The sequence below is a fragment of the Novosphingobium sp. BL-S-33 genome (assembly GCF_056857025.1).
The window spans coordinates 698,325-752,500 of record NZ_CM166474.1 but is presented as its reverse complement, the minus strand read 5'-3'; the positions used below and the strand labels follow the sequence as shown (position 1 = coordinate 752,500).

The 54,176-nt window shown below is 65.3% G+C and carries 50 protein-coding genes (1 of these 50 only partly in view); 24 read left to right on the top strand and 26 right to left on the bottom strand.

Going from position 1 to position 54,176, the window contains the following annotated elements:
* Positions 1-63: 63 nt before the first annotated feature.
* Together AC1VVM_RS03415 and AC1VVM_RS03410 are read right to left on the bottom strand one after the other, a co-directional pair.
* Entirely contained in the window at positions 64-1,230 is a 1,167-nt protein-coding gene (locus AC1VVM_RS03415) for an IS110 family RNA-guided transposase (protein ID WP_482905801.1), read from the bottom strand.
* A gap of 100 nt (positions 1,231-1,330) precedes the next feature.
* Complete coding sequence (locus tag AC1VVM_RS03410) at positions 1,331-2,029, bottom strand: OmpW/AlkL family protein (protein WP_482902775.1); 699 nt, start codon at positions 2,027-2,029, stop codon at positions 1,331-1,333.
* Positions 2,030-2,228: 199 nt separating this feature from the next.
* On the opposite strand from AC1VVM_RS03410, the gene hemN reads away from it, so the two are divergent.
* Positions 2,229-3,542, top strand: coding sequence for an oxygen-independent coproporphyrinogen III oxidase (gene hemN / locus AC1VVM_RS03405; RefSeq protein WP_482905145.1), 1,314 nt, complete (start codon positions 2,229-2,231; stop codon positions 3,540-3,542).
* 6 nt (positions 3,543-3,548) lie between these two features.
* Here the strand turns inward: hemN and AC1VVM_RS03400 are convergent, their stop codons facing one another.
* Together AC1VVM_RS03400 and AC1VVM_RS03395 are read right to left on the bottom strand one after the other, a co-directional pair.
* Positions 3,549-3,821, bottom strand: coding sequence for a histidine kinase (locus AC1VVM_RS03400; protein WP_482902774.1), 273 nt, complete (start codon positions 3,819-3,821; stop codon positions 3,549-3,551).
* Positions 3,822-4,036: 215 nt separating this feature from the next.
* Positions 4,037-4,795 (bottom strand): phosphocholine cytidylyltransferase family protein, encoded by a 759-nt coding sequence (locus AC1VVM_RS03395; RefSeq protein WP_482955845.1) that lies wholly within the window; start codon positions 4,793-4,795, stop codon positions 4,037-4,039.
* 185 nt (positions 4,796-4,980) lie between these two features.
* On the opposite strand from AC1VVM_RS03395, the gene AC1VVM_RS03390 reads away from it, so the two are divergent.
* From AC1VVM_RS03390 to AC1VVM_RS03375, 4 genes are all read left to right on the top strand, one after another.
* Complete coding sequence (locus tag AC1VVM_RS03390; RefSeq protein WP_482955844.1) at positions 4,981-6,357, top strand: lipopolysaccharide biosynthesis protein; 1,377 nt, start codon at positions 4,981-4,983, stop codon at positions 6,355-6,357.
* 19 nt (positions 6,358-6,376) lie between these two features.
* A complete protein-coding gene (locus tag AC1VVM_RS03385) occupies positions 6,377-7,594 on the top strand; it encodes a M20 metallopeptidase family protein (protein WP_482902771.1) in 1,218 nt (405 codons plus the stop codon).
* Positions 7,595-7,678: 84 nt separating this feature from the next.
* Entirely contained in the window at positions 7,679-8,635 is a 957-nt protein-coding gene (locus AC1VVM_RS03380; RefSeq protein ID WP_482902770.1) for a hypothetical protein, read from the top strand.
* Positions 8,632-9,330: a phosphotransferase-like protein gene (locus AC1VVM_RS03375; RefSeq protein WP_482902769.1), complete on the top strand. Its 699-nt coding sequence runs from the start codon at positions 8,632-8,634 to the stop codon at positions 9,328-9,330. The genes AC1VVM_RS03380 and AC1VVM_RS03375 overlap by 4 nt, the downstream gene beginning before the upstream one ends.
* Here AC1VVM_RS03375 and AC1VVM_RS03370 read toward each other — a convergent pair.
* The 3 genes from AC1VVM_RS03370 to dxs are packed head-to-tail and all read right to left on the bottom strand — an operon-like array spanning position 9,327 to position 13,359.
* On the bottom strand, positions 9,327-10,121 hold the full coding sequence (locus tag AC1VVM_RS03370) for an alpha/beta hydrolase (RefSeq protein ID WP_482955843.1): 795 nt from the start codon (positions 10,119-10,121) through the stop codon (positions 9,327-9,329). The genes AC1VVM_RS03375 and AC1VVM_RS03370 overlap by 4 nt on opposite strands.
* On the bottom strand, positions 10,118-11,440 hold the full coding sequence (locus tag AC1VVM_RS03365; RefSeq protein ID WP_482905144.1) for an MFS transporter: 1,323 nt from the start codon (positions 11,438-11,440) through the stop codon (positions 10,118-10,120). Before AC1VVM_RS03365 ends, AC1VVM_RS03370 begins: the two co-directional genes overlap by 4 nt.
* Positions 11,437-13,359 carry a 1-deoxy-D-xylulose-5-phosphate synthase gene (gene dxs / locus AC1VVM_RS03360; RefSeq protein ID WP_482955842.1) on the bottom strand — a complete coding sequence of 641 codons (1,923 nt, stop codon included), beginning with the start codon at positions 13,357-13,359 and terminating at the stop codon, positions 11,437-11,439. Before dxs ends, AC1VVM_RS03365 begins: the two co-directional genes overlap by 4 nt.
* A gap of 97 nt (positions 13,360-13,456) precedes the next feature.
* Between dxs and AC1VVM_RS03355 the strand changes: the two genes are divergently transcribed.
* Together AC1VVM_RS03355 and AC1VVM_RS03350 are read left to right on the top strand one after the other, a co-directional pair.
* Positions 13,457-13,852, top strand: coding sequence for a VOC family protein (locus AC1VVM_RS03355; RefSeq protein WP_482955841.1), 396 nt, complete (start codon positions 13,457-13,459; stop codon positions 13,850-13,852).
* Positions 13,853-13,890: 38 nt separating this feature from the next.
* Positions 13,891-14,454 (top strand): GNAT family N-acetyltransferase, encoded by a 564-nt coding sequence (locus AC1VVM_RS03350; protein ID WP_482902765.1) that lies wholly within the window; start codon positions 13,891-13,893, stop codon positions 14,452-14,454.
* 1 nt (position 14,455) lies between these two features.
* Here the strand turns inward: AC1VVM_RS03350 and AC1VVM_RS03345 are convergent, their stop codons facing one another.
* The 6 genes from AC1VVM_RS03345 to rpe all read right to left on the bottom strand — a co-directional run bounded on the left by AC1VVM_RS03345 (position 14,456) and on the right by rpe (position 19,915).
* Positions 14,456-14,926, bottom strand: coding sequence for a Fur family transcriptional regulator (locus AC1VVM_RS03345; protein ID WP_482902764.1), 471 nt, complete (start codon positions 14,924-14,926; stop codon positions 14,456-14,458).
* Positions 14,927-14,989: 63 nt separating this feature from the next.
* Positions 14,990-15,139 (bottom strand): hypothetical protein, encoded by a 150-nt coding sequence (locus AC1VVM_RS03340; RefSeq protein ID WP_482902763.1) that lies wholly within the window; start codon positions 15,137-15,139, stop codon positions 14,990-14,992.
* Positions 15,140-15,322: 183 nt separating this feature from the next.
* The gene (locus AC1VVM_RS03335) at positions 15,323-15,544 is read right to left on the bottom strand and encodes a hypothetical protein (protein ID WP_482955840.1); all 222 of its coding nucleotides are present in this window, start codon (positions 15,542-15,544) and stop codon (positions 15,323-15,325) included.
* A gap of 22 nt (positions 15,545-15,566) precedes the next feature.
* Positions 15,567-17,159, bottom strand: a complete 1,593-nt coding sequence (gene purH, locus AC1VVM_RS03330; protein ID WP_482902761.1) for a bifunctional phosphoribosylaminoimidazolecarboxamide formyltransferase/IMP cyclohydrolase — start codon at positions 17,157-17,159, stop codon at positions 15,567-15,569.
* Between the two features lie 136 nt (positions 17,160-17,295).
* Positions 17,296-19,248: a heparinase II/III family protein gene (locus AC1VVM_RS03325; RefSeq protein WP_482902760.1), complete on the bottom strand. Its 1,953-nt coding sequence runs from the start codon at positions 19,246-19,248 to the stop codon at positions 17,296-17,298.
* A 4-nt stretch (positions 19,249-19,252) separates the two neighbouring features.
* The gene (gene rpe, locus AC1VVM_RS03320; RefSeq protein WP_132389677.1) at positions 19,253-19,915 is read right to left on the bottom strand and encodes a ribulose-phosphate 3-epimerase; all 663 of its coding nucleotides are present in this window, start codon (positions 19,913-19,915) and stop codon (positions 19,253-19,255) included.
* A 259-nt stretch (positions 19,916-20,174) separates the two neighbouring features.
* Between rpe and AC1VVM_RS03315 the strand changes: the two genes are divergently transcribed.
* On the top strand, positions 20,175-20,696 hold the full coding sequence (locus AC1VVM_RS03315; protein ID WP_482902759.1) for a DUF2141 domain-containing protein: 522 nt from the start codon (positions 20,175-20,177) through the stop codon (positions 20,694-20,696).
* Positions 20,697-20,737: 41 nt separating this feature from the next.
* On the opposite strand, the gene AC1VVM_RS03310 is transcribed toward AC1VVM_RS03315, so the two are convergent.
* The 3 genes from AC1VVM_RS03310 to AC1VVM_RS03300 all read right to left on the bottom strand — a co-directional run bounded on the left by AC1VVM_RS03310 (position 20,738) and on the right by AC1VVM_RS03300 (position 23,567).
* Entirely contained in the window at positions 20,738-21,517 is a 780-nt protein-coding gene (locus tag AC1VVM_RS03310) for a nucleotidyltransferase family protein (protein WP_482902758.1), read from the bottom strand.
* Positions 21,514-22,440, bottom strand: a complete 927-nt coding sequence (locus AC1VVM_RS03305; RefSeq protein WP_482955839.1) for a hypothetical protein — start codon at positions 22,438-22,440, stop codon at positions 21,514-21,516. The genes AC1VVM_RS03310 and AC1VVM_RS03305 overlap by 4 nt, the downstream gene beginning before the upstream one ends.
* Before the next feature lie 80 nt (positions 22,441-22,520).
* Positions 22,521-23,567, bottom strand: a complete 1,047-nt coding sequence (locus AC1VVM_RS03300; protein WP_132389685.1) for a diacylglycerol/lipid kinase family protein — start codon at positions 23,565-23,567, stop codon at positions 22,521-22,523.
* A 298-nt stretch (positions 23,568-23,865) separates the two neighbouring features.
* On the opposite strand from AC1VVM_RS03300, the gene AC1VVM_RS03295 reads away from it, so the two are divergent.
* Genes AC1VVM_RS03295 through AC1VVM_RS03285 form a run of 3 tightly spaced genes read left to right on the top strand, consistent with a single transcriptional unit; the run spans position 23,866 to position 25,716 of the window.
* Positions 23,866-24,930, top strand: coding sequence for a CDP-alcohol phosphatidyltransferase family protein (locus tag AC1VVM_RS03295; RefSeq protein WP_482955838.1), 1,065 nt, complete (start codon positions 23,866-23,868; stop codon positions 24,928-24,930).
* Positions 24,931-24,955: 25 nt separating this feature from the next.
* Positions 24,956-25,393: an HIT domain-containing protein gene (locus AC1VVM_RS03290; protein ID WP_482955837.1), complete on the top strand. Its 438-nt coding sequence runs from the start codon at positions 24,956-24,958 to the stop codon at positions 25,391-25,393.
* Entirely contained in the window at positions 25,390-25,716 is a 327-nt protein-coding gene (locus AC1VVM_RS03285) for a YnfA family protein (RefSeq protein WP_482902754.1), read from the top strand. The genes AC1VVM_RS03290 and AC1VVM_RS03285 overlap by 4 nt, the downstream gene beginning before the upstream one ends.
* Before the next feature lie 55 nt (positions 25,717-25,771).
* Here the strand turns inward: AC1VVM_RS03285 and phbB are convergent, their stop codons facing one another.
* Together phbB and AC1VVM_RS03275 are read right to left on the bottom strand one after the other, a co-directional pair.
* Positions 25,772-26,494 carry an acetoacetyl-CoA reductase gene (gene phbB, locus AC1VVM_RS03280; protein WP_132389693.1) on the bottom strand — a complete coding sequence of 241 codons (723 nt, stop codon included), beginning with the start codon at positions 26,492-26,494 and terminating at the stop codon, positions 25,772-25,774.
* A 169-nt stretch (positions 26,495-26,663) separates the two neighbouring features.
* Positions 26,664-27,434: a hypothetical protein gene (locus AC1VVM_RS03275; RefSeq protein ID WP_132389695.1), complete on the bottom strand. Its 771-nt coding sequence runs from the start codon at positions 27,432-27,434 to the stop codon at positions 26,664-26,666.
* Between the two features lie 326 nt (positions 27,435-27,760).
* Between AC1VVM_RS03275 and AC1VVM_RS03270 the strand changes: the two genes are divergently transcribed.
* The 5 genes from AC1VVM_RS03270 to AC1VVM_RS03250 all read left to right on the top strand — a co-directional run bounded on the left by AC1VVM_RS03270 (position 27,761) and on the right by AC1VVM_RS03250 (position 33,981).
* Complete coding sequence (locus AC1VVM_RS03270) at positions 27,761-28,237, top strand: DUF3576 domain-containing protein (RefSeq protein WP_132390542.1); 477 nt, start codon at positions 27,761-27,763, stop codon at positions 28,235-28,237.
* 77 nt (positions 28,238-28,314) lie between these two features.
* The gene (gene leuS / locus AC1VVM_RS03265) at positions 28,315-30,846 is read left to right on the top strand and encodes a leucine--tRNA ligase (RefSeq protein WP_482902753.1); all 2,532 of its coding nucleotides are present in this window, start codon (positions 28,315-28,317) and stop codon (positions 30,844-30,846) included.
* Positions 30,843-31,340: an LPS assembly lipoprotein LptE gene (gene lptE / locus AC1VVM_RS03260; protein ID WP_132389699.1), complete on the top strand. Its 498-nt coding sequence runs from the start codon at positions 30,843-30,845 to the stop codon at positions 31,338-31,340. The genes leuS and lptE overlap by 4 nt, the downstream gene beginning before the upstream one ends.
* Positions 31,341-31,377: 37 nt before the next feature.
* Positions 31,378-32,442 (top strand): DNA polymerase III subunit delta, encoded by a 1,065-nt coding sequence (gene holA / locus AC1VVM_RS03255; protein ID WP_132389701.1) that lies wholly within the window; start codon positions 31,378-31,380, stop codon positions 32,440-32,442.
* A 138-nt stretch (positions 32,443-32,580) separates the two neighbouring features.
* The gene (locus tag AC1VVM_RS03250; RefSeq protein WP_132389703.1) at positions 32,581-33,981 is read left to right on the top strand and encodes a sugar transferase; all 1,401 of its coding nucleotides are present in this window, start codon (positions 32,581-32,583) and stop codon (positions 33,979-33,981) included.
* 106 nt (positions 33,982-34,087) lie between these two features.
* On the opposite strand, the gene AC1VVM_RS03245 is transcribed toward AC1VVM_RS03250, so the two are convergent.
* The 3 genes from AC1VVM_RS03245 to AC1VVM_RS03235 are packed head-to-tail and all read right to left on the bottom strand — an operon-like array spanning position 34,088 to position 35,896.
* On the bottom strand, positions 34,088-34,603 hold the full coding sequence (locus tag AC1VVM_RS03245; protein ID WP_132389705.1) for an LptA/OstA family protein: 516 nt from the start codon (positions 34,601-34,603) through the stop codon (positions 34,088-34,090).
* Positions 34,600-35,247 (bottom strand): LPS export ABC transporter periplasmic protein LptC, encoded by a 648-nt coding sequence (gene lptC / locus AC1VVM_RS03240; RefSeq protein WP_132389707.1) that lies wholly within the window; start codon positions 35,245-35,247, stop codon positions 34,600-34,602. The genes AC1VVM_RS03245 and lptC overlap by 4 nt, the downstream gene beginning before the upstream one ends.
* Before the next feature lie 25 nt (positions 35,248-35,272).
* Entirely contained in the window at positions 35,273-35,896 is a 624-nt protein-coding gene (locus AC1VVM_RS03235) for a ribonuclease D (protein WP_132389709.1), read from the bottom strand.
* 93 nt (positions 35,897-35,989) lie between these two features.
* Here AC1VVM_RS03235 and ung point away from each other — a divergent pair, with 93 nt between their 5' ends.
* Entirely contained in the window at positions 35,990-36,679 is a 690-nt protein-coding gene (ung, locus tag AC1VVM_RS03230; protein WP_132389711.1) for a uracil-DNA glycosylase, read from the top strand.
* A gap of 18 nt (positions 36,680-36,697) precedes the next feature.
* Here ung and AC1VVM_RS03225 read toward each other — a convergent pair whose 3' ends face one another.
* The 5 genes from AC1VVM_RS03225 to AC1VVM_RS03205 all read right to left on the bottom strand — a co-directional run bounded on the left by AC1VVM_RS03225 (position 36,698) and on the right by AC1VVM_RS03205 (position 47,111).
* Positions 36,698-37,006 (bottom strand): putative quinol monooxygenase, encoded by a 309-nt coding sequence (locus tag AC1VVM_RS03225; RefSeq protein ID WP_132389713.1) that lies wholly within the window; start codon positions 37,004-37,006, stop codon positions 36,698-36,700.
* Positions 37,007-37,207: 201 nt separating this feature from the next.
* Positions 37,208-38,641 (bottom strand): glutamate synthase subunit beta, encoded by a 1,434-nt coding sequence (locus tag AC1VVM_RS03220; RefSeq protein WP_482902752.1) that lies wholly within the window; start codon positions 38,639-38,641, stop codon positions 37,208-37,210.
* A 16-nt stretch (positions 38,642-38,657) separates the two neighbouring features.
* On the bottom strand, positions 38,658-43,295 hold the full coding sequence (gltB, locus tag AC1VVM_RS03215; RefSeq protein WP_482902751.1) for a glutamate synthase large subunit: 4,638 nt from the start codon (positions 43,293-43,295) through the stop codon (positions 38,658-38,660).
* 471 nt (positions 43,296-43,766) lie between these two features.
* Positions 43,767-45,827: a hypothetical protein gene (locus AC1VVM_RS03210; RefSeq protein WP_482902750.1), complete on the bottom strand. Its 2,061-nt coding sequence runs from the start codon at positions 45,825-45,827 to the stop codon at positions 43,767-43,769.
* 42 nt (positions 45,828-45,869) lie between these two features.
* Complete coding sequence (locus AC1VVM_RS03205) at positions 45,870-47,111, bottom strand: TIGR04063 family PEP-CTERM/XrtA system glycosyltransferase (protein ID WP_482955836.1); 1,242 nt, start codon at positions 47,109-47,111, stop codon at positions 45,870-45,872.
* Positions 47,112-47,177: 66 nt separating this feature from the next.
* Here AC1VVM_RS03205 and AC1VVM_RS03200 point away from each other — a divergent pair, with 66 nt between their 5' ends.
* From AC1VVM_RS03200 to AC1VVM_RS03170, 7 genes are all read left to right on the top strand, one after another.
* Positions 47,178-47,384 carry a hypothetical protein gene (locus AC1VVM_RS03200; protein ID WP_482902748.1) on the top strand — a complete coding sequence of 69 codons (207 nt, stop codon included), beginning with the start codon at positions 47,178-47,180 and terminating at the stop codon, positions 47,382-47,384.
* Complete coding sequence (locus AC1VVM_RS03195; RefSeq protein ID WP_482902747.1) at positions 47,377-48,792, top strand: putative O-glycosylation ligase, exosortase A system-associated; 1,416 nt, start codon at positions 47,377-47,379, stop codon at positions 48,790-48,792. Before AC1VVM_RS03200 ends, AC1VVM_RS03195 begins: the two co-directional genes overlap by 8 nt.
* 139 nt (positions 48,793-48,931) lie before the next feature.
* A complete protein-coding gene (ctrA, locus tag AC1VVM_RS03190; protein ID WP_132389726.1) occupies positions 48,932-49,627 on the top strand; it encodes a response regulator transcription factor CtrA in 696 nt (231 codons plus the stop codon).
* Positions 49,628-49,832: 205 nt separating this feature from the next.
* On the top strand, positions 49,833-51,056 hold the full coding sequence (locus tag AC1VVM_RS03185) for a PepSY-associated TM helix domain-containing protein (RefSeq protein WP_482902746.1): 1,224 nt from the start codon (positions 49,833-49,835) through the stop codon (positions 51,054-51,056).
* A 33-nt stretch (positions 51,057-51,089) separates the two neighbouring features.
* Positions 51,090-51,806, top strand: coding sequence for a tRNA (guanine(46)-N(7))-methyltransferase TrmB (gene trmB, locus AC1VVM_RS03180; protein WP_132389730.1), 717 nt, complete (start codon positions 51,090-51,092; stop codon positions 51,804-51,806).
* Between the two features lie 62 nt (positions 51,807-51,868).
* Positions 51,869-53,419, top strand: coding sequence for a peptide chain release factor 3 (locus tag AC1VVM_RS03175; protein ID WP_132389732.1), 1,551 nt, complete (start codon positions 51,869-51,871; stop codon positions 53,417-53,419).
* Positions 53,420-53,540: 121 nt separating this feature from the next.
* On the top strand, positions 53,541-54,176 hold the 5' portion of the coding sequence (locus AC1VVM_RS03170; protein WP_132389734.1) for an endonuclease/exonuclease/phosphatase family protein. It continues 69 nt past the right edge of the window; the window shows 636 of its 705 coding nt (coding positions 1-636); its start codon is at positions 53,541-53,543; its stop codon lies off the right edge, out of view.

Sequence of the window (54,176 nt, the reverse complement as noted above, 5' to 3'; positions counted from 1 at the left end):
GACGGTCCGTCTACCTGGATCCGGCGGGTGTCGCCCCGCAGGAAATCTTCTATGAGTACCCAGTCAGGCTGCTTTGAGGATTGCGCCCTTTGGCACGACGCCAGCGGAATTGAATTGCCACAGCGCGATCAGCAACTTGCGCGCGAGAGCCACTATCATCACGCGGCGGACGCGGCCGCCGTTGGTTCGCACCCGCTCCTCATACCAGAGTGTCAGTTCTGATGTTGGTTGATGTCGCAGCCACAGCCATGCGACTTGGATCATCGTGACGCGCAGCCGTTTATTGCCCGCTTTGGACACCCCTTGCTCTCGGTCCATCGCACCACTTTGCCACGGCGATGGCGCCAGTCCCGCATAGCTGGCGACCTGTCGTCGATTACTGAAGCTGCGGAACAACCCCTCGGCATGAAGCACGCCAGCGAATTCCGGGCCGATACCGCGCAATTGAAGCAGACGAGCGCTGGCCGACGCTGACGCTGGAGCCTCTTCGATCGCCGTGTCTAGTTCCAGCATCGCATCGCGTTCCCGCTCAACGTCTTTGATCTGCCCCAGAACCAACTCCAACCGGTCTAGCTCGCGCTCGATCTCATTCTTGAGATGGCGTGGCAACGGTCGTCCGTCGCCGGTAGTGAGCTCTTCCAACCGAGCCCGCCGGTTGGTGCGCAGCGGCTCGTAGTCGCCCACTCCTTGCGCGAACAGCAGGCCTTTCACTCGGTTAACGTGCCGGATGCGCTCGATCACCAGCGAGCGTCGCTCCCGGCAGATGCGACGGCGGTCTTCGTCTTCGACGCTTGGTACTGCGACCATCGCGCAGACCCTCGGCTCTCCACGTTTATAGGCGAGCAACGTACGGACCAGGGCCTCACCGTCGAGCTTATCCGTCTTCGCACGCCGACTCCGTCGCGAAGCCGCGATCGAGGCTGCATCGACGACGTAACTCTCGATTCCTTCGCACATGAGGCAACGGTGTATCCAGAAGCCGTCCAGTCCAGCCTCCTGAATAACGACCAATGGGTACTGCTTGCCGGTCCGCTCGCGCGCTTTGGCTTGTAACTGCGCGAACCGCTCGAGGAGGACAGGCACATCACCGCCCTTCACCTGGTGCCGCGAAATGCGCTCGCCGCGCCCCGGCAACAGAGACGTCACCAACCAAGTGGAACGGCTCAGCTCCAATGACACAAAGATCGCATTTAACTGAGTGCTGACGGCGGCATGGGATAAACCGGACATGGAGAGCCTCCTTGACGATAAAGCGGGGAGGTCAGTGTGCCTTAACTAGCGCCAACCCGCGCCCATGGGATCTTTTTGCGTTTGAGGCGGATGTACCGCTTCAGAAGCGATAAGCGACGCCAGCGCTCAATACCCAGGGATCGAGATTGTGCCGGGTCTTGAGCGCAAGGGTGCCGTCTTCGTAGAACGAGGCGGTCGGCCGGACCCAGTACCTCTTGGCATCCAGCGAAAGGCCCAACCCTCGATCGTTCAGCGCGATGTCCACGCCGCCCTGCAGGGCGAAGCCCAAGGCATTCGACATCCTGACTTTGTCGACGCCGAGCGCTCTGGCCGTGTCGCCCGGCTTTTCGTCGATCACGAAGAAGATCGAGGGGCCGGCACCGACATAAGGCTTGATCGGCGTGCCCGTGTCGAGGTGGGCTTTCAGCGTGACCGTGGCGGGCAGGATCAACACGTGATCGACAAGGCCGGCACCGGCGAGATCGTCCGTGCCGCTGACGTGGTGCTGGGTGAGGCAGCAGATCGTCTCGACCGAGAAGGTCTTGTTGAAGAAGTATTCCACCGCGACGGTCGGCACCACATTGTCATTGGCCTTAGTGCCCACGGTATCGAGCGCCGCCAGCGTGCCGCCGAGGGTCGTGTTCGTGTCGATTGCGGTGATCTTGTCGATCTTGCCGTCGGGAAGGACGGCGGTGCCGAGCACCTTGACCTGCCACGCGCCGTCGGGTCTGCCGGCCAGTGCCGGCGTGGCGATTGCAGTGGCGGCCGCGAGCGCCGCAAGCAGGGTCAGTCTGCGCATGTCTTGTGTCTTTCCGTCGCCGCCGGGGCCGCACGGTGCGATCCCCCCTCTTGAGCGGCGACGGCCTTGGCTGTGGATCATCTGGCGCGCGGTTGAATTGATGCGGCGCAATTTCGCGGAAAATCGGATGTTGGAGGCTCGCGAGCGCGCTTGATCGAGCGCAATGACGCGCGGCCCATCTCGGGCGATCCTCTGGCCGATGTGGACCTATCACCCCAAGCTTCTGGCGGTCCCCGTGCCGCGCTACACCAGCTTCCCCACTGCGGCGGAGTTCGGCGAAGACGTGGGCGTGCCCGACTTCGTCACCGCGCTGGAGGAGACGCGGGGCGAGGTTTCGCTCTATGTCCACATCCCCTTTTGCCAGAAGATCTGTTGGTACTGCGGTTGCAACACCAGCGTCGCCAACCGCACCGATCGCGTGGCGGGCTATCTCGACGCAATCTGCCGCGAGATCGTGCTGGTTTCCGAGCGCGTGCCTTCGACCACCCGGATCGCGCGGATTGCTTTCGGCGGCGGCAGCCCGAACGGCATTTCACCGGTCGACTTCGTGCGGCTTGTCGACAGGCTGACGCTCCATTTCGCCGCGTCCAGCCCGATCATGTCGATTGAGCTCGATCCGCGCACGTTCGGCGCCGACTGGGCGGCGGTGATTGCCTCGGTCGGCATAAGCCGCGCCAGCCTTGGCGTGCAGACGTTCTCGCCCGCGTTGCAGAAGGCCATCGGCCGCGTTCAGCCGACGCGGATGATTGCAGAGACCACCGAAAGGCTGCGCCGCGCGGGCGTGACCTCGCTCAACTTCGACCTCATGTACGGCCTGCCCGAACAGACACTGGAGGACTTGCGCGATTCGCTGGCGCGGACGGTCGCACTTGGGGCCGATCGCATCGCGCTGTTCGGTTATGCCCACGTGCCGCACCTCATCGCGCGGCAGCGGAAAATCGACGCCGCCGCGCTGCCCGATGCCGAGGCGCGCTTTGCCATGGCGGCTTTCGGTCATGCGTTCCTTGTGGCGGAAGGCTATGCGCCGATCGGGTTCGACCACTTCGCCAGACCGGAGGACAGCCTTGCGCAAGCGGCGGAGGCGGGGCGGCTGCGTCGCAATTTTCAGGGCTTCACCGAGGACCACGCGCCGGTTCTGATCGGGCTGGGCGCTTCGGCGATCAGCCGTTTTCCTTTGCTGCTCGTGCAGAACGAGAAGAACACCGGGCGTTACCGCGCGATGCTTGCGCAGGAACAACTCGCCGCCGGGCGCGGCATTGTGCGCTCGGCCGACGATCGCAGGCGCGGAAAAGTGATCGAGGACCTGCTGTGCCGGAGCCGCGCCGCGATCGACGCGGACTTGCGGGAGGAGGGATGGCCCTTGCTCCAGCCCTACTTCGCCGCCGGACTGTGCGAGGCGGACGGCGAGGATCTCGTCATCGCGCCGGGCGGCCTGCCCTATGCCCGTTCGATTGCCGCGCGCTTCGATCCCTATCGCAAGGATTCTCTGCGGCGGTTCAGTTCGGCGGTGTGACGCTTTTCACCCTCCTGCCTCGAATTCCAACCCGAACAGTTTCCCCTCGGTCCAGCGTACGAGTCCCCAGACTTCGCGCCCATCGTCCAGCCTTGCCCGCACCGCTTCGTTAAGCGCCGGCGGCTCGCCCACGGCGGCGGCGCTGAGGCCGTGCGAGGATATGTCGCGGATCATGATCTCGATCGACCTGCCCGTCGCATCGGTGAGCACGAAATGGGCCAGGTGCGCGCGGCGGCGTTCGCGGGGGGTAGGCGTGGGCTTGAAGCGGTGCGCGTCCATATCGGCGGGAGAACGGCCGGAATCGGGAAAAGTTAAGCGCGGCTATCCGGTTTTGAGCCGGATCAATGGCAACCGCGCCCCTCTCTGCGAAGACGTCCCCGCCGGTCTCTCACCGCCGCTCCACTCGCGGTCGGTGAAACCGCTTCTCCCCCAACTCAAAGGGCGGCCCCTCGGGACCGCCCTTTTTTGTTTTATAAGACCGGCGAAACCCGTGCTCAGCCCCAGGTATCGGTCAGCTTGGTGGCGATCTCGATGTCGTTGAGGAAATCGACTTCGGCCCAGTTCAGGCCCTCGATCGAATTGGTGCCGACTTTGCCGGTGGGCGCGATCGAATCGATCACTTTGAGGTACCAGTGCTGCACGCCTTCGGGCGTGCGCATGGCCTGCCGCACGGTCTCGCGGAACAAGTCGGCGCCTTCGCCCCGGAAGGCCAGGAAGCCGATCGATTCGGCGTTAGACTGGACGGCGTTCAGCGTCTTGCCGATGTGGACCAGACGGCCATCGGCCGTGCGCTCGACTTTCATGTCGTCGCTGTCATAGCCGTCCTGCTTGACGTCGACGGTGACGGTGATCGGCCAGAGATTGCCGTCCTTGTCGGTCGCGCCCTGCTGCACCTTGTGGACGATCTCCTCCGAAACCAGCGTGTCGCCGTTGAGGATCAGGAAATCGTCGCGCATCGTTTCGCGCACGATCCAGCACGAGCCCAGATTGTCCGCCACCTTGAAGAACGGGTTGAAACGCACCGTCACGTCGACGCGGGGATCCTTGATCGACTGGAGGTGCTCTTCCAGCATGTCGGTCATGAAACCGGTGACCACGTCGATCCGTTTGACGCCGCCGCGCGCCAGCATCTCGATCTGCCATTCGATCAGCGACCGGCCGGAAAAGTCGATCATGCACTTGGGACGCTCGGCCGTGAGCGGAAGGAGGCGTGAGCCCTGGCCGGCGCTGAGAAGAATGGCGTGTTCGATCATGGGTTTCACATTCATGTTCGCGGGGGGGATGGTTCGCATCTAGGGATTGCGGCGCAAAAGGAAAAGGTGCGGCGCGATAAGGAGGCTGCAACGGAGCCTGCAAATGCGGCGCCGTTCACGCTGCGGCAATCGCGATTTCGCGACTGGCTTGCAACTCGTGCTCCCCTCGTTCACATGCAGATTTGATGTCCCCCAAACGCTACCGTCAAGAGAGCCAGTCTCCGCTGGGCCGGATTCTCCAGAACACCGCCTGGCTGCTGGGCGGCAAGGGCGTGGGCGCAGTTTGCGGGATCGGCTATCTCGCGATCCTCACGCGCACGCTGGGGCTCAAGGACTTCGGCCACTTTTCGCTGATTTTCGGCACCGCGCAGGCGCTTGTCGCCATCGCCGGGTTCCAGACCTGGCGCGTTGTCGTGCGCTATGGCAGCGAACACGTGCACAACGAGGACTGGAGCAAGTTCGGCCGTCTCGGCATGCTCTGCGGCGTGCTGGACGCAGTGGGCGCGATCATGGGCTGCGGCATCGCCGCCGTCTTGATCTATGGTTTCGCCCATAAGCTGGAACTCAATCCGCAGTACATGAACGTGGCGTTCTGGTATTGCTGCGCCTCGCTCTGGGCGCTGGTTTCGGCTCCCACCGGCATCGTGCGCGCGCTGCACCGGTTCGACATGGCGGTCTATGTCGAGGCCGTGGTGCCGATCGGCCGCCTTGTCGCGGCGGTGGCGATCTGGCTGACCGGCCCGTCGGTGGGCCGCTTCCTGTTCGCCTGGGCCGCCATCGATATTATCGAAGCGACGCTCTACTGGATCATGGCGCGCCGGCTTGCGCCAACGGCGGTGCGCTTGAAGCACTTCTTCGAATGGCGTCAGGCCATTGCCGAAAATCCCGGCGTCACCCGCTTCTTCATGGTGACCTACGTGGGCTCCACGCTCGATGCGGCGGTGAAGAACGGCCCGCTGCTGGTCGTCGGCGCCTGGGTCGGCACCAAGGCGGCGGGTCTCTACCGCCTTGCCTCGCAGCTTTCGCAGGCGCTTACCAAGCTGTCCTCGCTGCTGACGCGCTCGGTCTATGCCGAAGTGGCGCGCGTGCGCGTGACCTCGCAGGCGGCCGAGTTCCGCAAGCTGGCGTTCCAGACCAGCAAGATTGCAGGGGTTGGTGGCATCGTCGTGGTCACCGTGGCGATCCTGCTGGGCAAGGAGCTGCTGGCCCTGATCGGCGGCGATGCGTTCGAGAGCGGCGAGGCGATTCTCGTGCCGCTCACGGTCGCGGCCTGCTTCGATCTTGCCAGTGTCGCGTTCGAGCCGGTGCTCCACTCGACCGGGCGCGCGCAGCATTCGCTGGTGGCGCGCCTGATCTCGGTGGTCGCGCTGGCCGTGGGCATGTTCTATTTCATCCCGATGGGGCCCAGCGGCGCAGCCTGGGCAGTCGCGCTGGCCGGCGCCGTGTCCTATCTGGCGATGGGGGCGATGGCCTGGCGCACACTGTCGCTGATCGAGAGCGACGCGATCCGGGTGATCGACGCCGAGCCGGAACCGGACGAACCCGGCTCGACAGTCGAGTGACGGTCGGTATCATGGGGGCATGTCCACAGACCTGCTGACCCGCGAAGCCGCCCGCCTTTCCGACCGCATTGTCGCCTTGCGACGCGCGGTCCACGCTGAGCCCGAGATCGGCCTGCACAATCCGAAAACGCGCGACAAGATCCGCGCCGCGCTGGCCCACCTGCCGCTGGAATGGCGCGAAGGGCCATCGACCACCGGGCTGATGGCAACCTTGAAAGGCGGGGCCGGGGACGGTGGCTGCGTATTGCTGCGCGGCGATACCGATGCCCTGCCGATGCCCGAGGAGACCGGGCTGGATTTCGCCTCGACCATTCCCGGTGTCATGCATGCCTGCGGGCACGACACCCATGTCGCCATGCTCGCGGGCGCCGCGGAGATTCTGGCGGGTCAGGCGGACAGGCTGAAGGGCGAAGTGCGCTTCATGTTCCAGCCGGGCGAGGAGGGCCATCACGGCGCCCGCTTCATGCTCGATGACGGACTGCTGGGGGGCGAAGGCTTCGACCGGCCGCTGCCCGATGCCGCGTTCGCGCTGCACATCATGCCCAATGCCCCGCACGGCGTCATCGGCGGTCGCGCTGGGCCGCTGATGGCGGCGGCGGACGAACTGCGCATTACGGTCACCGGGCGCGGCGGTCATGCCTCGATGCCGCATGACACGGTCGATCCGGTGCCGGTCGCCTGCGAGATCGTCATGGCCATCCAGACCATGGTCGCGCGGCGCTTCAGCGTGTTCGACCCGGTCGTCGTCACCATCGCCAAGATCGAGGCGGGCAGCGCCCACAACGTGATTCCCGATGCGGCAAAGTTGACCGGCACGATGCGCACGCTCTCGGCCGAGAACCGCGCGCGCCTGAAGGACGAACTGCCGAGACTGGTCGCCGGAATCGCCGGGGCCCACGGGTTGACCGGCGAAGTGACGATCCTTGAAGGCTTCCCGGTAACCGTCTGCGATCCGCGCGCGGTCGCTTTCGGGGAAGGCGTGGCTCGGGACCTGTTCGGGCAGGAGGCTTTCCGCCGCCTGCCGGACCCGATCATGGGCGCGGAAGACTTCGCCTATGTGCTGGAGAAAGTGCCCGGCGCGATGTTCTTCCTCGGCGTGGCGCCAGAGGGGGCGGACTGGGCCCATTGCTGCGGCATCCATTCGACACGGATGATGGTCGACGAATCGGTGCTGCCGCGCGGATCGGCCTTCCTGGCCGGCCTTGCGCAGGGCTGGCTCCAACGCGGTTTCGACTAGGAGACCTTCGGGCAGGCGGCATTGCCGCTGCGGTCATTGCCATGACACCGGCTCCTTGCTGCCTAGGCGGCAAGGAGAGCCACCATGATCATGGACCTGGAAACCGATCTGGCATTCGCCGATTTCTTCGCCGCACAGCGCGACGGCAACCCCTACTGGAACGAGAGCGTGTGGTTTTCGCTCTCGGTGCCTTCCCGGCACATCCATGGCCTCATCCAGTACTATTTCCGGCCGAACATGGGCATGCTCAACGGCGGCCCGGTGCTGTGGGATCCGAGCGGCCGGTTCCAGTGGAACTGCCTCCACTACGACTGGGCGCACTTGCAGGCCGCGCCTTCGGAAGCCGCCAAGTTCGACATGACGGCGCGCAACTCGCTGTCCTGCCGGATGATCGAGCCACTCGCGAAGTACAAGCTCGACTATGACAAGGACGGCCTGTTCCTCGACCTCACCTGGACCGCGATCGGCCCCGTCCACCAGCTGAAGACGGGCGATGCGGGCCAGAGCGCGACGGCTGGATTCCATATCGAACAGCCGGGCCGGATGACCGGGACCTTGCGTTGCGGTGGCGAGGAATTCGCGGTCGACTGCCTCTCCATGCGCGATTGCTCCTATGGCAAGCGCGACTACGAATCGCTGGCATGCGGCGGCTATTTCTGGGGTATTGCCGAGGACCGCGCCTTCCACGCCATCGCCATGGGGGAGGGGACCGAAGGCCGCTCCATTGGCGGATTCATCTGGAAGGACGGCCGGCTCTCCAGCCTTGTCTCGGGCCGCCGCGAAGTGCTGGAATGGGGCGAACACGGCCCCGCGCGCACGCTGTTCGAGGCGACCGACGGGCTCGGCCGCACCCTGCGCGCCCATGCCGAGATCGACCCGGGCCTGATCTTCACCGGCTATACCGACCACACCGTCGTCTGGTCGCTGACGCGCTGGGACTGGGACGGCGTGGAACTGTGGGGAGACAATCAGGAGTTCTGCCCCGCCGCCCGCTTCCGCGCCATCGCGCGCGGTGAAATCGCACCGGGAGATCCGGCATGAGCGCTATCACCCCCGGCCAGATCATCGTCGTCAACGGCACTTCGGGGTCGGGCAAGTCGACCGCCTGCGAGCTGTTCCAGAAGCGCCGGCAGGACTACTGGTTGCTCTACGGCATCGACCATTTCATGGCCCAGACACTGCCCGCGCAGTTCGGCCACCACGGACCGCGCGCGGCCGAAGGGATCGAGGCGGTGCCGATCGATCCCGCCGATCCGCAGGGCCCGCTGCGCTGGCGCTTCGCCCCGCAGGCGATGGCTGCCTTTTCCGCGATGCATGAATGGATGGCGGCGACCTCCCGGCAGGGTGCCAACGTGATCTTCGACCACCTGTTGATGAGCGATCCGCCGGTCCTGCAAGATCTCGTCCGCCGGACCGAGGGGCTGCCGGTGCTGCTGGTGACTCTAAAGCCCCCGTTCGAAGTGCTCGAACGCCGCGTGGCCGAGCGGGCCATGACCAAGCGCATGCCCACCGATCTGCTGGGCGAGGATGCGGTGAACAAGATCGTCGACCGCCTCTCGCGCCTGCGGCCGTGGTTCTTCGAGGAAGTCTACCGGAACACGGTGTCCGATCTGGTCATCGACACTTCGGTCCAGTCCCCGGACGAGGTCTGCGCCGCGATCGCGGCGCGACTGGCCGAAGGGCCGGGCACCGCGTTCGAGGAATTGCGCCGCCGGGAAGCTCAACGCGCGGCCTAGAAACCCCGCTCTTTGAGCCACGCGACGATGGCCTCCTGCGCCTCGGGCGCGAACTGGAGTTGGTGGCCGAAACGGTTGAAGGCCACAAAGTGGCCGTCGCGCGCCGCTTTCGCCAGAGCTTCGCCCTGCACGAAAGGGATCAACCGGTCGTCGCGGGCATGCAGCACGAGGACCGGCGCCGCAACGCCCGGCATGGCGTCCAGACTCTCGAAGCGGTCGAGCAGCAGCAGGCGCACAGGAAGCCATCGGAACATCCTGGCGGCCACATCGGGCAAGCTGGTGAAGGGCGAGACGAGAACCAGTGCTGCCGGCGCATGGTCGTGCGCCAGCCTCGTGGCGACGCCCGTGCCCAGCGAGGCGCCCATCAGGATCAGGCTTGGGGCCGTCACGCCTTTCGCTTCCAGAAACGCGCGTGCTGCCTCTCCGTCGCGGATCAGGCCGGTCTCGGTCGGTTTGCCGGGATTGCCGGAATAGCCGCGATAATCGGCGAGCAGCACGCCATATCCGGCGTCGGCCAGCTGCTGCGTGGCCTTGGCCGCGCCGGGCAGATTGTCGCCATTGCCGTGAAAGAACAGCACGGTGCGCTTGCCGGGCGCCGCCGGGCGCCATGCCGCCGTGAGCGCCAGTCCGTCATCGGTGTGGAGCGTGACTCGCTCGAAACCGGAGGGGGTAGGCGCGGCGTGGGGGTGGGCCGGATAGACGATGGAGCGCTGGGTCAGAAACAGCAGCAGCACGGCGGCGAGGTAGAGGCCGCCGATGGCGACGATCGCCGTCAGCAGCAGCCGTCTCACACGGCTAACCGGTCGAGCACGTTGTCGCGGCGGGTATCCTTGAGCAGCAAGGCCGCCACCAGCGAGACCGCGCAGAGCGCCGAGACGTACCAGTAGAACCCGCTCTCGTGCCCGGCCGCCTTGAACGCCAGCGCGACGTTTTCGGCGGTCCCGCCGAACAGCGCATTGCCGACGCCATAGGCAAGGCCAACGCCCAGCGCGCGCACATGGGTCGGGAACATCTCGGCTTTGAACAGGCCGCTGATCGAGGTGTAGAGGCTGTTGATGACCAGCCCCGCCAGCACTAGCGCAAAAGCGGGGCCGATTGCTCTGGCTCCGGCCAGCGCGGTGAAGATCGGCACGGTGAATACCGTCGCCAGCGCGGCGAACAGGATGATGTTGTTGCGGCGCCCGATCCGGTCGGACAGCAGCCCCATCAGCGGCTGAAGCAGCATGAACAGCGCCAGTTCGCCCAGCATCAGCATGGTCGCCGCTTCCTTGCTCAGGCCCACGGTGAGCACGAGGTACTTCTGCATGTAGGTCGTGAATGCGTAGAATGAGAGACTGCCGCCCGCCGTCAGCGCAACGACGATCAGGAACGGGCGTGTCGCCACGCGGAACAGTTCGGTAAGGCTGCCCGCCGCCTCACCGGCGCGGTCCGCGGCGCTGGAGGTCTCGTGCATGTGATGGCGGAACAGCACGATGCCGAGCGCTCCCGCCGCGCCGATCAGGAAGCCCACGCGCCAGCCCCATGCGGCAAATTCGGCCTCGGTCAGCACTTGCTGGAGAAGCACGATCACCAGCGTCGCGCAGAGCTGCCCGCCGACCAAGGTGACGTATTGGAACGAGGACCAGAAGCCGCGCCGCCGCCGTCCGGCGATCTCGCTGAGGTATGTGGCGGCCGTGCCGTATTGTCCGCCGGTGGAAAAACCTTGCACCATGCGGCCGATCAGCAGCAGCAGCGGCGCGATGATGCCCACTTGCGCGAATGTCGGCAGTACCGCGATCAGCAGCGCGCCGCCGCCCATCATCATGACCGAGAGCACCATCGCGCTCTGCCGCCCGTGGCGGTCGGCATAGCGGCCGAAGTACCAGCCGCCGATGGGGCGCAGCAGGAAACCGACAGCGAAGATCGCGCTGGTCGCCATCAGCTGAACCAGCTGGTCGCTCTTCGGGAAGAAGGCGGGAGAGAAGTAGAGCGCGGTGAAGGCGTAAATGTAAAAATCGTACCATTCGATGAGGTTGCCCGCCGATCCGGCAAGGATCGCGCGCAACCGCACCGCGTCGCTGATGCTGCCCGGCTTTACCGGGGAGTCCGCAGCGACGGCATCCACCGTCAGGCGCGCGCTTCGTTCACGCCGGCACTGTTGTGCCGCAGCGCCTTCAGCACGGTATCGACGATCTGCGGGGCATTGAGGCCCGCTTCGTCATACTGCGCCTCGGGCTTGTCCTGATCCTGGAAAATGTCGGGCAGGCGCATGGTGCGGATCTTCAGGCCCGCATCGGTCAGCCCTTCGTCGCTCGCCATGGTCAGCACATGCGCGCCGAGACCGCCGATGGAACCTTCCTCCACCGTGACGACCACTTCGTGGCTGAGCATCAGCTTGCGGATGAGTTCGGTGTCGAGCGGCTTGGCAAAGCGAAGGTCGGCAACCGTGGCGGAAAGCCCCTTGGCCTCCAGCAGGTCGGCAGCCTTGAGCGCCTCGCCAAGGCGGGTGCCGAGCGAGAGCAGGGCAACCTTGGACCCTTCGCGCACGATCCGGCCCTTGCCGATTACCAGCTGCTGCGGAACGTCGGGCAGCGCCACGCCGGTGCCGTTGCCGCGCGGATAGCGGAAGGCAATCGGGCCGGAATCGTGGAGCGCCGCGGTGTGCGTCATGTGGACCAGCTCCGCCTCGTCGGCGGCGGCCATGACCACCATGTTCGGCAGCGTCGCCAGATAGGTAATGTCGAACGAGCCTGCGTGGGTGGCGCCGTCGGCACCGACCAGACCGGCGCGGTCGATCGCGAAGCGCACCGGCAGGTTCTGGATGGCGACATCGTGCACCACCTGGTCGAAGGCGCGCTGCAGGAACGTCGAATAGATCGCGCAGAACGGGCGCATGCCTTCGGCGGCCAGCCCGGCGGCGAAGGTCACCGCGTGCTGTTCGGCAATGCCGACATCGAAGCTGCGGTCCGGGAACTGCTGCACGAACTTGTCGAGCCCGGTGCCCGAGGGCATGGCGGCGGTGATCGCGCAGATCGTCGGGTCGCGTTCGGCCTCGACGACCAGCGCCTTGGCGAAGACGCCGGTATAGCTGGGCGGACCGGCGGGCGACTTGGCCTGTTCGCCGGTGACGACGTTGAACTTCTGCACGCCGTGATACTTGTCGGCCGCTTCCTCGGCCGGGGCGTAGCCCTTGCCCTTCTGCGTGACGACATGGACGAGGATCGGGCCTTCGCCCGCGTCGCGCACGTTTTCCAGAACCGGAATCAGCGCGTCGAGATCGTGGCCGTCGATCGGGCCCACGTAATAGAAGCCCAGTTCTTCGAACAGGGTGCCGCCCATGGCCATGCCGCGGGCGAATTCATCGGTCTTCTTCGCGGCCAGATGCAGCGGGCGCGGCAAACGGCGGGCGAACTTGCGCGCCAGTTCGCGCAGGCCAAGGAACCGGCCCGAGGAGACGAGGCGCGCGAGATAGGCCGAGAGCCCGCCCACCGGCGGCGCGATCGACATGTCGTTGTCGTTCAGGATCACGACCAGACGATTGCCGGCTTGTTCGGCGTTGTTCATCGCCTCATAGGCCATGCCCGCGCTCATCGCGCCGTCGCCGATCACGGCGATGCCGCGGCCGGGCCTGCCCTGAATCTTGTTGGCGACGGCAAAGCCGAGCGCGGCCGAGATCGAGGTGGAGCTGTGCGCGGTGCCGAACGGATCGTATTCGCTTTCCGAACGCTTGGTGAAGCCCGAAAGGCCGCCACCCTGGCGCAGCGTGCGGATGCGGTCGCGGCGGCCGGTCAGGATCTTGTGCGGATAGGCCTGGTGGCCCACGTCCCAGATCAGACGGTCCACCGGCGTGTCGAACACGTAGTGGATGGCCACGGTCAGTTCGACCACGCCAAGGCCGGAGCCGAGATGACCGCCCGTCTGGCCGACGGCGGAAATCATTTCGGCGCGAAGCTCGTCGGCCAACTGGCGCAGCTGCGCGGGCTTGAGCTTGCGCAGGTCGTCAGGCGTATCGACGGTATCGAGAAGCGGAGTTGCCGGATTGGCTGTCATGGTCTTGGTTTACACACGAGTTGGTCTGGTGTCGAATTTTCCGCTGCGCATAGGCCGCGAATAGTCCAAGATACAGAGATTCCCGCAGGAGGTCCCGATGAATCTCCCTTCGAATCCGCTGAGCCGATCGAATCCCATCGCTTTCGTGGCCACCGCCGACCGCGATCGTGCGCGGGCTTTCTATGCCGAGACGCTGGACCTTCCGGTGCTGGCGGAGGACGATTTCGCCGTGACGTTCCGGATGGGAGAAGGGGGCACGACCATGCGGCTGACGGCCGTTCCCGGCCACCAGCCGCTGCCGCATACGGTGCTCGGCTGGGCGGTGGACGATATTCGCGCCACGGTTGCCGTGCTTCGGGACAAGGGCGTGGCTTTCAATATCTACGAAGGCTTGGGGCAGGATGCCGACGGTATCTGGCAGGCGCCGGGCGGTGCGCGGGTCTGCTGGTTTCCCGATCCCGATGGTAACGTGCTCAGTCTCACGCAATTCTGAGCGTGCGGTCAGGCTGGTGCGGCTGGCGCGATCGTGACATGAACCGGCTCCCCCCAACCGAGGAGCTATCCTTGTCGCTTTCCATCCGTCCCGCCACCGTTGACGATCTTCCGCAGCTTTCCACCGTGATGGACGCCGCCATCGGCGAATTGCAGCAGGGTTTCCTCGATCCCGAACAGATCGCATCGAGCCGCGCGGTGATGGGGCTCGACCGCCAGTTGGTCGAGGACGGGACTTATTTCGTGGCGGAAATCGATGGCGAGATCGCCGGATGCGGCGGCTGGAGCCGCCGCGCGACGCTCTACGGCGGCGATCACAGTGCTGGCCTGCGGGAGCCGCGCCTGCTCGATCCCGCCAGCGAGGCGGCGCGGGTGCGGGCGATGTACACTCATCCGGGTTTCGCGCGGCGCGGCGTCGGCCGGGCGCTGCTGGCGCACTGCGAGGAACGCGCCCGTGCCGAGGGATTTACCACCTGCGAACTGATGGGCACGCGCTCGGGCGAGCCCCTCTACCGCGTTGCGGGCTATGAAGTGATCGAGCGGATCGAGGATGCCACCGGCGGTGCCCCGGTGCCGCTGGCCCGGATGCGCAAGGCTATTTAGATCAGCTACAGGCGGCGCAAGTGCCGCGCAGTTCCACCACCGGGCGCACATCGGCGAAACCGGCCTGCCGGGCCGCTGCGACCAGCGCGCCGGTCAGCTTGTCGTCATCGATGTGCACGGCCTGGCCGCAGACGTCGCAGATCAGGAAAATGCAGTCGTGCTGGCAGCCCGGGTGGCTGTTGGCCAGATAGGCGTTCGCGCTTTCGACGCGGCGCGCGAGGTTGGTGCGCACGAAGAGGTCGAGGATGCGATAGACGCTGTTGGGTGCGACCCGCTTGCCGCGCAGCGCCGAAACGCTTTCGGCAAGGTCATAGGCGGAGGCGGGGCGTTCCCGCTCGACCAGCGCGCCGAACACGTCCGCGCGCATTTCGGTCCACTGCTCGCCCGCTTCGAGAAGAGCGGCGCGAGCGGCTTCGATCAAGCCTTTGCCGGAATGTTCGTGATGATGGTGCGCACTAGCCATGCTCCCCATATGGGGGCTTGGCGGCGCAGGCGCAATCCAAAGGTCGGGCCGAACGCTCGGCCCGAAGGTCTCTCAGCGCTGGACCGATGCGGCGTGCGCGGGCGGCACGATGTTTTCGGACAGCGTGTGATGGCCAAGGCCCATCACGCCGAACACCAGCAATGCACCGCCGCCGAAGCCGAGGGCGAAGAAGCGGTAGAAGTCGGCCTTGAAGAGTCCCATGATCGGTGCAGCTATCCAGTGGTTCACGAATTTGCGTGCGGCCCCCTTGAGCCGATTCGCCTTGCCGTCCAGTGAACGTGGGGTATTCCGCCCGGGTTATGCGATGAATGGTTAATGTGACGCGATGAATGGCGGGAACAGTCGCGCGACCGTCATGCAAATGGGCGAATGCAGCCGATTCGCCTAAGGGAAGAGCGAGCCCAGTGCGCCATGGGCAAGCGATGCCAGCACCAGCAGCGCCAGCGGAACCACGGCGCAGCCGAAGGGCAGGGCAAGGGCACCGGCAATGGTACCGCGGTGCCGGATCCGGCCCAGCCGCACCAGCACTGCCGATGCGGCCATGCCGACAAGGAAGGCAAGGGCGACCAGCGGTCCGAGCCAGTCTACCCTCATATCTACCCTCATAAGCGCCTTCCTCCCCGTATCCTCAGTGCTTGAAGTGGCGCATGCCGGTGAAGACCATCGCCAGACCGGCCTCGTCGGCAGCGGCGATCACTTCGTCGTCACGGATCGAGCCGCCCGGCTGGATCACGGCGGTGGCGCCCGCCTCGGCGGCGGCCAGCAGACCGTCGGCGAAGGGGAAGAACGCGTCCGAAGCGACGGCCGAGCCGACCGTGCGCGCCTGCGCCCAGCCGAACTTCTCGGCCGCTTCCGCTGCCTTCATCGCGGCGATGCGCGAGGAATCGCGGCGGTTCATCTGGCCGGCGCCGATGCCGGCGGTAACGCCGTCCTTGGCATAGACGATCGCGTTGGACTTGACGTGGCGGGCCACGGTCCAGGCGAACAGGCAGTCCTTCAGTTCCTGCTCGGTCGGCGCGCGCTTGGTCACCACCTTCAGATCGCCCACGCCGATGGCGCCGGCGTCGCGGCCCTGCACCAGCAGACCGCCGGTGATCGGCTTCACGGTCAGGCCGGGGCGGCGCGGATCGGGCAGGCCACCGGTCAGCAGCAGGCGCAGGTTCTTCTTCTTGGCGAAGAAGGCGCGGGCTTCCTCGTCGGCGTCGGGGGCGACGACGACTTCGGTGAAGATCTGGCAGATCGCTTCGGCGGTCGGACCGTCGAGCGTGGTGTTCACCGCAACGATGCCGCCGAAGGCCGAAACGTCGTCACAGGCCAGCGCGCCCTGCCAGGCTTCCAGCAGGCTGGAGCCCTGCGCCACGCCGCAAGGGTTGGCGTGCTTGACGATGACCACGGCCGGATCCTGACCCTTGAACTCGGCAGCGAGTTCGAAGGCGGCATCGGCGTCGTTGTAGTTGTTGTAGGACAGTTCCTTGCCCTGCACCTGCTCGCCCTGGGCGAGGCCCTTGGTGAACGGGCCGACCGGCGTGTAGAGCGCGGCCTTCTGGTGCGGGTTCTCGCCATAGCGCAGCGTGGTGGCCAGACGGCCGTTGACGCTGAGCATCTCGGGGAACTCAAGGCCCTGATCGGCGAAGGCGAACCACTGGCTGATCATCGAATCGTAAGCGGCGGTCTGGGCATAGGCGCGCGCGGCCAGCAGCTTGCGGAACGACAGGGTGGTGCCGCCGTCGGTGGTTTCCAGCTCGGTCAGCAGGCCGGCATAGTCCTTGGGATCGGTGACGATGGCAACGAAGGCATGGTTCTTCGCGGCCGAACGCACCATCGACGGGCCGCCGATGTCGATGTTCTCGATGATCTCGTCACGGTCGGCGCCCTTGGCGACGGTCGCTTCGAAGGGGTAGAGATTGACGACGACGAGGTCGATCGCGCCGATCTCGTGATCGGCCATGGCCTTGGCGTGTTCCGGATTGTCGCGCACGGCCAGCAACCCGCCGTGAACCTTGGGGTGCAGCGTCTTGACGCGGCCGTCCATCATTTCGGGGAAATTGGTGAGGTCCGAAATGTCCTTCACCTCAAGACCGGCGTCGCGCAGCGCCTTGGCCGTGCCGCCGGTGGAGACCAGCTCGACACCGCGCGCGGCCAGCGCCTTGCCCAGATCGGCAAGGCCGGTCTTGTCGGAAACCGAAAGCAATGCGCGGCGGATCGGGACGATGTCGGTCATGAGGGGCCTCTTGCAAATGGGATCGGGCAGGGAGTTGCGCCGTGTTACGTCGGCCCCCTAAGTCGGCCCCCCTAAGTCGGCAAGGCCAAGGCTGCAAGTCGGGTAAGGCACAACCGGTGGCGTACCTCAGCCCAAATCACCCCATTTTCTTGAGAAGCCAGCCGAAGTTTCCGCCGCCGCGCGAAACCATGCCCTGAATCACCAGCTGCTGCGTGGCCTGCGGGCGGCCGAGTCCGTCGACCCAGAGCGAATCCTCCAAGGTCACTTCGCCGGCGGCGCTGCGGAACTGCCAATAGCTGCCATCGGGCAGGGCAAGGCCCGCGCCCTGACCGTCCACGGTGGGCGATACTTCGACGTCGGGGCCAAGGTGGAAGCGGATCGCGAAGCCGACTTTGCCGCGCTTGCCCTTGCGGCCGGACGGCAGCAGCAGGTCTTCGCCGCGCAGCTCGGTGCCGTCATCGCGCAGGATCAGGATGCGGCGGTGAGTCAGGCCGTGGCGCGCGGCATAGCCGTTGTGGCTGGCCTCAAGCCGGGTGGCCTGGCCGCCGTTTTCCTGCGCCAACGTCTTGCGATCGACATCGACCTCGCTGACGCCCGAACCGATCGCGCCGTTGATCAGCACGGCGGTGGAATTGGCATCGTCCAGCGTCATCGTCGAATGGGCGGCCGTCGCGCGCAGAGCTTGTTCCAGCCGGACCGGGACAAGCCCGCCGCCGCTGGCGGCCCCGCCGCAATTGACGATCAGGCGGTGCTTGCCGTGCGACAGTTCGAACGCCAGCGTCGAGGCGCAACCATAACGCGCATGGGCGGGCAGTGGCGGCGGCGCGGTGTCGAACTGAAGGATCGACTTCTGCGCGACCACGCGCTGGTATCCCCATTGACGCACTTCGCGCAGCGGGCGGGTGCGCACGCCGCTGGCCTTGATGAGCTGGTCGAGATCGGCGGCGCTGACGGCCCATGCGCCCTGCCACGAACCCAGCGAGCCATCGCTGTGAGTCAGCGCCAGCAGCGGCGGCACCAGCATCTCGATCACGCGCTCGATCGTCTGCGGCGCATCGCGGCGGGTGGCCTGATAGCAATTGCGCAGGCGGACGAGCAGCGCGATGGCTTCCATCTGCGCCAGCGGACTGCGCGAAAGCAGGCCGCCATCGTCGCCCATCAGGTCGCCCAGCGCCTTGATCAGGCCGGCTTCGCCGTAAAGGCGGCGCGGGCGGCCATCGGGCAGCAGCAGGCCGGCGGCGATGATCGCGCACCATCCGGCCACTTCGGCCAGCCCGTCCTCGGCATTGTGGACGCGGCGGTCCAGCCAGCGCGCGGTCGCGGCGATATGCGCCAGCGTGCGGTTGCGCAGCGCCTTGTCGCCGGACAGGATCAGCGGGGCATGGGCCAGCCAGTTCATCAGCCGCATGCCGGTGTGGCCGACCGACCAGGCAGGCCCCTTGCCAGGCTTGGACGGCGGCACCGGATTGGCCTGAAGCCAGGAGGTGAGCAGGCGCTCGGCAACCGGGATGCACTGCTCACGCGGGGCGCAGACTTCGAGGTCGGTCAGCCACGAGAAGCTGTGCACCACGCGTTCGAGCGGCGGCGTGACGCGCGCCGCGCCCGCATAGTCGACTTGCGCGATCGGCGTCCTGGCGCCGTGGACAAGGAAGTGCCCGGCGCGCAGCGCGGTGCCGGCGGCGCCATTGCCGGGCAGGGTATTGTTGACGGTGGCAAGCAGGCGCGTGCGCGGCTTGCGGCCCAGCGGCGACGTCAGCATCGTTGCCGGAATGCCCAGGCGATAGGCGAAACGGATGAAGCGATCCGCCGCGCCGGTGGCGGGCGGCGAGAAATCGGCAAGCGCAAGGTTGCGGCCGGTTTCGATCCGCACGTCGATCTGGGGATCGCCTGAAAGACCGGGCGAGAGATCGTTATGACGATCCGGCCGCGTCTCCGGGGAGAATTCGGTGATGTCGGGCTCTGTGGTCAGGCCCTGTTCCAATGCACCGTGCAACGCACTCTCCTCGGCGGCCGTCAGCGGGCCCGGGTTGCCCGCCCGATCCGCGACCGGATAGCCGGTTCTGAAGCGCGGATGGGCGGTTGTGGCCAAAGTCTCAGTCCAGTCCCTTGAGTGCCCGGATATTGGCGGCATATTGCGATGGGCCGCCCCGGAACGTGGCGGATCCCGCCACCAGCACGTCGGCACCGGCGGAAACGCAGAGCGGCGCGGTCTTGGCATCGACGCCGCCATCGACCTCGATCAGGATCTCGCGGCCCGACTTGTCGATCATCTTGCGCACCGCCTCGATCTTGCGAAGCTGGCTGGAGATGAAGCTCTGGCCGCCGAAACCGGGGTTGACGCTCATGATGAGGACAAGGTCGATCTCGTCGATCAGGTAGTCCAGCATCTTGGCGGGCGTGGCCGGGTTCAGCGAGATGCCCGCCTTCTTGCCCAGCGACTTGATCTTCTGGACGGTGCGATGGACGTGCGGGCCGGCTTCGGGGTGCACGGTGATGATGTCGGCCCCGGCAGCGGCGAAATCCTCAAGGAAGGAATCGACCGGGGAGATCATCAGGTGCACGTCGAACACTTTGGCCGAATGCGGGCGCAGCGCCTTCACCACGGCGGGGCCGATGGTGATGTTGGGAACGAAGTGGCCGTCCATCACGTCGACATGGATCCAGTCGGCACCCGCTTCATCGACCGCGCGCACTTCCTCGCCCAGGCGGGCAAAGTCGGCGGAAAGGATCGACGGCGAGATCAGGGGGACGGTCATGGAAATTCGATACTCCTCATGTGCAAGAATAAGACACCATATGTAGTGGGGACAAGCGGCACCCCGGTCTTTTCCACACGCGATATGGCGCGGCGCGCCCTATGCCGTGGTCGCGCGGGGATGTCCCATTGTGAATTCTCAATTCAGAGTGCATTCACGGCCTTGCTGCCAATTCGCCCCCCTGAAATGAAAGCGCGCGCAGGCGGTTTCCAAGGTCTGCGAACGCCGATTGGGTTAGATGGACGAGGTCACAGGACCGATGAAGACGACACTTTCGCATCATTCGCGTGGCGCCCGGCGCACGGTTGCCGTTCTGGCGGGGCTGGGCATGCTGGGACTCGCGGCATCGGCCGGCGCGGCCGTGCGCGGCCATGAGGAAATCCGCAACGACCTGAGCCAGTGCCGGGCCGACCGCGGGCCGGCGCTGATGGTGACGGTGGACGGCATCAAGTCCTCCTCGGGCACGATCCGGGTCCAGAGCTACCGCGCCACGCCCGACGACTGGTTGCAGGCGGGCCGGTGGATCTCGCGCATCGAGACTCCGGCGCGGGCCGGGTCGATGACGTTCTGCGTGCCGCTCCCGGCAACCGGGACGTTCGGGATCGCCGTCCGCCATGACGTTGACGGCAATGGCAAGACCGACATCGGCACCGACGGCGGCGCGATGTCGAACAACCCCTCGATCAACATCTTCAATCTCGGCAAGCCGAGCTACTCGAAGGTCGGGGTCGCGGTGGGTAACGAAGTGAAGTCGATCCGCATCCAGATGCGCTACATGTGATTTTTCGGGCCGGTGCCGTTAAGGACCGGCCCATGTATGGTTCAGTGCCGTTCGGGTCGCTCTGAAAGGATCGCGCGGGCGTCGGCCAGATCCGACGGTTTGTCGACATCGACCGCCGCCAATCCGTCGCGCGCGGCCACGAGCCGCGCGGTCACGCCGATCTTGCTGCCCAGCCGCGCCAGTGCAGAGGCCAGCGTCAGGCGGCCCAGCGCATAGCCGATCAGAATGCCGGGCCCGAGCCGCGCGGCAATGCGCCAGGGGCGCTTGCGATCGGCCTCGACAAGCTTCCAGGTGTCGATCGCCGTTTCAGCCCGGGGGGTGTTCAGCAGGAACAGGTTGCAGCCGGACCAGTGGCCATCGGCAAAGCGCAGATAGGTGCGCTTCGATCCCGGCATGGCCAGCTCGATCGCCTCGCGCCGGGCCAGCAATACCGCGACATCGGCGTCTTCCGGGGTGTCGGCAATGAAATTGTCGACCCACTCGCTGCGCAAAAGGGCATGGTCCGATGTCGTCACCAGCATCGGCGCGCCAAGCCGGGCCAGACCGGCGGCAACGCTGGCGCTGGGCCCCGCTTCGGCGGGAATGACTTCGCAGCCCAGTTGCTGCGCCAGAGCCACCACGGCCGGGTCGTTGGCGACCACGGCAATGCGCTCGACCCGGCTCCCCTTCAGGGCATCCACCACATGTGCAAGCATCGGCTTGCCGGCGATTTCGACCAGCGCCTTGTGGCTGGTGCCCTCGCTTGCGGCGACGGGATCGGGGGCGCCGGGGCGCGATCCGGCCAGCACGAGCGCGGCGTGGGGGCGATGCTCCGGAGTCATGCCGCGCTGCGCTCGCGCGCCTTCTTCGCGCGCCAGACCTGCCAGAGCACGCCCGGTGCCGCGAGCACCGGATGACGTTCCCGCCAAGGCGTCAGGCGCACGGGAATCCCGGTGTGGCGCTCGATTTTCCAGGCGGCATAGCGTGCGGCTCCTTCGAAGGTGGTCGAGGCCTTGAGCAGGCGGAGCACGTTGTACGGCTTGCCGAGCCGGCGGCGATGCGCCCACCAGCCGAGTATCTTCTGCCGCTCGTTTTCGGGGAGCTGCGGGCAGATCATACCCTCGGATTCGCGGGTGAAAGCGATTCCGTCCGCCGCCAGTGCGAGCGGCAAAAGTCCGTCGAAATGTTCGCGATTCACCGAGAGGATGGAATCCTCGCGGCCCGCCTTCTCGACACGGAATTCGGCCGCGTAAGTCGCGCGAAACAAGGCGCGCCAGTAATCCTCTGCGGTGCCTTTCGCGGGCCCGAGCGCCACCGCAAGACGGCTGGCCGTGCGCGCCGCGCCCGATACCGCTTGGGCGACACGCAGGGCGGCATCCGCGTCACGCTGCCAGGCAAGGCCGCTCGGCTGGACGAAGCGGGCCCAGATCGTGGTATCGACCAGTTCGCCCGCCGCAGCGGCGCGGAACGTCTCCAGCGCCATTGTCGCGACTTTGGCGCGCAGGGTGACTCCCTCGCGCTCCCATTCATGATAGCTGACGCGCGGCCAGATCTTCTCGACCTGCGGGCCTTCGGTCAGCACGTAGAAATCAAGCACGCCTTCCAGTGAGCCGGTGCGCAGATTGGATCCGTAGAACAGCACTGCCGCCGTTCCCGGCGTGGCGCGCGCGAGCCGCTCGGCAAAGGCGCGCACTTCCGCCACCACGGGGCGGTCCAGCGCCGCCCGCACCCGCGCTTCAAGTGGCTGGCCGTAGACTTCAGTCATGACGTCATGCTCTCGGGCATGCCTGCCCCGAAATCAAGCACCGCAGATCGGACGATATCGAGGCCGGCGCTTTGGCGGGTTCAGGGCACCACGAACGTGATTTGCGGGCCTTCTTCAAGCACGTAGTCGCCGGCCGGGAAAACCTCGCCATCGAGGATGAACGACCCGCCGATGTCGAGGTCGATCGCCCGGGTCGCGAAGCGGTGGGCGCCGCGACGGTCGAGGAACTTGCCGCCAAGGCCGAACATCATGATCAGCGGCAACAGCGCGACGATCCAGCGCACCGGCCAGTCGATCACCGCCAGCTTCATGCCGGCTGCGACATTGCGGCCGAACGGCTTCGCGCCCAGCGGGAACTTCTCGAACGTGGTGGCGACCGCCATGAAGCGCTCGTCGGGATTGCCCCGGCCGTCATACGGCAGGTCACGTCCGCTGCGATGGTCGATCAGGCGCGTCGGCGTGCTGGAGCGCCAGGGATTACCGGCGCGGCCGAACAGCGTCTGGATGATGCCCCAGAGCACGGTCAGGCCCACGGCGAAGCTGTTGAAGGCACCGCGACGGTGTGCTTCCTGGCCGGCCTCAGTCGCCAGCGCGAATGCGCCGGTGCCCAGGATGAAGCCCTGGATGCAGCCCGCGCTGCCGTCCTTCGAAGAGACGCGCAGCGGGCTGCGCACCAGCGTGTTGCCGCGATGCGCCGCCGCGAGCGCTTCGGCCAGCGACCAGTGGGTCGGCAGGCCAAGGTCGATTGCCAGTGCATTGGTCTTGCCCTTGGGCAGGACCATGAACGTCGGCCACTGATCGCCGAACACATCGGCGCCGCAAGTCAGCACATCGCGCACGGTGCCGTCGCCGCCGTCGACCACAAGGTAGTCGATCCCGCGTTGCGCAAAGCCTTCCAGCACGCGATAGAGATCGGTGCGGGTGCGCGGCGTTTCCGTCAGGATGTTGGAGCAATCGGCCATCTCGGGCGCATTGCCCTTGTTGCGATGGCTGCGCGGATTGCGAATGATGCCGACGAGCGGAACCGCACGGCCCCGACGCGCTTGGCGCGCCGGACGCGCGACCCTTTGAGGGGCCTGCTCACCGATGGTCGGCAGCGTTTCGAATTCGTAAATCGTTCCGTACACGGGCGTCTATGTAATGGCACCCGCCCCGGAAATCACCAAGAAACATTCCCTGACACATTCAAGTTACAGTTCTATGGCGGTTTTTCGGGCGTTGAAATTCCGGCAACAAATTGCGCATTTACTGCAAGCTGAAAATGCACGCGGCGCAAGCTGCCGAAATGATGGTCGCTTTGCCGGATTTCCAAATCGGTCCCGACAGATTACGGCCAAGGCCATGGCCGATACGGAAAACTCCCCCCAATCCCGTCCTGTCGTCGTCACCATTGGCGATAACCCCATGAAACTATGGGGTCTTACAATGACCCAACGCACCGCGCGGATTGCGCGGGCGAATGGCTGCGAGAACGGCGAATCCCCCGGCGCGGGCGCCGCGATCCTCTCGAACGCGACTTTTGCATGGGATCCGGCATGGTTCCGCCATGTTGCAGAGCGGCCGGGCATGGTGCTGACGCTGGGCGGCGTTCCCACGCTCGCCCATGCTGCCGATTCCGCCCAATCGGCGCGAATCGCCCAGGCCATGAAGGCCGGCGCACCGCTCACCGATTCGTCCGGAATGGATGTTGTCGCCTACGAGAGCGGGCCGACGATCGAGAACAAGCAGCTCCGCAAGCGCGAAACCCCGTTCCTGATGGCGCTGACGCGCGAGAGCGTGCGGCCGATCGAGCGGGCCAGTTACTTCGGCGCCTACAAGGGCGTCACCGACCTGCTTACCAAGTACCTGTGGCCCGAATGGGCGCTGGTGCTGACGCGCATTTGCGCCAAGCTGCACATCACGCCGAACATGGTCACCACCGTCGGCGCGGTGTTTTGCGTGATCGCCACGGTGCTGTTCGCCTTTGGCCACTATTGGCTGGGCATGGCGCTGGGCCTCGTGTTCATGGTGCTCGATACCGTGGACGGCAAGCTGGCCCGCTGCACGATCACTTCGTCGGCCTGGGGCAATGTCTTCGATCACGGCATGGATCTCGTCCACCCGCCCTTCTGGTGGTGGTTCTGGGCGACCGGACTTGCCTATTGGGGCCTCGGCTACGACAGCACGACGTTCTGGCTGGTGCAGGCCGTGATTCAGGGCGGTTATCTTGTGCAGCGCCTGATCGAGGGCGTGTTCATGCGTCAGAACGGCATGATGCACATCCACGTGTGGCGCCCGTTCGATAGCCGGTTCCGCCTGATCACCGCGCGCCGCAATCCGAACATGGTGATCCTGTTCGTCTCGATGCTGTTTTCGCGTCCGGACCTTGGCCTGATCGCCGTGGCCTGGTGGACCGCGATTTCCTGCCTCGTCCACGCGGTGCGACTGGTGCAAGCGTGGACCGCGCGCGCGAAGGGCGGCAAGATCACGTCCTGGCTGGCGGACGCTTGAGCAACCTGCCGAAGGAGAATTGGCGATGAACGCGACGATGGAAAAATTCGGCTTTCCGGCGAGCCTTGTCGCTGAATTCGACCATTGGGTCGTGCTTGCGCGTCCGGCGCAGCCGACGCTGGGCTCGCTGGTGCTGGCGGCGAAGAACGAGGCCACGGCCTTCGGCGATCTTCCCACCGAGGCCCATGCCGAACTCAAGCAGGCGAGCGCCGCCATCGAAGCGGCGCTGGCCGGAGCGGTCGACTATGCCAAGCTCAATTACCTGATGTTGATGATGGTGGACCCTCATGTCCATTTCCACGTGATCCCCCGCTATGAGGGCACGCGTGAATGGCAGGGGCGCGAATTCGTCGATTGCGGCTGGCCCAAAGTGCCCGATCTGGGCCATGCGGTCGCTCTGGAAGGGGAAGACCTTGCGGCGCTCGTCGCGTGGCTCAAGGGCTTTTTCAACCTGCCCGCGTGAAGTCCTTCATCGTCTATTTCGGCGCGGCTCTGGCGGAAATCGGGGGCTGCTACGCTTTCTGGGCATGGCTGCGACTGGGCAAGTCAACGCTGTGGCTGGTCCCCGGTGGACTGCTTCTGGCCACTTTCGCGGGATTGCTGACGCTCGTCGATAGCGACAATGCCGGGCGCGCCTATGCGGCCTATGGCGGGATCTACATCACCTCCGCGCTTCTGTGGCTGTGGGCCGTGGAGGGCGTCAGGCCCGATCGCTGGGATCTGGGCGGTGCGGCTTTGTGTCTTGCCGGCGCGGCGGTGATCCTGTTGGGACCGCATCGCGCCTGACGCGCTACGAAAGCGATCACCCGCTTCCCGTGAGGAAAGCGGGTGATCCGAAATTTTAGTACATGTGCTGCCCGCCATTGATCGACAGGGTCGATCCGGTGACGAACGCGGCATTCTCCGAGCAGAGGAAAGCGCACCCGCGCGCGATCTCGTAAGCGCTGCCAAGGCGTCCGACGGGGATCTTGGCGACGATCTTTTCCAGCACCGGGGGCGGCACTGCGGCCACCATGTCGGTATCGATATAGCCCGGCGCGATGGCGTTGACGGTGACGCCGAACTTGGCGCCTTCCTGCGCCAGTGCCTTGGTGAAGCCATGGATGCCGGACTTGGCGGCGGCATAGTTGACCTGCCCGTACTGTCCGGCCTGACCGTTGATCGAGCCGATATTGACGATGCGGCCCCAACCGCGATCGCGCATGCCCTGGAAGGTGGCCTTGGCCATGTTGAAACAGCCGCCGAGGTTGATGCGCATGACATCGTTCCAATCGTCGAACGTCATCTTGTGCAGCACGCCATCGCGGGTGATGCCGGCGTTGTTGATGACGATATCGACCTGTCCGAACTTCTCGACCACATCGGCAACGCCCTTGAGCGTGGCTTCATGGTCGCCCACATCCCACCGGACAGCGGGGATGCCGGTCTTTTCGGTGAAGGCCCGCGCCTTCTCCTCATTGCCTGCGTAATTTGCAACAACGGTATGACCGCGTTCCTTGAGCGCCAGCGAGATAGCCTCGCCAATGCCCCTGGTTCCGCCGGTAACGATCGCAACACGCGCCATATCAAGCCTTTCGCTTCAGTGCACATCCACCGGCAGGCAGGCTAGGAAATGCGCGGGAGGAGGGCAAGCGTAACCCCATTCCGGAGCCAGCAATTTTGCGCCGAAATGATTGCGACAAGCGCAATCGAAATTGCATGGATGTAAACTGCCGCCTGCCATGGCGGACGCGTCAGAAGCGGAACTGGGTGCCCAGGTAGATTGCCTGCGAATCCAGCTTGCCGTCGGTCAGCGGCATCAGGCGCTCGCGGTCTTGCGAATAGCGCACGCCCGCCGTGACATCGAGGTTCTTGGTCAGGCGATAAGCACCGCCCACGTCGACTTCACCGGATTCGCCCGCGAACGTATGCGGCGCGCGGCCCGAGGGGCGCTTCTCGTCGATAGAGATGCGCGGGGCAAAGCGCGATTCAGCTGGTTCGGCCGTGCCTGCGGTAAGGCTGAACTTGCGCAGTTCGGGCGCGTCGGTCAGCGTGTGGGCCGTCGGTGCCGGTTGCGCCGCCGCCGTGTCGGGCGAGAAGTTCTGGTACCCGCGCGCAACGCCCAGGTTGAAGGCCGCCGGGGCGATGCGCAGCGTGCCGACATTGGTATCGTCACGCGCGACCTGAATGCGATTGTGGACGACAATGATCGACTTGGCCGCCTCTGAATCGACGCGGACCGCCACGGTCAAGGCGCGATCCGGACGATTGGGGGTGCCGGCCGGAGTAAACGGAAACGGCTGGCCTTTGCTCAGCGAGCGCATCGCGATCACGCGCAGCAGGTTCTCGTTCGTGGTGTCGGGATCGAGCGAATCGACGGCCGAGTCCGCATGCGGCTGTACCGCACGCAAGCTGGTCGAAAAGGCGAGTACGGCGCTCGGCAGGGCGAGCACGGTCACGCAGCCGGCAAGCATCAGGCTCGCCTTCATGCCGCCTTTCGACGTGCGTGCGCGGTCCTTTTCCATCGTAACGTCCCTGAAGGTCCTTCCACCCTGTTTTTGCCGCTGGGCCAGCTTCGGCCCGGTCGGCATGCGCGGCCATCCTCGCTCCGGCACCTTAACACAGGATGATCGCGCGCGGGAGAGGTCATCGGTGCGAGACATGGCAGATATCGGATAAGCGCAGATCCCGGATAAGCAACGCGTTCATGTGGCGTTTAGCACTCTTGCCGTTTAGCCGGCTTGCCGATGCGGGCGCACTTGCCGCCCGGGCAACGGCGGTTATAGAGGCGATGGATGGCTACCACCGGATGTTCCGGCGGATCGACGCCGAGACAGGAACTGGAAACGACATGACAGGCAGCACCGACAAGGGCCTCTTCTCCGCTCGATCGCTGGCAACTGCGGGTTTTTGTGCCGTTGCGGCGCTTGCGCTGGCAGGCTGCGGTGGCGGCCGTAAGGAAAAGCAGGTGAAGTCGGCAGCCGTGGCACCTTCGATGGTGACCACGATCGGCGTCAACAGCTACCTGTGGCGCGCAAGCCTCGATTCGCTGTCGTTCATGCCGCTTCTCCAGTCGGACAGCGCCGGCGGCGTGATCGTCACCGACTGGTACACCAATCCCAAGAGCCCGACCGAGCGCGTCAAGGTTACCGTGATGATCCTCGACAAGGATCTGCGCGCCGATGCCCTGCGCGTTACCGCGCAGCGCGAAGTGGCCGCGAACGGCGGCTGGACGGCGGCGCCGGTTCAGGCCGCGACGGTGCAGAAGCTTGAGGACATCATCCTCACCCGCGCCCGCGACCTTCGCCGCAACTCGATGGGCAACTGATCCCCGTCTGCGGGCGAATATGTGTCCGCAGACCCAATTTCGCGGGCGATCGTGTGCCCGCAGGAGACTCGATTAAGATGACCGAGCGGTTCGATCCGGCTCAGGCGGACACGCGCTGGCAGGCTGCGTGGGACGAAGCCCAGTGCTTCAAGGCTGACGACACTTCGTCGAAGCCCCGCAGCTTCGTGCTTGAGATGTTCCCCTATCCTTCGGGGCGCATCCATATCGGCCACGTGCGCAACTACACGATGGGCGACGTGCTGGCGCGGTACAAGCGCATGACCGGGCACGAAGTGCTCCACCCGATGGGCTGGGACGCGTTCGGCATGCCTGCCGAGAATGCGGCGATGGAAAAGGGCGTTCACCCCGGCGGCTGGACGCGCGAGAACATCGCCAACATGAAGGCGCAGCTGAAGCGCCTCGGTTTCGCGCTCGACTGGAGCCGCGAAATCGCGACCTGCGAGCCGGACTACTACGGCCACGAGCAGGCGCTGTTCATCGATCTCTATGAGAACGGCCTGGTCTACCGCAAGGAATCGGCGGTCAACTGGGATCCGGTCGACCAGACCGTGCTCGCCAACGAGCAGGTGATCGACGGGCGCGGCTGGCGCTCGGGCGCGCTGGTGGAGAAGCGCAAGCTCTCCCAGTGGTTCCTCAAGATCACCGACTTCGCGGACGAGCTGCTGGAAGGTCTCTCCACGCTCGACAAGTGGCCCGAGAAGGTCCGCACGATGCAGGAGAACTGGATTGGCAAGTCGCAGGGCCTGCAGTTCAAGTTCAACCTGACCGCCGAAATCGGCGGCATCGGTTCGGTGGAAGTCTACTCCACCCGTCCCGACACCATCTTCGGCGCCAGCTTCGTGGCCGTCGCCGCCGATCACCCGATCGCGCAGGCCGCTGCCGTCGGCCGCCCCGAGGTCGAGGAATTCATCGCGCTGTGCAAGCAGGGCGGCACCACTGCGGCCGAACTGGAAACCGCGGAGAAGCTGGGCTTCGATACCGGCATCAAGGCCAGGCACCCGTTCACGGGCGCCGATCTGCCGGTCTACATCGCCAACTTCGTGCTGATGGACTACGGCACCGGCGCGGTCATGGCCGTTCCGGGCCACGACCAGCGCGACTTCGAATTCGCCACCAAGTACGGCTTGCCGATCTTGCGCGTCGTCGCGGCGAGCGAGGCCGATGCCGACAAGCCGTTCGACGGTGAGTCCGAGGCTGGTGACGGCGTTTGCGTCCATTCCGACTTCCTCAACGGCATGGCCGTGAAGGACGCCAAGGCCGCCGTCATCGCGCGCGCCGAGGCCGAAGGCTGGGGTGAGGGCAAAACCGTGTGGCGCCTGCGCGACTGGGGCGTTTCGCGCCAGCGCTATTGGGGCACGCCGATCCCGTTCATCCACTGCGAGGTTTGCGGCGTGGTGCCGGTGCCCAAGAAGCACCTGCCGGTCACGCTGCCCGAGGATGTCGATTTCTCGACCCCCGGCAACCCGCTGGTCCGCCACCCGACCTGGAAGCATGTCGATTGCCCGCAGTGCGGCCACGCCGCCCGCCGCGAGACCGACACGCTCGACACTTTCGTCGACTCTTCGTGGTACTTCCTGCGCTTCGCCAGCCAGCCCGAGGATCGCCCGTTCGATCCGGCCAAGATCGCCGAATGGCTTCCAGTGGAACAGTACATCGGCGGCATCGAGCATGCGATCCTGCACTTGCTCTACGCCCGCTTCTGGACGCGCGCGCTGGCCCGCATCGGCAAGGTCGAGGTGAAGGAGCCCTTCGCCAGCCTGTTCACGCAGGGCATGGTCACGCACGAGACCTACTTCCGCATCAACGATGCCAATGGCCAGCCGGTCTACTTCTCGCCCGGCGAGATCGAGCGCGGCAGCGAAAGTGCAACGCTGAAGGCCGATGGCGCCCCGGTCGAGATCGGCCGCGTCATCAAGATGTCGAAGTCGAAGAAGAACGTCGTCGATCCCGATGAGATCGTCGCGACTTACGGCGCCGACGCGATCCGCTGGTTCATGCTGTCCGACAGCCCGCCGGAGCGCGACCTGCCTTGGTCGGAAGCCGGTATCGAAGGCTGCGGCCGCTTCGTCCAGCGCCTGTGGCGTCTGTTCGCCCAGTACGATGCTGCGGCAGAGGGCGAGGACAAGGCGATCGACCGTAAGGCGCACCAGACGGTGGCGGCGGTGGCTTCGGATATCGAATCGCTGGGCTTCAACAAGGCCGTGGCGCGCATCTACGAACTGACCGGCGCAGTCGAAAAGGCGGCCCCGTCGGCCAGCCGTTCGAACGCGATCCGCACGGTTCTGCTGCTCGTCTCGCCGATGATGCCGCACCTCGCCGAAGAAGCGTTCGCCACGTTCGGCGAAGGCCTCGTGGCGCAGGCGACATGGCCCGAAGTCGATCCGGCGCTGCTGGTCGAGGACGAAGTGACCGTGGCTGTCCAAGTGAAGGGCAAGCTGCGCGATACGCTGACCGTCGCCAAGGGCACTTCGAAGGAAGAGCTTGAAGCGCTTGCCCTTGCCAGCGAGAAAGTGCAGCGTGCACTGGATGGCGCCGAGGTGAGAAAAGTGATCGTCGTTCCCGACCGACTGGTGAATCTCGTCGCGTGAAGCGCCTGAGCGTCCTTCTCGGAGCCGTGCTGCTCTCTGGCTGCGGCCTCACCCCGATGTATGCGGGGGGAGGCAACGGCGCTGTTGCGCGCGGGCTTGCCGATGTGCAGGTCTCGACGATCGAAGGACGCGCCGGCTGGCTGGTGCGCAATGCCATCGTCGATCAGATCGGCTCGGGCAAGGCGGGCGTCGCGCCGAAGTATCGGCTCGATATCCGCCTCGACGACAAGCTTGAAGGCCTGGCGCTGCTGTCCGACGATACGATCGCACGTGAGCGCCGCACCTTGCGCGCGCGCTACCAGCTTGTGGACATTTCGAGCGGTGAGATCGTCCTCGACGCCACTGCCGGATCGGATGCGGGCATTGACGTCGTCTCTTCGGACTATGCGACGCTCGCGGCCGAGCAGACCGCGCTCGAAAACCTCTCCAAGGATGTCGCCTCGCGCATCGTCACCGGGGTCGCGCTGCGGCTGCGGGGCGATACGCACCAGTGACGTGCGCCGGTAACGCGCGGACAATGGCCCGGAATCCGTGAAGGCAACGCGCAAGGATTTTGCGGGCACAGCCGCGCGTGCCGCGCAGCAGGCCCGGGTCTTCTTCTTCTGCGGACCTGACGAGGCCGGTTGCACCGACGCTGCCGAGAAGATCGTCTCGCTGCTCACCGAGCCGGGCGAGCGGGTCGAGATGGCGGGCGGCGACTTGCGCAAGGACCCGGTCCGACTGGGCGACGAGGCGCGCTCGAACTCGCTGTTCGGCGGCACGGCGCGCCATATATGGGTGCGAGCGCAGGGCGACGAGGCGCACGACGCGGTGCAGATCCTGATCGAGAATCCGGTCGATTCGTGCCCGGTGCTGATTGTGGCCACCGGCGCCACTGACAAGTCACGCACGGCCAAGCTGCTGGCGACGCGAAGCGATGCGCTTGTGGCGATGTTCCATCCGCCGGATCTTGGAACCGTTACGGGCGCCGTGCGCACGCTGGCCAACGGTGCCGGGCTGAAACTCGGCAGCGAACTGGCCGAGCGCATTGCCCGCGCGGCCGGGCTCGATACGCGGCTGGCACGCTCGGAAGTCAGCAAGCTGGCGCTCTATCTCGATGCCACGCCCGAAACGCCGCGCCCGGTTTCGGCTGCCGATCTCGACGCCATTGGTGCCTCGACCGAGGACGACGACTTCGCACCACTGGTGGATGCCGTTCTGGGTGGGAAGCGGCCGCAGATCGGCCCGGAGCTGAAACGCCTGCGCGATCTTGGGATCAATCCGGTTGGCCTTCTGCTGGCTTTCGAGCGCCGCGCTGCGCAACTGGCCGCGTTGAACGCGCGGCTGGGGCGCGGCGGCGATGTCGGCGCACTGTTGGAGGCAGAAGCGGCAGCCCGCCGTGTTTTCTGGAAGGACAAGCCGGCACTGTCTGCCCAGCTCCGAATCTGGCGAGGACCTCGACTCGAACGTCTGGTGGCGCGCCTTGTTGCAATGCATCAATCGTTGCTTGGCAATAGTCAGGATTCGGAACTGTTATTATCCCAGGGCTTGCTGGAAATTGCGCGAACTGCATGTCTCGATGTTGAACATCGGACAAATAGAACGGGTTACCCCTAACCCCTTTCCCCATTATCTGCTACGTCCATAGAGTTGTATACGTATTCGCAACGCAGCATGAATCCGGTGCTGGGAGTTGCGAGCAGTCTGGACAACACCGGTATTAACGTGAGTTCGGCAATGGGGAGTGTTGAGCGAGTGAACGCACCATTCGCGATATCACAACAGGCACGACAGAAAGCCGAAGCCGACGAGCTTCTGGTCGCTCCGTCGCTGGAGCGCCGCCGTCTCCAATGCTATCTCGTGCTCATTCTGGGCGATATCGTTGCACTGCTGGCTGGGTTCGCCATCGCGGGATGGCTTTACGACATCGCGGACGGGGCTGCGCGCTCGCTGGTCTATGCCCAGGTTCTTTTGCCGATTTTCCTGACGCTTGCCCTCTACAACGGCTCTTATTCCACGTGTTCGCTGCGGCAGGGGTGGCGCGGCGTGTTGCGTGCGCAGGCGGCGATCATCGTGGCCGTGGCCGTGGTTGTCTTTGTCCAATTCCTGATGAAGTCATCCAGCGAATCCTCGCGCGGAGCCTTCAGTGGCGGTGTTCTGCTGGCCATGGCTCTGATGGGCTGGGCCCGGTTGCAGCTTCGCAGTTTCGTGTACTGGCGCTGCGGTGCCAATGTGATCAACGAGCTTGTCATTGACGATGGCGGGCCGCAGCTTCGTCTGCCCGGTGCGATCCGCGTGTCGGCCGCCGCGATGGGGCTGCATCCGGATCTGACGGATCCCCATTCGCTCGACAGGCTTGGCCTTGTTCTGCGGAACATCGATCGTGTCGTCATCAGCTGTCCGGCAGATCGCCGGATGAGTTGGGCGATGATCCTCAAGGGGGCCAACGTCGACGGTGAAGTGCTTGATGACGAGGTCGCGCGGCTGGGTGCACAAGGTGCCCGCGTAATCGCCAATCACGGTCTGCTGTTGGTCTCGGCTGGTCCGCTTGGCTTGCGCGAGCGGGCCATAAAGCGGCTGTTCGATGTGATGTTCGCGGGGGTTGCGATCGTTGCGCTGACGCCGCTGATGATCGCTGTGGCCGTGGCCGTGAAGCTTCAGGACGGCGGTCCGGTCTTCTTTGCCCAGCGCCGGATGGGACGCGGAAACCGCTTCTTCAACATGTACAAGTTCCGGTCGATGACGCAGGCGCTGTGCGATGTGGACGGCAACCAGTCTGCATCCAAGGATGACCAGCGCATCACTGCGGTCGGCCGCTTCATCCGCGGGACCAGCATCGATGAACTGCCGCAGCTCTTCAATGTGCTGCTGGGAGATATGAGCATCGTCGGGCCGCGTCCGCATGCGACGGGTTCGCTCGCCGGAAACAAGCTGTTCTGGGAAGTCGACCTGCGCTACTGGCAGCGCCATTCGCTTAAACCCGGCCTTTCGGGTCTTGCTCAGGTACGCGGCTATCGCGGCGCTACCGATTGCGAATCCGATCTGGTGAACAGGCTTCAGTCCGACCTCGAATATCTCGAAGGCTGGACGATCATGCGCGACATCCAGATCGTATTCCTGACCTTGCGCGTTCTGGTCCACGACCGGGCGTTCTGATCGCCCCCGCTACGTCGGCGTGCTGCTGGAAATCATTCTGACACGACAAGGGAACACGCGGCCGGCAGGGCCGCGTGTTCGGCAGGATAATCCCTGTGTTAGGGGCTTAGTTCTGCTGCCTCGGCACGTTGAAGGTGCCGGTAACCCGGCCGCCTGACGCTGACGACACGCCGCTGTTAAGGTCGATCACGAAGCGGCCGCTGCGCAGGGTATCGCCCGTGCCGCGCTTCAGCGTGGCATTGCCGACCATGGTGATGATGCGCTGGTTGACGTCGTAGATCGCGGTGTCGCCCGTTGCGGTCTGGTCCTGCCGGGTGACGATGACGTTGCCGCTGGCAGTCATGCGATTGACCTTCATCTGGCTCGCATTGGCCAGATCGATCACCGTACGGGCCGAGCGAATGCGCAGGTCCGTCTGGGTAATGTCGACATTGCCGGTGAGGACGACGCGATTCTGCCTGTCCTGCATCTCGATGCGGTCGGCACCGAAATTGACGGGCGCGTTGCTGTCGTGCCCGCCGGTCAGGGACTGCGCACCAAGCTGCTGGGAAGCGGCAAAGATGGCGAGGCCGACGACGGGCAAGGCGACGGCGGTACGCAGGAGGCCGGGGCGAACGGTCATTGGGGGATCCTCAGCTGGCCGGGCGTGATTCGCATGCGCGCATTGCCTTCGAGCGTTACGGTACGGTTGTCCAGATCGGCATGCATCGAATTGGCGCTGAAGGTGCCGCTGGGACCGGCACCGGAAACGCCGCCCGAGGCGACTGCGGTCTTCTGCTTGATGTCGATGTCCACCTGCTTGGTGGTCATGTTGTAGCCGCCGGCGCCGTTGAAGTTCACCGGGCCAGAGACTTTCATGGTGTCTTCTTCGAAATTGTAAGCCCCGCGCGGTGCAGCGATCGTGGCCGGCCCGTCCTTCATGTTCATCTTCGCATTAAGGTCGAGCATTTCGACAACCGGGACATCGGGTGAATGCTGCACGGCGGTGCCCGCCGTGACGAGAAATTCCCGGCCCGCATTATCCTGTCCGCGATAGGCGGCATTGGCCACGGCGATGCGCTGGGTGGTCACGGCGACCTTGTTGCGGTCCAGCAGGAAGCTGATCTCGCCGCGCGGCGAGAGCGGCACCAGGATCATCACGGCCGCGACGACGCCGATGCCGGTGGGCAGCGCCTTGGCGAGGAAGCCAACCAGGCGATCATGCGAACCGCCGGGCGCGGCGAAGTGCCGGCGGCGATTGAGGATCTGGATGGCTTCTTCGGACATGCGCGCGTGCTCTCCGGCTTAAGGGTCAGGCGGCTTCGTGGCTGAAGATGTCGTGATCGGGCCACCCGGCCAGATCGAGCCGCGCGCGGGCGGGCAGGAAGTCGAAGCAGGCCTGCGCGATTTCGGTGCGGTTCTCCCGTGCAAGACGCACGACGAGAATCTCGTGCATGGCGTGGAGATAGCGCACGTCCGACGCCGCATAGTCCTTCTGCGCGTCGGTCAGTTCGGCCGCGCCCCAGTCGCTCGACTGCTGCTGCTTGGAGACTTCCTTGCCCAGCAGTTCGCGCACGAGGTCCTTGAGGCCGTGGCGATCGGTGTAAGTGCGGGTCAGCTTGCTGGCGATCTTGGTGCAGAACACCGGCGCGGCAGTGACGCCGAGGTAGTGCTCGATCGCGGCAAGATCGAATCGCGCGAAGTGATAGAGCTTGAGCCGGGCCGGATCGGCCAGCACCGCTTTCAGATTCGGCGCGTCAAAAGCGCTGCCCGGCGCAAAGCGGACGAGGTGCTCGTCTCCCTTGCCGTCGGAAATCTGGACCACGCAAAGGCGGTCGCGCGGGGTGATCAAGCCCATCGTCTCGGTGTCGACGGCAACGGGTCCCGGCGCAAGCACGCCTTCGGGGAGATCTTCTTCGTGGAGATAGACAGCCATGGTCCGGAAATGCTTAGGGACTGGGCCAGGTTTTCGCAATGGTCGGATGCCCTTGCGGGCCCCGATAGCGAACAATTCGGGAGTAGCGCAGCGATGGAAGCAGCAGAAGCCATGCAGGGCGTACCCCCATCCTGGCAAGCCGCGCTCACGCCGGTGCTGGAGACGCCCGAGTCGCGGCGACTGGGCGGCTGGCTGAAAGCCGAGGAAACGGCGGGCAAAATCATCTATCCCCCGCGCGGATCACGTCTGCGCGCGCTGGAACTGACGCCGCTGGACGAAGTGCGCGTGGTGATCCTGGGGCAGGACCCTTATCACGGTCCGGGGCAGGCGCATGGGCTGGCGTTTTCAGTGATGGAGGGCGTGAAAGTGCCGCCCTCGCTGGTGAATATCTACAAGGAACTGGCAACCGACTGCGGCGTCACGGCGCCGGGCCATGGCAATCTGGAGCATTGGGCGCGGCAGGGCGTGTTGCTGCTCAACAATGCGCTGACGGTCGAAGCCGCGCAGGCCGGTTCGCACCAGAATCGTGGCTGGGAGGCGATCACCGATGCGGCGGTGGCGGCCGTTGCCGCCAAGTCGGAACCGTGTGTGTTCCTGCTCTGGGGCAGCCACGCCAAGAAAAAGGCGATGCGCGTACCCGGGTTATCCTCCAGCCACCATCTGGTGCTGACTGCCCCGCACCCGAGCCCGTTGTCGGCCTATGCCGGCTTCTTCGGCTGCCGCCACTTCAGCCGCGCCAATGAATTCCTCGAAGCCCAGGGGCGTGGGCGGATCGACTGGTAAACGCTGATGGGGGGATGGTCAGGCGGATAGGCCAGCGACCGCCTCATCCATCTCGTAGTGGTGCATGGAGCCGCCGGTGGTCACATCGCCGAAAGCGGCGCGGAAGCGGCCAAAACTGTCCAGCTTGCGCGCGGCGATATGCGCGTCCATCGAAGTCCAGACTACATTGAAGGTGAAGCGCGAGGGATTTTCCACGCCGCGCCCGAAGCGAATGGACACCACGCCTTCGCAGGCAGCGAGTTCGGGAACGCCGGTTTCACGCATGGCCTTGGCGAAGGTATCTTCCGCTCCGGGGCGAACGTCGATTTCGGCGATTTCCAGCAACATCTTGTCTCTCCCGTAATCGCCGGAATTTCGGCGCGGGCATCGTGCAGGTCAAGCATTGGCCTATCGCCAGAGCGTCTTCACATTAAGCGACGACGCACTGGTCATTGATCCCGCATTTTCCGGGTCATTGACCGAGAACGATGGAAACGAAAAGGGCGCCCGGTGAGGGGCGCCCTTTCCTGATTGCGATGCCGCGTCCGCTTAGCGTGGCAGGTCGGAAACGCCCATCAGCGCTTCGTCCACCGCGCGGGCGCACTGGCGGCCTTCGCGGATGGCCCAGACCACCAGCGACTGACCGCGCCGCATGTCGCCGCAGGACCAGATGGCCGGGTCGCTGGTGCGGTAATCGGCCATCGTCGCCTTGACGTTGCCGCGCGGGTCCAGTTCGACGCCCGACTGATCGAGCATGCCGGCCTTGCGCGGGCCGACGAAGCCCATGGCGAGGAAGATCAGGTCGGCCTGGAGCGTGAACTCGCTGCCTTCCACTTCCTGCATCTTGCCGTCCTTCCACTCGACGCGGACGCATTCGAGGCCGGTGACGTCATTCTCGCCGACGACGCGCTTGGTCAGCACGGCCCAGTCACGCTCGCAGCCTTCCTCGTGGCTCGAGGAGGTGCGCAGCTTGAGCGGCCAGTTCGGCCAGGACATCGCCTTGTTCTCGTGAACCGGCGGCTTGGGCATGATTTCCAGCTGCGTGACCGAAGCCGCGCCCTGGCGGTTGGAGGTGCCGACGCAGTCCGAACCGGTATCGCCGCCGCCGATGACGATGACGTGCTTGCCGGTGGCCGAGAGCGTGCCGCGCGGCGCGGCGCGCAGTTCGTCATCACCCGCGTTGCGCTTGTTCTGCTGGGTCAGGAATTCCATCGCGAAGCGCACGCCGGGCAGTTCGAAGCCGGGGATGTTCAGCGGACGGGGATCTTCGGCGCCGCCCGCGAAGACCACGGCGTCGAAGTTTTCCTTCAGCGAAGCCACCGAAACCGTCACGCCGACTTCGACCGAGGTGCGGAACTCCACGCCTTCGGCCATCATCTGCACCATGCGGCGGTTGATGAGGTGCTTCTCCATCTTGAAGTCGGGAATGCCGTACCGCATCAGCCCGCCGACGCGGTCGTTCTTTTCGAACACCGTCACCGAGTGGCCGGCGCGGGCCAGCTGCTGGGCAGCGGCCAGACCTGCCGGGCCCGAACCCACGACCGCCACTGACTTGCCGGTGCGCTTGGCGGCGACCTTCGGCGTGATCCAGCCTTCGGCCCAGCCCTTGTCGACGATCGCGCATTCGATCGACTTGATGGTGACCGGCTGGTCGATGATGTTCAGCGTGCAGGCCGCCTCGCACGGGGCGGGGCAGATGCGGCCGGTGAACTCGGGGAAGTTGTTGGTCGAGTGGAGGACTTCCAGCGCGTTGCGGAAGTCATCCTCGTAGACCAGGTGGTTCCAGTCCGGGATGATGTTGTTGACCGGACAGCCGGTGTGGCAGTGCGGCACGCCGCAGTTCATGCAGCGCGATGCCTGAGCCTTCAGCGTCTCGGCCGGGAGCGGAACGACGAACTCCTTGTAGTTCTTCAGTCGCTCGGCCTTGTCGCCGTACGTGCGGTCCTGGCGGTCCAGTTCGAGGAAGCCGGTTTCCTTGCCCATTTCTATTACCTTCGAATTATTCTGCGGCCACCGAAGCGGCTTCAAGCCGCTCGGCCTCGAGTTGGCGGAGTGCCTTGGCGTAGTCGCGCGGCATCACCTTGACGAACTTGGAGACGGTCGTCGCCCAGTCGTCGAGCAGCGCACGGGCCCGCTTGGAGCCGGTGTGCAGGTGGTGCCGTTCGAGCAGTACGCGCAGGCGTTCCGCGTCGTGGCGCAGCATGTCGCCCATGCCGAGGTCGGTGACGCCGTTGGTCCGCTGCTGCGGACGGCCGGCACCGTCTTCCTCGTCGGCTTCGGCCGAGAACTTCACGAGATCGACCATGGCGGGATTGCACAGCTTTTCGAACTGGCCGTCCTCGTCATAGACGTAGGCAACGCCGCCCGACATGCCCGCCGCGAAGTTGCGGCCGGTCTTGCCGAGGACGGTCACCACGCCGCCGGTCATGTACTCGCAGCCATGATCGCCGCAGCCTTCGACCACCGTGACGGCGCCCGAGTTGCGCACCGCGAAGCGTTCGCCGGCGACGCCGTTGAAGAACGCCTCGCCCGAGATCGCGCCGTAAAGCACGGTATTGCCGACGATGATGTTCTGCAGCGGATCGCGGTTCACGTGGCCCGGCTGGCGGACGATCACGCGGCCACCCGACAGACCCTTGCCGACATAGTCGTTGCCGTCGCCGGTCAGGTCGAGCGTGACGCCGTGGGCAAGCCAGGCGCCGAAGCTCTGGCCGGCAACGCCGGTGAGCTTCACGTTGATCGTGTTGTCCGGCAGGCCGGCATGGCCGTAGCGACGGGCGACTTCACCCGAAAGCATGGCGCCGACGGTGCGGTTGACGTTGATCACCGGCTTTTCGATCCGAACCGGCTCACGCTTGTCCAGCGCGTCGGCGGCGGCTTCGATCAGCACGTTGTCCAGCGCATGCTCCAGACCGTGGTCCTGCGTCTGGCTCCAGTTGAGCGAGGGGCTGTCGCCCAGCGGGGCCTGATAGAGCACCTTGGACAGATCGACGCCCTTGGCCTTCCAGTGGGTGATCGCCTTCTTCATGTCGAGACGGTCGACGCGGCCGACCATCTCCGCGATCGTGCGGAAGCCCAGCTCCGCCATGATCGCGCGCAGCTCTTCGGCCACGAAGAAGAAGTAATTGATCACGTGTTCCGGCTGGCCGGTGAAGCGCGCGCGCAGCACCGGGTTCTGGGTGGCGACGCCGACCGGGCAGGTGTTTAGGTGACACTTGCGCATCATGATGCAGCCGGCCGCGATCAGCGGGGCAGTGGCGAAGCCGAACTCGTCGGCGCCGAGCAGCGCCGCGATGGCCACGTCACGCCCGGTGCGCAGACCGCCGTCGGCCTGAACCACAACGCGGCTGCGCAGGTTGTTGAGCAGCAGCGTCTGCTGAGTTTCGGCAAGGCCGATTTCCCAAGGCGAACCCGCGTGCGTCAGCGAGGTCAGCGGCGAAGCGCCGGTGCCGCCTTCGTAGCCCGAGATCGTGATGTGGTCGGCACGCGCCTTGGAGACACCTGCAGCCACCGTGCCGACACCTACCTCGGACACCAGCTTCACCGAGACTCGCGACGTGGGGTTCACGTTCTTGAGGTCGTGGATGAGCTGCGCGATGTCCTCGATCGAGTAGATGTCGTGGTGCGGCGGCGGCGAGATCAGGCCGACGCCCGGCGTCGAGTGACGCGTCGCGCCGATCGTCTTGTCGACCTTGTCGCCGGGCAGCTGGCCGCCTTCGCCGGGCTTGGCGCCCTGGGCCATCTTGATCTGGATGTCGTCGGCGTTGACGAGGTACTCGGTGGTGACGCCGAAGCGGCCCGAGGCAACCTGCTTGATCGACGAACGCATCGAATCGCCGTTCGGCAGCGGCTTGAAGCGGCTGGGATCCTCGCCGCCTTCACCGGTGTTCGACTTGCCGCCGATGCGGTTCATGGCGAGCGCCAGCGTGGTGTGCGCCTCCCACGAAATCGAGCCGTAGCTCATCGCGCCGGTGGCGAAACGCTTGACGATATCGGCGGCCGATTCGACCTCTTCGAGCGGCACCGAAGCACCGGGCACGAAGTCCATCAGCCCGCGGATGGTCAGCAGGCGGCTGGACTGGTCGTTGATCGACTGCGCGAACTCGCGGTACTTTTCGGGCACATTGCCGCGCACCGCGTGCTGGAGCGCGCCGATGTTCTCCGAAGACCAGGCGTGTTCCTCACCGCGCACGCGCGAGCCGTAGATGCCGCCCACGTCGAGCATGTTCGCGTAGATCGGATCGTCGCCATAGGCCGTGGCATGGCGGCGGACGGTCTCTTCCGCGATCTCGGTCAGGCCGGCGCCTTCGATGGTGGTGGCGGTGCCGGTGAAGTACTTGTCCACGAAGGCGGTCGACAGGCCGACTGCGTCGAAGATCTGCGCGCCGCAGTACGACTGGTAGGTCGAGATGCCCATCTTGGACATGACCTTACGGATACCCTTGCCGATCGCGTAGATGTAGTTCTTGCGCGCCTTTTCGGCAGTTACCGGCAGGTTCTTGCGAGTGCGGATTTCCTCGATCGTCTCGAAGGCGACGTAAGGGTTGATCGCTTCCGCGCCGAAGCCTGCCAGCACGCAGAAGTGGTGCACTTCACGCGCTTCGCCGGTTTCCACGACAAGGCCGGTCTGCATGCGCAGGCCCTGGCGGACGAGGTGATGGTGGACGGCAGCCGTCGCCAGCAGCGCCGGCATCGGGATGCGGTCCGGACCCTGTGCACGGTCGGACAGAATCAGGATGTTCTTGTCCGCCAGCACCGCCTCGGTGGCCGCCCAGCACATTTCCTTGATCGCCATCTCCAGACCGGTGGCGCCGGCAGAGGCGTCCCAGGTCATGTCGATGGTCTCGGTGCGGAAGGCGCCGTCGAGCGCGGCTTCGACCGAGCGGATCTTGGCCAGATCCTCATCGGTGAGGATCGGCTGGCTGACTTCCAGACGCTTGTGCGAACCGGCGTCATGACCCAGCAGGTTCGGGCGCGGGCCGATCATCGAGACGAGGCTCATGACCAGTTCCTCGCGGATCGGGTCGATCGGCGGGTTGGTGACCTGCGCGAAGTTCTGCTTGAAGTAGTCGTAGAGCAGGCGCGAACGGTTCGACAGCACCGGGATCGGCGTGTCGGTGCCCATCGAGCCGAGCGGATCGTCCGCGTCCACGGCCATCGGTTCGAGGAAGCGCGAGGTGTCTTCCTGCGTGTAGCCGAAGGCCTGCTGGCGATCGAGCAAGGTGCCGGTCGGTTCCGGAAGCTGGGCCAGTTCGGGTTCGATCACGTCGAGGTCGGCGAGGTTGTACTGCGCCATCTCAAGCCACTTCTCGTAAGGCTCTTCGCCTGCGAGCTGGTTCTTGATTTCCTCGTCCTCGATGATGCGACCTTCTTCGAAGTCGATCAGCAGCATGCGGCCGGGCTGGAGGCGCCACTTGCGGACGATGTTGTCTTCCTTGATCGGAAGCACGCCCGATTCCGACGCCATGACGCAGAGATCATCGTCGGTGACGAGGAAGCGCGCGGGGCGAAGTCCGTTGCGGTCCAGCGTGGCGCCGATTTGGCGGCCATCGGTGAAGGCCACGGCGGCCGGGCCGTCCCACGGCTCCATCAGCGCGGCGTGATACTCGTAGAACGCGCGGCGTTCCGGGGTCATCAGCGGGTTGCCCGCCCATGCCTCGGGGATGAGCATCATCATCGCGTGGCTCAGCGAGTAACCGCCGGCCAGCAGCAGTTCCAGCGCGTTGTCGAGGCACGCGGTGTCCGACTGGCCGTGTGGGATCAGCGGCCACATCTTGTCGAGATCGGCGCCCAGCAGCTCCGATTCCATGGTGCGGCGGCGGGCGTTCATCCAGTTCACGTTGCCGCGAACCGTGTTGATCTCACCGTTGTGCGCCATGAAGCGGAACGGGTGCGCCAGCTTCCAGCTGGGGAAGGTGTTGGTCGAGAACCGCTGGTGGACGAGGCCGAGCGCCGAGACGAACTCGGGATTGCGCAGATCGTCGTAGAACGAGCCGACCTGGGTCGCCAGCAGCAGGCCCTTGTAGACGATCGTGCGGGTCGAGAAGCTGGGCATGTAGAGCTCGGTGAGCCCCGGCATGTTGTGCTTTTCGGCCATGGCCGTCAGCGGGTTCTGCGTCTGCTTGCGGATCGCCAGGATCTTGCGCTCGAACGCGTCCTGATCGGCGCAGTTCTCGCCGCGGCCGACGAAGCACTGGCGGATCACCGGCATCGATTCGAGCACGGTCTTGCCAAGGCCGTCAAGAGTCACCGGCACGTCGCGCCAGCCGATCAGCGACTGGCCTTCCTTGGCCACGAACTTTTCGAAGGTCTGCGTGATCAGGTCACGGCAGGCGGTGTCCTGCGGCAGGAAGCACATGGCAACGGCATAGTCGCCCGGCTGCGGCAGTTCGACGCCGGCGCTCTTCGCCCAGCTGCGGAACAGCCCATCGGGAAGCTGAGTCAGGATTCCCGCGCCGTCACCCAGCAAGGGATCGGCGCCCACCGCACCGCGGTGGTCAATATTTTTAAGGATTTCCAGTGCCTGGGTAATAATGGCGTGGCTTTTGTTACCTTTGATATGAGCGACAAAGCCCACACCACAAGCATCGTGTTCATTACGCGCATCATAAAGGCCCTGGGGCTTAGGAAATCCCATCGATAAAACCCATCCTGTCGTTGTCCGGGGTTCGCACCATGCGCCTCGCTCTGGCGCGCGCGAATCGCACGCGGCCAAAATCCGCCATGGTGTCCCCTAGCGCCCCCATGACGATTACGGCCTCGATTTGCAACCGCGAAGGCGCAAGTCTGCGAAGATTTAGTGCGTTGACACGGTAAAAATGGGAATTTTGTTGTCCGTTTCGGATGCGCAGAAGGCGGAAACGGGCGTGCGATGTCGCGCCGATCGCGGGAAATGATCGCCGAGAAGACTTTTTGAGGCTCGGGCAGATCTTTGCGCTGCACTGCGATGGCCGCGAATGCGCATGCTTGCCCGGGGTTCGAGGACGAATCCGGCCCCGGATAACCCTTCCGTCGCCGGGAAGGGGGCCGCCTTGCGGGTAATGTTCAAAATCGACGGGGCGCTGTCAGAGCGCCCCGCGTGGGTCGAGGCGAACGGGAATACGCCCCGTCAGGCGGCCCCGCTCATCCGTTGCAGCGTGGCGAGTGCGGCGCGCAGGGCCTTTTCGGTCTCGGCGGGATCGGGGCGGCCGGGGGGATCGAACAGGCGGGCGCCGGGGAGCTGCGGCGCAGCGAATGCCGTCGCGGCATCATAGGGCGCGGGATCATGGGAGGCAGCGAAGCCATCCTCCACGATGGGTGCCTCGGAAAGCACGGCGGGCGCGTGTTCATCGAAGCGGGCGAAGGTCGTTCCGTCGTCCGCAAGATCGCCATCCAAAAGGGCGGCGCTTTCGTCTTCAAGGCTGATGAGCGCTTCGCGGGGCGCGGCCCGGCGCTGGAGGCTCAGGAGCGAGGAATAGCCTTCATCCAGGACGCCTTCCTCGACCATGTCCGCGCCATCGTCGGCGAAATCGTCGTCTTCGGCAAGGTTCACGCAGACTTCGTCCTCTTCGTCCCCGTCGTCGGTCCCGGGGAGGAAGTCGTGGCCGCTGGCGAGGCGGGCCATCGGGCGGTCGGACGGATTCTCGTCAGCAGCCCCCTCGGGGGCGGCGGGCATGACGATGTGGCGCGGCGGGATATAGCCCGGCACGGCGTCATCCTCGTCGAAAGCCGTGATGCCAACGGGACGCAGCGCCGCGGGGATTCGTACGGGCGCGAAGGCCCTGGGCTCGGAGGCCTCGGGCTCGACAACCTCGGGCTCGGTGACTTGCGCCGTGTCGGCGTGTGTCCAGTGACCGGTGCCGAAGGGGATTTCGGATTCATCGAGATCGCGCGGAGAAAGGTCCTCGATCGGCTGGACCGGTTCATCATCGGCTCCGGCCGCCGCTGCATAGTCGGCGCGCACGCCGTAAGGCGGCGGAGCGAAGGGCGCCGGTGCGAAAGGCGGGGGCGGCGCGAACTGGGCAGTCGAGGCAAGCGACGCGAAGCGCGGGAGCATGGGCGCGGCAGGGGGCGTCGGATCCTCGAACGCGGTTTCCGGCTCATCTTGCGCGGGAGCCTGCGTGGCGGGGGAGGGCACGACCGAAAGCGGCGCCGCCTGGACAAGCGCGCGTTTGCGGCGCTGCTCTTCCATGGCCAGCGCGAGGCGCTCCAACAGCTCTACGTGCGAGAGATCGTCCAGAGGAGCGGCAATGATGCGGTCGGCGCTTGCCGAGACGGGGGCAGGGGCTGCCTCGGTGGTCTCGGCTGCCAGCGGTGCTTCCTCGATGTCGTCCTGGACGGCGTCATCGATCGGGGCGGATTGTTGCGGGGTTTCGGTTTCGTACGCCGAAGGCGCGAACGATTCGCGTGCGCGGGCATAGGCCTCGAAGAGGCTGGCTGCGGGAGCTTCCGCTTCCGCGTCCTCTTCGTCGTCGTCATCCTGTGCATGTTCGGGATCGGCCCACGCCGCCGGCGAGAACGCATCGGCAAGGTGCGGAAAGGCCTGGGCTTCTTCCTCGTCCGCGCAGGGCGGCGTGGCTGTCTCGGCGGCGTAAGCCGCCAGACGGGACGCAAAATCGTCGTGCTCCTGCGCGGCGCTTTCGTGTTCGTCAGCCGGATGGACGATCGCTTCAGGCTCGGCCGGCGCCGCGACGGGGGCGGGCGGCGCATAGTCGTCGAGATCGGAGAGTTGGAGGATGGCCGTCGCGGCGGTGACCGGTTCGGGTTCCTCGGGCACTTCGACAGGTGCGACGAAGCTGCGGCGACGGCCGGGAAGGCGCGCGGCGGCAGGCGCTTCCTTGACGGTTTCCTCGAACGCGCCGGTCAGATCGTGCATCGGCTCGCTCTGGGAGGCTTTGGGTGCGGCAAGGCGCCGTCCGAGCACGACGCCGACAAGGCCGCCGATTCCGGTCATTCCCAGGGCAACCAGTAGCCGGGCGGTCACGCCAAGCGGCGGCGCGGCCATCGGGATTGCCTTGGCAAGGCCGGTCGCTTCCACCAGCCGCTCGATTGCGGCCGTGCCCAGCGCCATGCTGCCAAGCCCGCACAGCGCCGCGAACCACAAGGCAACAATCGCCGGGAAAAGCGGATGGCGCGTGATCGGCTGCATGCCATTTCCGTCCCGCTGCGGGCCGCGTTCCTGTTTCGCCACCTTCTTCACCTCTGCTGATCCCGGTCGAACGCCGCTGCCCGGTCAGGCAGCGGCATCGAGTCCGTTTTGAACCTTATCGACTGGCAGTATTTGGTAAACGTCTCGATAACGGCGCACATTGCGCGCCCAGTCGTGGCGGGCGCCGACATGGTCGTGTCCGGCCGCGCGCAGGCGTTCCCAGCCGTCACGATCGGCAAGCAAGTCGGCCAAGGCCTTGGCGCAGGCGGCGGGATCGTCGGGTGCGAAGAGCGTGGCGGTCACGCCGTGCTCCACCAGTTCCCGGTGCCCGCCGACGCTGCTCGCCGCTACCAGTTTGTCCTGCGACATGGCCTCCAGTGGCTTCAGCGGTGTGACGAGATCGGTGAGTCGGCTGCGTTTGCGAGGATAGGCCATGACGTCGCAGAGCGCATAATACCGCTCGACCTCATGGTGCGGGACGCGGCCGATGAAGCGGATTGCATGCGCGGCGCTGGAAGCCTCCGCCTGTTCGCGCAGTGCCGCCTCGCGGGGCCCGCCGCCGACCAGCAGTAGCCGCGCATCGGGTTGACGTTCGAGCAGCAGCGGCATGGCGGCGATCAGGTCGTCGAGACCTTCGTAATCGTAAAAGCTGCCGATGAAGCCGATCACCGGGCAGGGGCGGCCATCCACCTCGAAGCCCAGTTCGCGGGCCAGCGATCCGTCGCGCACTGCCGGTTCGCCGAACAGCGTGAGATCGACTCCGTTGGGTACCACGGTGATTTTTCCGGGCGGCGTCCCGCGCGCGACAAGATCGGCGCGCAGTCCCTCGCAGATCGTCACTACGGCGTCGGCCTTGGCGACGACGCGGCTCTCCAGCGCGCGAATCAGGCGGTACTTGGGCGAGCCCTCGGTGCCGGTGCCGTTGCCCACGGCGGCATCTTCCCAGAAGGCGCGGATCTCGTAGACGCAGCAGATGCCATGGCGGCGCGCCACGCGCAGCGCGGCAGTGCCGCAGAGCGCGGGCGAATGGGCATGAATGACGTCGGGCCGCCATTCGCGCACGGCAGCCTCGATCCCGCGCTCGAACAGCGCGATTTCGCGCCATTCGCGCCAGAGCGGTGGGCCACTCGCCGTGCCGGGGCTGCGGTGGAAGGTGAGGTCGTCGAACCGCTCGCGGGCCTCTGCGCCGGCGTGGTAGCGCGGGCCGGTCACCCCGCGCACTTCCCATCCCATAGCGTCCTGCGCTTTCAGGATCGCGCGGGTGCGGAAGGTGTAGCCACTGTGCAGCGGCAGCGAGTGGTCGAGGACGTGGAGAACCCGGGTCATGACCGGAATGCCTAACGAAGAACGCTTAACGCCCCGTCAACCCGGCGCTGCTAGCGCTTTCGGTTCATGGTCGACATCTTCGCCCTTGCCCTGAGCCATGGCTTGCTGGCGCTGGTCGCCTGGCGCCTGCTGCTGCGTCCGGACCTCGATGTCGAGGCGGGGCAGGCAGAACGGCCGGCTAAGCGCGACAGCGGCAAGCAGGATGGTACCCGTCCGGTGCGGCGCAGGGTGGTCTGGCATCGCGGTTCCGAAGAGGCGGACGGCGATGCTTGATCTCGGCCTCACGGCTTTCCTCGCCTGCTTTCTGGCGCTCGGCTTCCGGCGGCCGTTCCTCTGGGTGCTGTGCTATCTCTATGTCGACATCGTCGCGCCCCAGCTCATTTCCTGGGGTATCCTTTCGCACATTCCGATCTCGCTCATGGCTTTCGCGGCGGCGTTCGGCGGCTGGCTGCTGTTCGACGACAAGCGCGACACGCGTTTTACCTTCCGGCAAGGCCTGCTGACGGCGCTGCTGATCTACTGCGCGGTCAGCACGTTGACGGCGGTCTATCCCGAGGCGGCACAGGAGAAGTGGGCCTGGGTGTGGAAGGCTTTAGTCTTCGCGATCTTCCTGCCGTTTACCCTACGCACGCGGCTCCGGATCGAGGCAGTGGCGCTGGTCATGGTGCTTTCGGCGAGTGCGTTGATTATCGACGGCGGCATCAAGACGGCGATGGGCGGCGGTGGCTATGGCTCCCTGCGCATCTTCGTGGAGAGCAACACCGGCCTGTTCGAAGGCTCGATCCTGTCGAGCGTCGCCATCGCGATCATCCCGCTGATTCTGTGGCTGGCGAAGCACGGCACGATCTTCCCGTCCGACTGGCGCGTGAAGCTGTTCGCCGCCGCGCTGATCTTTGCCTGCGCGCTGATTCCGGTGGGCACGCAGGCGCGTACCGGCCTTGTCTGCCTCGGCGTGCTGTGCCTGTTCTATCTGCGGACGGCGAAACACAAAGTGTTGATTGCCGGCGGCATGGCACTGGCCGTCACGCTGGCGGTGCCGTTCCTGCCGTCCTCGTTCCTCGCGCGGATGGGGACGATCGAGAACCATCAGGCCGACCAGTCCGCCAGCACGCGAATCGGCGTGTGGAAATGGACGTGGGACTATGTGAAGCAGCATCCGATGGGTGGCGGCTTCGTGGTCAACATCGCCAGCAAGGTGGCCTACGACACCGTCGCGACCAACACGGACGGTGGCAATACCACGATCACGCGGACGCGCGTGGTGGAGGAAGGCCGCGCATTCCATTCCAGCTACTTCGAGATGCTGGGCGAGCAGGGCTTCCCCGGCTTCGCGCTGTGGATCCTGCTGCAACTGACTGGCCTCGTGCAGATGGAACTGATTCGCCGCCGCTGGAAGCATCGTAAGGAACCCGAAGAGGCATGGGCCGCGCCGCTGGCCGTGGCGCTGCAACTCTCCCAGATCGTCTATCTGATCGGATCGCTGTTCGTGGGCATCGCTTTCCAGCCCTTCATCCTCATGCTGGTGGGCCTGCAATGCGGGCTGTGGAGCTACTTGCGCCGGATCGAACGAAGCGCCCCGACGATACGGCAAGGCAAAGTAACGATCCGGGCTGCAAAGTCGGGCCGGACCGGGCTTGCGAATCCGGTTACGCACCCCTCCGATATGGCGAAATCCCTATGATCCATTGCGGATCGAAGCATGGTTCGTCTTTTACGGCAAATTAACCTTTAACCTTCATTGCTCATATGGTTAATACACGGCAATGTCCGTTTAGACGGGGTTAGCGTCGGCGGATATGGGGCAAAAGGGGGGCAACCCAATGCGAGTGCTGTTGATCGAGGATGAACCAACTACGGCGCGGGCGATCGAGCTTATGCTCACGGCCGAAGGGTTCAACGTTTACTCTACCGACCTGGGCGAAGAAGGCCTGGATCTCGGCAAGCTCTACGATTACGACATCATCCTGCTCGACCTGAACCTGCCCGACATGCACGGGTACGATGTGCTCAAGAAGCTGCGCGTCGCCAAGGTGCAGACGCCGGTTCTGATCCTCTCGGGCATTTCTGAGATGGATTCCAAGGTTCGCTCGTTCGGCTTCGGCGCCGACGACTATGTGACCAAGCCGTTCCACCGCGAAGAACTGATTGCGCGTATCCACGCCGTGGTTCGCCGCTCGAAGGGCCATTCACAGTCGGTCATCCGTACCGGCAAGCTGGTCGTGAACCTCGACGCCAAGACCGTTGAGGTCGATGGCGCCCGCGTGCACCTGACCGGCAAGGAATATGCGATGCTGGAGCTGCTCTCGCTTCGCAAGGGCACCACGCTGACCAAGGAAATGTTCCTCAACCACCTTTACGGCGGCATGGACGAGCCCGAGCTGAAGATCATCGACGTCTTCATCTGCAAGCTCCGCAAGAAGCTTGCCCATGCCTGCGGCGGCGCCAACTATATCGAAACCGTCTGGGGCCGCGGCTACGTGCTGCGCGATCCGGACGAACTGGCCGAAGTCGCCTGATCCTATCCGGCCCGATCCTGTCGGGCTGAGACGCGAGTTCCCCTCGCATGAGTGAAAACGGCCTGCCTCTTGGGGCAGGCCGTTTTTCGTCGTCTTGGCGCCTCGCGAAATTGGACCCATGATTCGAGAAATTCTGGACGTTTTCAAAGGACCAATTCCCGTCGGAAATCGGTGACCGTGCCGACAGGAAGGTTATAGGTCCGTCATGAAGTCCGTTCCGCGTTCGCCCTGGATCGTCCTGCACCGCTATCTGGGATTGGCGGCGATCCCGTTCCTGTTCATCGCGGCCATTACGGGTTCGGTGCTGTGCTTCGTCCGTCCGATCGACGCCTGGCTCAATGCGGACCTGTTTCGCCAGCCGGTTGCGGTTGCGCACCCGCCTGAGGTGGTGGGGATGATGGACCGTTTCGCGCAGGCGCATCCGGAATGGATCGTGCGCGGATTTCCGATTGCGGTGCCGGGCGATTTGCGGATTCCGGTGAAAGTGGACCGCGCGGTGGGCGGGGAAGGGCCTGCGGTGGACCAGATCTTCCTCGATCGCGCGACAGGGGCGATTGCCGGTGGCCGCTCGACCGAGGCAGCCTTCAATCGGCGCGGCATGGCCGAATGGCTGGTCGCTTTCCATTCGAAGCTGGTGCTGGGAACAGGGGGGCGCTGGCTGATGGGGCTCGTGGCGATTGCCTGGCTCGTGGGCCATCTGATCGGCTTCTATCTGTCGTTTCCGCTCAGGAAGCCGTTCTGGAAGGGCTGGAAGAAAAGCTGGAAAGTCAGCTTCCGGTCGCTGCTGCCCAAGTTCATGCATGATTGGCATCAGGCGAGCGCGCTCTGGCTTTTCGTGCCGCTTACCGTGCTGGCGCTGACATCGATTGGCTTCAACTTCTTCTCGGAAGCCTATGCTCCGGCGGTGGAGGCGCTCTTCGCGAAAGACAAGCCCGATGCGGCCAAGACGCTGCCGCAGGGGACGGGCACGGCGCCCATGACATTCGCCGATGCCGTTGCCTCCGCCCGAGCCGAGGCGCTACGAACCCATGTAAGCTGGCAGCCGGCAACCGTGCTGACCGATCCGAAGGAGGGCACGGTCGGCGTGACCATGACCGACGATGGCCGGCTCAATTACCACGGGCTCGGCCCGATCTATTACTACTTCGACCGGAAGAGCGGCGTGCTCGTCAAGACGCTCGATCCCTATCACGGCGATAGCGAACTGGCCGGTTACCGCCTGCTCTACCCGCTGCACAGCGGCCGCGTCGGCGGCAATCTGACGATCCTGCTGGTCTTCCTTTCGGGACTGGCCACGGCGGGGCTCTGCGTGACCGGCGTCTATGTCTGGTGGAAGAAGCGCCAGTCGCGCGTGGCGGCCCGCAAGGCGCAGGCGAAACGGGCTGCGGCGATGGTGGGAACCGGCCGGGTCATCCAAGCCGAGCGTTGACCTTCCGCGGCGTTGGTGCCACTGCGCCGCGCCATGACGGCTCACAAATCCGGCGATCCGACCACGCTCAACCGCCTCTATGGCCGCGCCAAGGGCAAACCCCTGCGCGCGGGTCAGCAGGCGCTGGTCGACAACCTGCTGCCGCGGATCGCGGTCCCGCTCGAAGGTCCGGTCACGGCCGAGGGCCTGTTCGGGCGCGATTGCGCGCTGCATTTCGAGATCGGCTTCGGCGGTGGCGAGCACATGGCGCAGCGCGCCGACATGCTGCCCGATCACGGCTTCATCGGCTGCGAACCCTTCGTCAACGGCGTCGCCCAGGCACTTACGCATGTGGCCGGTGACAATGGCGCGCATCCGCCGATCGGCAATGTTCGCATCCATCACGGCGACGCGTTGGAAGTGCTGGCGCGCATTCCGGACGGCTCGCTCTCGTTCCTCTATCTGCTGCACCCGGACCCCTGGCCCAAGGCGCGCCACGCCAAGCGGCGCATGATGAACGACGGCCCGGTGGACATGTTCGCGGCCAAGCTCAAGCCGGGCGGAGAGTTCCGCTTCGGCACCGACCACGCGGTCTATCTGCGCCATGCGCTGATGGTGATGGAGCGCCACACCGACCAGTTCGAATGGCTCTGCGACAAGCCCGCAGACTTTCAGAACCGCCCGAGCGGCTGGCCGGAGACCCGCTACGAAGCCAAGGCGCGTGCGGTTTACGGCCATGAAGTCTGGTATTTCCGCTATCGACGCAAGTGAGGGAACGCGGGTTCGGTCCCACGGGAGTTGCGGGCAGCCGCGTGCGCCACTAAAGCGCGCCGATGACCAATTCTCCCAGTTCCTCCCGGCGTACTTTCGCGATCATCTCGCACCCGGACGCCGGTAAGACCACGCTGACCGAAAAGCTGCTGTTGCAGGGCGGCGCCATTCACCTTGCCGGCGAAGTGAAAGCGCGCGGCCAGGCGCGCCGTGCGCGGTCGGACTGGATGAAAATCGAGCAACAGCGCGGCATCTCGGTCACCAGCTCGGTCATGACGTTCGAGAAGACGAGCCCTGACGGCAGTGTCATTACCTTCAACCTGCTCGACACGCCGGGCCACGAAGACTTCTCCGAAGACACCTACCGCACGCTGACGGCGGTCGATTCGGCGATCATGGTCATCGACGCGGCGAAGGGTATCGAGCCGCAGACGCGCAAGCTGTTCGAAGTCTGCCGCCTGCGGTCGGTGCCGATCATCACCTTCATCAACAAGGTCGACCGCGAGGGCCGTCCCTGTTTCGACCTGCTCGACGAAGTGGCCGACATGCTGGCGCTGGACGTCTGCCCGATGTCCTGGCCGGTCGGCATGGGCGGTCTGTTCGAGGGTATTCTCGACATTGCCAGCGGCCGGATCAGCCGCCCGCAGGGGCCGAGCAAGGAATTCCTCGGCCATGTCGACGAAGGCGCGACCCTGCCCGAGGCGGTGGCCGAAGAACTGGAACTGGCGCAGGCCGGCTATCCCGAATTCGATATCGACGCCTATCGTGGCGGCGACCTGACGCCGGTCTACTTTGGCTCGGCGCTCAAGAACTTCGGCGTTGCCGAGCTGATCGATGCGATTGCGAAGTTCGCGCCCCCGCCGCGCCCGCAGCCTTCGGAAGCCGGCACGATCGAGCCGGAGAACAAGGAAGTCACCGGCTTCATCTTCAAGGTGCAGGCCAACATGGACCCGATGCACCGCGACCGCATCGCCTTCATGCGGCTGGTATCGGGCACTTTCAAACGCGGCATGAAGCTGACGCCCTCGGGCCTCGGCAAGCCGATTGCGGTGCACTCGCCGATCCTGTTCTTCGCGCAGGACCGCGAGATTGCCGACAGCGCCGAGCCCGGCGACATCATCGGCATTCCGAATCACGGCACCTTGCGCGTGGGCGATACGCTGTCCGAGAAGAACGTGGTGCGCTTTACCGGCCTGCCCAACTTCGCGCCGGAAATCCTGCGCCGCGTCGCGCTCAAGGATCCGACCAAGACCAAGCAGCTGCGTAAGGCGCTGGACGACCTTTCGGAAGAAGGTGTGATCCAGGTCTTCTATCCGGAGATCGGCTCGCAGTGGATCGTCGGCGTGGTCGGCCAGCTCCAGCTCGACGTGCTGATCAGCCGGCTTGAGGCCGAATACAAGGTCGAGGCGATGCTGGAACCTTCGCCCTTCGATACCGCCCGCTGGATCAAGGGCAGCGATCAGGCGCTGCGCGAGTTCGCCGATTTCAACATGATGAACCTTGCGAAGGACCGTGACGGCGATCCGGTGTTCATGGCGCGTTCGGCCTGGGACGTGGGTTACCAGCAGGAACGCAATCCGGAACTGACCTTCAGCGCCACCAAGGAGCGCTGAGGGGGGAACAACTCCCGGGTCCTGCGGATTGGTTATTCCGCCAGCCTCGTCTTTGGCCACCTTGGCTTTGGCGAGGTGGGCGGCGTAAGCTAGTCGTTCGAAGACCCGTGGGGCCCGTTCCTTGCAGATCACATTCGCCAGCTACAACATTCACAAGGCTGTCGGTCTGGACCGACGGCGCGATCCCGAGCGCATCCTGACGGTCCTGCGCGAAATCGATGCCGATGTCGTGGCGCTGCAGGAAGTGGACCGCCGCTTTGGCCGGCGCATGGCGGCGCTGCCGCTCGAAGCCATCCATGCCGCCACCGACTATGTGCCCGTTCCGCTGTCGATGAAGCCCGACAGCCTCGGCTGGCATGGCAATGCGATTCTCGTGCGCAAGGGAATCGAACTGCGTGAGGCTGCGCCGGTACCGCTGCCGGTATTGGAACCGCGCGGCGCAATACGGGCCGATCTGGAGCTTGAGGGGCATCGCTTCCGCGTGGTCGGCATGCACCTCGACTTGTCCGGGCTACGGCGCCGGCTTCAGGTGCGCAGCGTGCTGGCGCATGTCGGCGGGTGCGACGGGCATGTCCCCACCGTGCTCATGGGCGATTTCAACGAATGGTCGATGCACGGCGGCTGTTTCCGCGAATTCGCGCGGCCCTGGCACGTTCTCTCGCCGGGCCGGAGCTTCCCTTCGCGGCGGCCGCTGGCGCAGCTGGACCGCATCATCGTGTCCAGCGAATGGGCAGTTCTGGGAACAAACGTCCATCAC

Excerpts from the sequence above, each read along its gene's own strand:
- AC1VVM_RS03305 (WP_482955839.1), bottom strand. The coding sequence starts at position 22,440 with ATGACTGAAGTCTACGGCCAGCCACTTGAAGCGCGGGTGCGGGCGGCG.
- AC1VVM_RS03195 (WP_482902747.1), top strand. The coding sequence starts at position 47,377 with ATGCTTGATCTCGGCCTCACGGCTTTCCTCGCCTGCTTTCTGGCGCTC.
- AC1VVM_RS03385 (WP_482902771.1), top strand. The coding sequence starts at position 6,377 with ATGTCCACAGACCTGCTGACCCGCGAAGCCGCCCGCCTTTCCGACCGC.
- AC1VVM_RS03185 (WP_482902746.1), top strand. The coding sequence starts at position 49,833 with ATGAAGTCCGTTCCGCGTTCGCCCTGGATCGTCCTGCACCGCTATCTG.
- leuS (WP_482902753.1), top strand. The coding sequence starts at position 28,315 with ATGACCGAGCGGTTCGATCCGGCTCAGGCGGACACGCGCTGGCAGGCT.
- phbB (WP_132389693.1), bottom strand. The coding sequence starts at position 26,494 with ATGGCGCGTGTTGCGATCGTTACCGGCGGAACCAGGGGCATTGGCGAG.
- AC1VVM_RS03350 (WP_482902765.1), top strand. The coding sequence starts at position 13,891 with ATGAACCGGCTCCCCCCAACCGAGGAGCTATCCTTGTCGCTTTCCATC.
- AC1VVM_RS03275 (WP_132389695.1), bottom strand. The coding sequence starts at position 27,434 with ATGGAAAAGGACCGCGCACGCACGTCGAAAGGCGGCATGAAGGCGAGC.
- ung (WP_132389711.1), top strand. The coding sequence starts at position 35,990 with ATGGAAGCAGCAGAAGCCATGCAGGGCGTACCCCCATCCTGGCAAGCC.
- AC1VVM_RS03375 (WP_482902769.1), top strand. The coding sequence starts at position 8,632 with ATGAGCGCTATCACCCCCGGCCAGATCATCGTCGTCAACGGCACTTCG.
- AC1VVM_RS03410 (WP_482902775.1), bottom strand. The coding sequence starts at position 2,029 with ATGCGCAGACTGACCCTGCTTGCGGCGCTCGCGGCCGCCACTGCAATC.
- purH (WP_482902761.1), bottom strand. The coding sequence starts at position 17,159 with ATGACCGACATCGTCCCGATCCGCCGCGCATTGCTTTCGGTTTCCGAC.
- AC1VVM_RS03290 (WP_482955837.1), top strand. The coding sequence starts at position 24,956 with ATGAACGCGACGATGGAAAAATTCGGCTTTCCGGCGAGCCTTGTCGCT.
- AC1VVM_RS03200 (WP_482902748.1), top strand. The coding sequence starts at position 47,178 with ATGGTCGACATCTTCGCCCTTGCCCTGAGCCATGGCTTGCTGGCGCTG.
- AC1VVM_RS03355 (WP_482955841.1), top strand. The coding sequence starts at position 13,457 with ATGAATCTCCCTTCGAATCCGCTGAGCCGATCGAATCCCATCGCTTTC.
- AC1VVM_RS03415 (WP_482905801.1), bottom strand. The coding sequence starts at position 1,230 with ATGTCCGGTTTATCCCATGCCGCCGTCAGCACTCAGTTAAATGCGATC.
- AC1VVM_RS03235 (WP_132389709.1), bottom strand. The coding sequence starts at position 35,896 with ATGGCTGTCTATCTCCACGAAGAAGATCTCCCCGAAGGCGTGCTTGCG.
- rpe (WP_132389677.1), bottom strand. The coding sequence starts at position 19,915 with ATGACCGTCCCCCTGATCTCGCCGTCGATCCTTTCCGCCGACTTTGCC.
- AC1VVM_RS03310 (WP_482902758.1), bottom strand. The coding sequence starts at position 21,517 with ATGACTCCGGAGCATCGCCCCCACGCCGCGCTCGTGCTGGCCGGATCG.
- AC1VVM_RS03380 (WP_482902770.1), top strand. The coding sequence starts at position 7,679 with ATGATCATGGACCTGGAAACCGATCTGGCATTCGCCGATTTCTTCGCC.
- AC1VVM_RS03205 (WP_482955836.1), bottom strand. The coding sequence starts at position 47,111 with ATGACCCGGGTTCTCCACGTCCTCGACCACTCGCTGCCGCTGCACAGT.
- AC1VVM_RS03225 (WP_132389713.1), bottom strand. The coding sequence starts at position 37,006 with ATGTTGCTGGAAATCGCCGAAATCGACGTTCGCCCCGGAGCGGAAGAT.
- AC1VVM_RS03400 (WP_482902774.1), bottom strand. The coding sequence starts at position 3,821 with ATGGACGCGCACCGCTTCAAGCCCACGCCTACCCCCCGCGAACGCCGC.
- AC1VVM_RS03270 (WP_132390542.1), top strand. The coding sequence starts at position 27,761 with ATGACAGGCAGCACCGACAAGGGCCTCTTCTCCGCTCGATCGCTGGCA.
- AC1VVM_RS03295 (WP_482955838.1), top strand. The coding sequence starts at position 23,866 with ATGACCCAACGCACCGCGCGGATTGCGCGGGCGAATGGCTGCGAGAAC.
- lptC (WP_132389707.1), bottom strand. The coding sequence starts at position 35,247 with ATGTCCGAAGAAGCCATCCAGATCCTCAATCGCCGCCGGCACTTCGCC.
- AC1VVM_RS03175 (WP_132389732.1), top strand. The coding sequence starts at position 51,869 with ATGACCAATTCTCCCAGTTCCTCCCGGCGTACTTTCGCGATCATCTCG.
- AC1VVM_RS03220 (WP_482902752.1), bottom strand. The coding sequence starts at position 38,641 with ATGGGCAAGGAAACCGGCTTCCTCGAACTGGACCGCCAGGACCGCACG.
- AC1VVM_RS03345 (WP_482902764.1), bottom strand. The coding sequence starts at position 14,926 with ATGGGGAGCATGGCTAGTGCGCACCATCATCACGAACATTCCGGCAAA.
- AC1VVM_RS03335 (WP_482955840.1), bottom strand. The coding sequence starts at position 15,544 with ATGAGGGTAGATATGAGGGTAGACTGGCTCGGACCGCTGGTCGCCCTT.
- dxs (WP_482955842.1), bottom strand. The coding sequence starts at position 13,359 with ATGACAGCCAATCCGGCAACTCCGCTTCTCGATACCGTCGATACGCCT.
- trmB (WP_132389730.1), top strand. The coding sequence starts at position 51,090 with ATGACGGCTCACAAATCCGGCGATCCGACCACGCTCAACCGCCTCTAT.
- AC1VVM_RS03315 (WP_482902759.1), top strand. The coding sequence starts at position 20,175 with ATGAAGACGACACTTTCGCATCATTCGCGTGGCGCCCGGCGCACGGTT.
- hemN (WP_482905145.1), top strand. The coding sequence starts at position 2,229 with ATGTGGACCTATCACCCCAAGCTTCTGGCGGTCCCCGTGCCGCGCTAC.
- AC1VVM_RS03395 (WP_482955845.1), bottom strand. The coding sequence starts at position 4,795 with ATGATCGAACACGCCATTCTTCTCAGCGCCGGCCAGGGCTCACGCCTC.
- AC1VVM_RS03390 (WP_482955844.1), top strand. The coding sequence starts at position 4,981 with ATGTCCCCCAAACGCTACCGTCAAGAGAGCCAGTCTCCGCTGGGCCGG.
- AC1VVM_RS03340 (WP_482902763.1), bottom strand. The coding sequence starts at position 15,139 with ATGGGACTCTTCAAGGCCGACTTCTACCGCTTCTTCGCCCTCGGCTTC.
- gltB (WP_482902751.1), bottom strand. The coding sequence starts at position 43,295 with ATGGGATTTCCTAAGCCCCAGGGCCTTTATGATGCGCGTAATGAACAC.
- AC1VVM_RS03245 (WP_132389705.1), bottom strand. The coding sequence starts at position 34,603 with ATGACCGTTCGCCCCGGCCTCCTGCGTACCGCCGTCGCCTTGCCCGTC.
- ctrA (WP_132389726.1), top strand. The coding sequence starts at position 48,932 with ATGCGAGTGCTGTTGATCGAGGATGAACCAACTACGGCGCGGGCGATC.